Origin of the sequence: Streptomyces sp. NPDC002935, assembly GCF_040611295.1 — a bacterium.
In the GTDB taxonomy this organism is placed as follows: domain Bacteria; phylum Actinomycetota; class Actinomycetes; order Streptomycetales; family Streptomycetaceae; genus Streptomyces.
The window spans coordinates 1-55576 of record NZ_JBEXNW010000032.1 but is presented as its reverse complement, the minus strand read 5'-3'; the positions used below and the strand labels follow the sequence as shown (position 1 = coordinate 55576).

Sequence of the window (55576 nt, the reverse complement as noted above, 5' to 3'; positions counted from 1 at the left end):
GTAGGCGCTGCGCAGCCACCCCGGGTAGTCGCTGTCCCCCGGCTTCAGGTCGACGACCGGGGAGGCGAACCTCCCCGTAACGTATCTGCTGAAGGGCTGCTGCTCCTCGACGAGATGGTCGAACTCGAAGATGGACAGCCCGCAGGCGCGCAGCACCTCCGCCGCGTCCCAGGTGACCCCGGGTCTGTGCACCAGTGCCTGGCAGTCCGAGAGTCCGAGGCCGATGGCTCTCCCGACGCCGAAGACATTGCGCTCGTACGGCAGGAAACCGACGGGTTCCCCGCCCTCGCTCAGGACCGCGACCTGCGCACCGCCCCGGTACCTGCCGACCCCCGTCGCGAACTCCGGTGCCAGGAACGGATTGGCGTATTCGGGCGATGCGTCCATCGCCCGGTGCCAGGCCTCGCGCAGCGGGACGCTCAGGCCGTCGAGTCTGTGGATCGTGATCTCCACCTCAGATCAACCACCCTTCCGTAGGCGCTGCGAGAGAGGTACCGGTCACAGCACAGGCCAGTAGGGCGTGTGGATCCTTACTGCTGGATCGCATGGGCGACAGCTCCCCCCATGACGCGCTGTCCGCGTCCTGCCACTTTTCTGATTTTGCCGACCCGCACCGCAGAGGAGTCGTCTCCCGGTCGAGGACCGAGATCCGAACCAATCGGCAGGGGCTCAAACGTCGCGAAACAGTACGCACGCTGTCAAGGGTGCCTACCGCAACGAAAGGGTCCAGGACGGAAGACAGAGGCTTCGTCGTACTGGCGGACGACGTCCGTCAGCCGTCCGGCGAGCCCCCGGAGAGCCCGGATCCGACGCCGCGAACACCGCCACGAACGCCGCCGCGGACGTGACCTTCCACATGAGTGGACACCACATGAACGATCAGCACAACGGGCCGGTTAGCATATGAGCGCCGCCTAGCTCGAAAGATGATTCTGTGACTGTCAACGACGACGCGTTCACCAACTGGAAGACCCGCGAAGAGATCGCGGAGTCGATGATCCCGATGATCGGGAGGCTGCACCGGGAGCAGGACGTCACGATCCTCCTGCACAGCCGCTCCCTGGTGAACAAGTCGGTGGTGAGCATCCTCAAGACCCACCGCTTCGCCCGGCAGATCGCGGGCGAGGAGCTCTCGGTCACCGACACGCTGCCGTTCCTGCGGGCGCTCACCACGCTCGACCTCGGCCCGTCCCAGATCGACCTCGGCATGCTCGCCGCGACGTACCGGGCCGACGACCGCGGTCTGTCGGTCGAGGAGTTCACCGCCATGGCGGTCGCCGGCGCCACGGGCGAGAACAAGATCGAGCGCCGCGAGGGACGCGACGTCGTCCTCTACGGATTCGGCCGCATCGGCCGCCTCATCGCCCGCCTGCTCATCGAGAAGACCGGCTCCGGCAACGGCCTGCGACTGCGCGCCATCGTCGTGCGCCAGGGCGGCGACCAGGACATCGTCAAGCGCGCCTCGCTGCTGCGCCGCGACTCCATCCACGGCCAGTTCCAGGGCACGATCACCGTCGACGAGGCGAACAGCACGATCATCGCCAACGGCAACGAGATCAAGGTCATCTACGCCAACGACCCGTCCGAGGTCGACTACACGACGTACGGCATCAAGGACGCCATCCTCGTCGACAACACCGGCAAGTGGCGCGATCGCGAGGGTCTCTCGAACCACCTGCGCCCGGGCATCGACAAGGTCGTCCTGACCGCGCCGGGCAAGGGCGACGTCCCGAACATCGTGCACGGCGTCAACCACGACATGATCAAGCCGGACGAGCAGGTCCTGTCCTGCGCCTCCTGCACCACCAACGCGATCGTGCCGCCGCTGAAGGCGATGGCGGAGGAGTACGGCGTTCTGCGCGGCCACGTGGAGACCGTCCACTCGTTCACCAACGACCAGAACCTGCTGGACAACTACCACAGCTCCGACCGTCGAGGCCGCTCCGCGCCGCTCAACATGGTCATCACCGAGACGGGTGCCGCCTCCGCGGTCGCCAAGGCGCTGCCCGACCTCAAGGCGCCCATCACCGGCAGTTCGATCCGCGTCCCGGTGCCGGACGTCTCGATCGCGATCCTCAGCCTGCGCCTGGGCCGCGAGACCACCCGCGAGGAGGTCCTCGACTACCTCCGCAACGTCTCGCTGACCTCGCCGCTCAAGCGCCAGATCGACTTCATCAGCGCCCCCGACGCGGTGTCGAGCGACTTCATCGGCTCGCGCCACGCGTCGATCGTCGACGCCGGCGCCACCAAGGTCGACGGCGACAACGCGATCCTCTACCTCTGGTACGACAACGAGTTCGGCTACTCCTGCCAGGTCATCCGCGTCGTCCAGCACGTCTCCGGGGTGGAGTACCCGACCTACCCGGCTCCGGCGGTCTGAGCCAGGCGCGACACGCGGTTCGCCGTCCGAGCAGGTGGGACGGCGAACCGCCGAGCCGAGGGGCGACATGGAATCCCGACTCATCGGGGTCCCGGTCGCCCTTTCCCGCGCGGTGCCTCACCCGGCCCCCGCGTGTTCCTGCACGGTTTCCCGCCCTGCGTACGCCGGTTTCCCGCCCTGCGTACGCCGGTTCCCCGCCCTGCGTACGCCGGTTCCCCGCAGCGTCCCGCCCGGCGCACGCCCGCTTCCTTCACAAGGTCCCGCCCGGCGCACGCCCGCTTCCTTCGCGGGGGCCTCGGCCTGCCCGCACTCGGTTCGTTCGCCAGGCCTCGCCCGGTCCAGGCCGGCCCATCACGTCCCTTGCTCCGAGCGGAGCACCCGTCTAACGTGAGTTTGTGCCGCTAATAAACAAAACCAGCCCGCACAGCGTTGTGCCGGACCACTCCCTCACCCGACTCCGCATCACCCTCACCGCCTTCTTCGCCCTCGACGGCTTCGTCTTCGCCGGCTGGGTCGTCCGCATTCCCGCCATCAAGCACCAGACCGGCGCCTCCGCGGGCGACCTCGGCCTCGCCCTCCTCGGCGTCTCGGCCGGCGCGGTGATCACCATGATGCTGACGGGACGGCTCTGCCGACGGTTCGGCAGTCACCCGGTGACCGTGGTCTGCGGCGTGTTGCTGTCACTGAGCGTCGTCCTGCCCCCGCTCACCGACTCGGTGCCGGTCCTGGGCCTCGTCCTGCTGATCTTCGGCGCGGCCTACGGCGGCATCAACGTCGCCATGAACAGCGCTGCCGTCGATCTCGTGGCCGCGCTACGGCGCCCCGTGATGCCCGGTTTCCACGCGGCGTTCAGCCTGGGCGGCATGGTGGGGGCCGGGCTCGGGGGGCTGGTCGCCGGCCATCTGTCGCCGACGCGCCATCTGCTGGGGATCGCCGTCATCGGCCTGCTCGTGACCGCCGTCGCGGGACGCGCGCTGCTGCGGCAGGACGTCCCCGCGCCCCCCGACGGCCCGCGGAGTGACAAGAGCGCGGCGCACCCACGTGTCGACGGCCGCACCCGCGGCCCGGTCGTCGTCTTCGGGTTGATCGCCCTGTGCACGGCGTACGGCGAAGGCGCGCTCGCGGACTGGGGCGCGCTCCATCTGGAGCAGGACCTGGACGCGCACCCGGGGATCGCCGCCGCCGGTTTCTCGTGTTTCGCCCTCGCCATGACGATCGGCCGCCTGAGCGGGACGGCTCTGCTCGAACGGCTGGGCCGGACCCGCACGCTGGTCGCGGGCGGCACGACGGCCGCGCTCGGCATGCTGCTCGGTTCGCTCGCGCCCTCCATATGGGCGGCGCTGCTCGGATTCGCCGTCACCGGGCTCGGCCTCGCCAACATCTTCCCCGTCGCGGTCGAACGGGCCGGCGCGCTCGCCGGAGCGAACGGGGTCGCCGTCGCCTCCACTCTCGGGTACGGGGGCATGCTGCTCGGGCCGCCCGCGATCGGGTTCATGGCCGACTGGTACTCCTTGCCGACGGCACTCACGAGCGTGGCGGCGCTGGCGGCCGTGGCCGCACTGATCGGATTCGCGACGCGCCGGACCGCCGTGGGGTGAGAGACCGCGGGAACCCCGGGGCCAGAGGCGCGCAGAGCCGAAGACTTGCCCTGGTCGCGGGCGCGTCCAGGGCTCGTGCGCGGGCGTGCGAGAACAGCACGGAGCGGGCGTCTCTGCGCGCGGCGCGTGCAGAGACCCATACGCGTGCAGAGACCCATACCGTGGCAGAGACCCATGTGCGCCGACACGCGGACCTGCGCGCCCCCCTGTCGGTCAAAGGCACCCCCTCGGCCTCCCCCGGCCTCGCTCGGTCTTCCCCCCTCACCTCTGCCCCGGGCCGCCCGCGACCGCCCCGCATCGGGCACACTCACGGCATGGAGATTCCGGAGTACGTGGAAACCCTGGACCGGGAGGGCCGGTTGATGCTCGCGGCCGCCGAGGAGGCGGGCGTCGACGCCAAGGTCGCGGCGTGTGCCGGCTGGCAGGTCAGGGATCTGCTGCGGCACACGGGCATGGTCCACCGCTGGGCCACCGCGTTCGTCGCCGAGGGACACACCTCGTACCACCCCGACGGCGGACTGCCGGATCTGGACGGCGACGCTCTGCTGACCTGGTTCGGTGAGGGGCACCGTCTGCTCGTGGACACTTTGGCCGGCGCCTCGCCCGAGGTGCGGTGCTGGACGTTCCTGCCCGCGCCCTCGCCCCTCGCCTTCTGGGCGCGCCGGCAGGCGCACGAGACCACCGTGCACCGGGTCGACGCCGAATCGGCGCTCGGCGGGGAGCCGGCCGCGGTCCCGCCGGACTTCGCGGTCGATGGAATCGACGAGTTGCTGCGCGGGTTCCACGGGCGCCCGAAGAGCAGGGTGCGCACCGAGGAGCCCCGTGTGCTGCGGGTACGCGCCACCGATCACCCGGACGCCGTGTGGACCGTACGTCTGTCGCCCCAGCCGCCGCTCAGCGAACACGGCGAGCACCCGCGTGCGGACGCGAACACGGACGTGGGCGCGGACGTGGACGTGGACGTGGACGTGGACTGCGAACTGGCGGGACCGGCCGCGCGGCTCTACCTGGCGCTGTGGAACCGCGTGCCGTTCCCGAGCGTGACGGGTGACGCCTCGCTCGCCACCCTGTGGCGGGAGACGTCCGGCATCACCTGGAGCTGACGCGCGAAGCCGGAGCAGGGTGAACCGGACGACCGGTCACCCGCCGGAGGACGCCGGGCCGCCCGCCAGCATCCGCGCGAGGACCGCGCGCTGCAACGGCAGTACCTCGCCGTGCAGTTCCCGCCCCTTGGGCGTGATGCACACGCGCACACCCCGCCGGTCCTCCGGGCACATCCCCCGCGTCACGAGGCCGTCCTTCTCCAGGCGCCCGATCAGCCGGGACAGGGCGCTCTGACTGAGATGAACCCGCTCGGAGATCTCCTGGACGCGGAAGGAGGTGCCGCCGTCCGCCGCGGTACCCGCCGCCAGCACGTCGAGCACCTCGAAGTCACTGGCACCCAGGCCGTGTCGGTGCAGTTCGCGGTCGAGCTCGCAGAGGGTGCGGGCATGCACCGCGAGGATGTCGCGCCACTGGTCCACGAGCCCTTGCTCGGCATTCTTCGCCGCCATGCGCGCACCGTAGCAAAAAATCAACTTTGTTGCATCGGAATTAAATGCACTTGCATTGGATGCATGTGCATGTAGTGTCGCCGTCATGACCTCTCCGCTCACCCACCCCGCGCCCCAGGGGCGCTGGACCCCCCGGCTCTGGGGCACCCTGCTCGTGCTCTGCGCCGCGATGTTCCTGGACGCGCTGGACGTGTCGATGGTCGGCGTCGCGCTGCCGTCCATCGGCTCCGAACTCGACCTCTCCACCTCGACGCTCCAATGGATCGTCAGCGGCTACATCCTGGGATACGGCGGACTGCTCCTCCTCGGCGGGCGCACCGCCGATCTGCTGGGCCGCCGCCAGGTCTTCCTGGTGGCCCTCGGAGTGTTCGCGCTGGCCTCACTGCTCGGCGGACTCGTCGACTCGGGCCCCCTGCTGATCGCGAGCCGTTTCATCAAGGGCCTGAGCGCCGCGTTCACCGCGCCCGCGGGCCTGTCGATCATCACCACGACGTTCGCCGAGGGCCCGCTGCGCAACCGCGCGCTCTCCATCTACACCACCTGCGCGGCCACCGGCTTCTCCATGGGCCTGGTCCTGTCCGGCCTGCTCACCGAGGCGAGCTGGCGGCTGACCATGCTGCTTCCCGCGCCGATCGCCGTCGCCGCGCTCTTCGCGGGCCTGAAGCTCATCCCGCGCAGCGAGCGCGAGAAGGACCACCGCGGCTACGACATCCCGGGCGCCGTCCTCGGCACCGCCTCGATGCTGCTGCTCGTCTTCACCGTCGTCCAGGCACCCGAGGCCGGCTGGGGATCGGCCCGCACCCTGCTGTCCTTCCTCGCCGTCGCCGTACTGCTCACCGTCTTCGTCGGCATCGAGCGCCGCAGCCCGAGCCCTCTGATCCGGCTCGGCGTGCTGCGTTCCGGCAGCCAGATCCGGGCCCAGCTCGGCGCGATGGCCTTCTTCGGCTCGTACGTCGGATTCCAGTTCCTGGTGACGCTGTACATGCAGTCGCTGCTGGGCTGGTCGGCCCTGCACACCGCGCTCGCCTTCCTGCCGGCCGGCGCGCTGGTGGCGCTGTCCTCCACGAAGGTGGGGGCCGTCGTCGACCGGTTCGGTACACCCCGGCTCATCGCGGCGGGCTTCGCCCTGATGGTCGTCGGCTACGCGCTCTTCCTGCGCGTCGACCTCGACCCGGTCTACGCGGCGGTCATCCTGCCGACCATGCTGCTGATCGGTGCCGCGTGCGCCCTGGTCTTCCCCTCCCTCAACATCCAGGCGACCAACGGCGTCGACGACCACGAGCAGGGCATGGTCTCGGGCCTGCTCAACACCTCCGTGCAGGTCGGCGGCGCGATCTTCCTCGCGGTCGTGACGGCGGTCGTCACCGCGAACTCCTCCGAGGGCTCCTCGCCCCAGGACGTTCTCGACAGCTACCGGCCCGGCCTGATGGTGGTGACCGGCATCGCCTTCGTGGGTCTGCTGATCACTCTGCCCGGCCTGCGGACACGGCGTCCGCGGGAGTCCGTCGTCGTCGCCCAGTCCGTCCGGAAGGCGGCGGAGACGGAGACGGAGCGTGTCGCCGTCCGCGACTAGGGCCTGTCCGGCGGATCAAGTCGGAGGAAACCTGCGGCGCCTGATCAGCGCACGTGAGCGGGTCCTGGTGCGTCCAACTGCAAGGCGGAGGAGGGCGTCGACGCGGAGCATCGGCAACCGACGACAACGCCGCTGGGGGTCCCCCCTGCTCGAAAAGCTCGGGGGAGGGCGTGCCAGGCCCCGCATCTCCGGCATGATCCGCCGGACAGGCCCTAAGGAAAGCTCCCGACGCACGCGCCCGGCGGGTCCTTGCCCCGCCGGGCGCAGGCCTGTTGACTCGACGGATGAGCAACAACGGGGAGAGCAACAACAGTTACCGCGCTCGCGCGGAAGGGACGCCCGCTCGGCGCACCCAGGCGCAGCGGGACGCGGTCACGGTCGAGATCGGATACGCCCTGACCAGTGCGGCGTTCGTCGCGGCGGTCGCCTTCGGAGTCGTCACCGGGCCCGCCCTCTTCCTGGACCTTTCGCATGGCGCGGTACGGGCACTCGTCACCTCGGGGGCCGGCCTGGCCGCCGCCCTCTTCGCGCTACGGGTGGCCACCGTGCTGTACCGCTTCCACCACGTGGCCGCGCCTCAGCCCAGCCAGCCCGGTCGCACCAGCCCCGACTCATAGGCGAGCACGACCAGTTGGGCCCGGTCGCGCGCCCCGAGCTTCACCATCGTCCGGCTGACGTGGGTCTTGGCCGTGAGCGGGCTGACGACCAGACGGCGGGCGATCTCGTCGTTCGACAGGCCGATGCCGACCAGGGCCATCACCTCCCTTTCCCGCTCGGTGAGTTCGGCGAGGGACGCGGCGGACTCGGGCTCCTTGGAACGGGCCGCGAACTCCGAGATCAGCCGGCGCGTCACCCCGGGCGAGAGCAGGGCGTCGCCCTCGACCACCGCCCGTACCGCCCGCAGCAGTTCCTCGGGCTCGGTGTCCTTGACCAGAAAGCCGGAAGCGCCGGAGCGGATGGCCTCGAAGACGTACTCGTCTAGCTCGAAGGTGGTGAGCATGACCACCTTGACGTCCTTCAGGTCCGGATCGGCGGTGACGCGGCGCGTGGCGGCCAGGCCGTCCATCAGGGGCATACGGATGTCCATCAGGACGACGTCCGGGCGCAGTTCACGGACCGTGCGCAGCGCCTCCTCACCGTCGGCGGCCTCTCCGGCCACCTCGATGTCCGGCTGCGCGTCGAGCAGCGCCTTGAAGCCTGCCCTCACCAGTGACTGGTCGTCGGCGAGCAGTACGCGGATCACCGGTCCTCCTTGACCTTCCACGGCAGTACGGCCAGCACCCGGAACCCTCCGTCGTCGCGCGGGCCCGCCTCGATCGTGCCACCCAGGGCGGCCGCCCGCTCCCGCATCCCCGCGAGGCCGTTGCCGCTCCCGCCCGCGTCAGCGCCGGTGGCCGGCCCGTCGTCGTCGATCCGCAGGCGCAGCGCACCCTCCGCGTGATCGAGCCGCACCCGCGCGCGCCGCGAACCCGAATGCCGTACGACGTTGGTGAGCGCCTCCTGGATGATGCGGAACGCGGCGAGGTCGGTGCCGGGTGCCGGCGTCGGGACCTCGCCCTCGATCTCGACCGTCAGGCCGGCGCCCGCCGCCTGCTCGACCAGTTCGGGGAGCCGGTCGAGCCCGGGCGCCGGCGCGCGTGGCGCCTCGCCCGGCGCGCGCAGAGTGTCCAGCACTTGGCGGACCTCGCCGAGCGCCTCCTTGCTGGCCGCCTTGATGGTGGTGAGCGCCGTGCGCGCCTGCTCGGGGTCGGAGTCGAGCAGCGCCAGGCCGACGCCTGCCTGGACGTTGATCACCGAGATGCTGTGCGCCAGTACGTCGTGCAGTTCACGGGCGATCCGCAGCCGCTCCTCGTCCGCGCGGCGCTTGGCGGCCTGCGCTCGCTCCGCCCGGTCGCGCCTCCACTGGTCACGGCGCACGCGGACCAGCTCCGACAGTGCCACCACCGCCACGACCCAGGTGGCGATGCCGATCTCCTGCATCCAGGAAGGGGGGTTGTCGCCCGCCGGGGGCAGCCAGCGGTACAGCCAGTGGGCCACCAGGAGATGCCCCGCCCACAGCAGGCCGAGCGCCGTCCAGGCGGCCCTGCGATGCCCGGCGACCACGGCGCTGAAGCAGCCCACCGCGACAGGAAGGAAGACGGGCCCGTACGGATATCCCGCGCCGACATAGACCAGGGCGACCGCGGCCGTGCCGAACGCGACGAACACGGGGTACCGCTGCCGCCAGAGCAACAGGCCGGAGCCCACCAGAAGGAGCGCCCGGGCGAAGAGGTCCAGGGCGAGCCGGTCGCCGTGCTGGGCGTGGGCCGCGAAGTTGGAGCCGAGGAGCACGAAGGCGGTCAGCAGCAGCGTGGAACGCCACGGCCATCGCGCGCGGCGCTCCTCGTCGTTCCAGCGGTTCCACCCGGGCGGTCCGTGCCGCCACCAGGGTGGACCGCCCCACGCAGGGGCCGCGGGCGTGTGCTGCTCTTCCATGCCCGTCACGCTAGACGGCCGACCGGGGCCGCGGCGTCCGCCGGGCGAGGTGATCACCCGTACTCCCCGCGGAGTACACACCGGCGAACTGGGCCTATGGCGAAGGCCGTGTACCGGCCCCGGCAGTGCCCTCCGGCTCCGGATACACGAGCCCCACGTCGTGGGCGAGCCGCCCCACGGCGTGCAGGAAGAACGGCTCGCGGTCCTCGACGAGCCGGTTGAACTGCCCGAACAGTTCGAAGCCGATCAACCCGTAGAGCTGCGCCCAGGCGGCCACCAGCGCCACGATCACCTCGGGCGGCAGATCGGGCGCGAGATCGGCGGAGATCCGCTGCGCCTCGGTCTTCAGTTCGGCCGGCAGTGGCGTGCGGGCCACACCCTTGCCCCGATACGCGTCCCGGAGGACACCGATCAGGAGCAGGCCGACACGGGACGCGGCCGGAACGGTCTCCTGCGGCGCGTGGTACCCGGGGACGGGGGAACCGTAGATGAGCGCGTACTCGTGCGGATGCCCCAGCGCCCAGCGTCGCGCCGCCGCGCACACGGTGATCCAGCGCTCCCGGGGGCCGGCGGCGGCGACCTCGGCGTGCGCGGACTCGGCCGCCTCGCCCAGGGAGTCGTAGGCGTCGATGATGAGCGCGGTCAGCAAGTCGTCCCGGCTGGGGAAGTAGCGGTAGAGCGCGGAGGAGACCATGCCGAGCTCACGGGCAACGGCCCGCAGCGAGAGCTTGGCGGCGCCCTCCGCGGCGAGCTGTCTGCGCGCCTCGTCCTTGATGGCCGCGGTGACCTCGATCCTCGCCCGGGCACGTGCCCCCTGTGCGGTACTCATGCGGAACAGTGTCCCACGATTCCAGAGCAGTGCACACAAAGGAGAGCAGTGATCTGAAACTGGATCAGCGATCCATGAGGTGATCGGCGATCAAAAGCGAGATCGGCGCACCAAATCGAGAGCACTGCTCTTGCATTGGATCACCGATCTGCTGCAGACTGTACCCACAAGCGAGAGCGGTGCTCACAAAAGAGATCGACGCTCTCATCACGTATCTCAGGGGGTCACCGTGTCCACCCACGTCCAGAAGCCGGGCTGGTTCACCGTCAACGTCTTCAACCGCGCCGTGGCCTGGGTGACCAGGCGCGGCCTCAGCGTCTGGGGTTCGCGGGTCCTGGCCGTCCGGGGCCGCAAGAGCGGCGAGTGGCGCACGACGCCGGTCAACCTGCTCACCGTGGACGGCGAGCAGTACCTCGTGGCCCCCCGCGGCCATGTCCAGTGGACGCACAACATGCGGGCGGCCGGCGGGGGCGAACTGCGCCTGGGCAAGAAGGTCGAGGCCTTCACCGCCGTCGAGGTCGCCGACGACGACAAGGTCTCGCTGTTGCGCGCCTACCTCAAGCGCTGGAAGGCCGAGGTCGGTGTGTTCTTCGGCGGCGTCGGCCCCGACTCGTCCGACGAGGAGCTGCGGCGCATCGCTCCCGACCACCCGGTCTTCCGGATCACGGTCAGGAGCTGACGCCCATCACGTCCGCTAGCCTTCCGCCCCCTGCGGCCGGCGGTCGATCGCGGTCAGGGCCCGTCCGACCATCGGGCGGGACCGGATGATCTCGCCGAGCGTGGTGGAACCGCGGGTGATCCCAGTGAAGGCCTTCCACACCGGGCGGAGGCCGGTGAGCCCAGCGTGGAACATGCCGGGGCGACGCTCGAAGGCCGCGAGCAGGCGCTTGCCGACGCTCATCTCGACGCCGAGCCCCGCCTTGATCGCGAAGGCGTAGTTCAGAGCCTGCCGCCGGGCGTCCACCGCGTCGTGCGCCTCGGCGATCCTGACCGCCCACTCCCCCGCGAGCCGCCCGGAGCGCAACGCGAACGAGATGCCCTCCCGGGTCCAGGGTTCGAGCAGTCCCGCCGCGTCGCCGCAGACGAGCACCCGGCCGCGGGACAGCGGCGAGTCGTCGGCGCGGCAGCGCGTCAAGTGGCCCGAGGAGATGGCCGGTTCGAAGCCGGCTAGGCCGAGCCGGGCGATGAAGTCCTCCAAGTACCGCTTGGTGGCGGCGCCTTCACCTCGTGCGGAGATCACGCCGACCGTGAGCGTGTCCCCCTTCGGGAAGACCCACCCGTAACTGCCGGGCATGGGACCCCAGTCGATCAGGACGCGCCCCTGCCAGTCCTCGGCCACCGTCTCCGGCACCGGGATCTCGGCCTCCAGGCCGAGATCGACCTGGTCGAGCTTCACCCCGACGTGCGCTCCTATCCGGCTGGCGCTGCCGTCGGCGCCGACCACCGCCCGCGCCAGGACGGTCTCACCGCCCTGCAGGACCACCGCGACCGTGCGCCGGTCCGGCACCGCCGATCCGTGCTGCTCGACGCGCGAGACCGCGGCACCCGTACGCAGCTCGGCGCCCGCCTTCTGCGCGAACTCGACGAGCTGCTGGTCGAACTCCGGCCGGTTGATCAGCCCGAACAGCATGTGCCGGGACCGCCGGGTGCGGGCGAACTTGCCGTCCATCGAGAAGGTGACCGCGTGCACCCGGTCCCTGAACGGCAGTTCGAAGCCGGGCGGCAGGGCGTCGCGCGAGGGGCCGATGATGCCCCCGCCGCATGTTTTGTAGCGGGGCAGTTCGGCTTTCTCCAGCAGCAGGACGCTGCGTCCCGCGACCGCTGCCGCATAGGCGGCCGAGGCGCCCGCGGGCCCCGCGCCGACGACCACGACGTCCCACACCCGCTGCTCGTCGTCCGCCGTCCGCCGCTCGTCGTCCGCCGAAGAGTTCTCGCTGCTCACGTTGGTCTACTGCTCCCAGTCCAGCCGCCTGCCGCACCTGTCCCCCGCATCCTACGGCGGGCATCGCCGCAGGCCGCTGTGGGAGGATCGGCAGCGTATGCGTCCTGCACACCAGTACGCATCACTCGATCATCTGTACACACAAGTACAACGTCGCACCTACGAGGAGCGTGCCCATGTCGTCGAATCCGGTCGCCGAGACCGTCGCCTCGCTCATGCCCCGGGCGAAGGCGGAGCTCACCGAGCTGGTGGCCTTCAAGTCGGTGGCGGACTTCGACCAATATCCGAGGAGCGAGAGCGAGGGCGCCGCGAACTGGATCGCCGACGCGCTGCGCTCCGAGGGCTTCCAGGACGTCGCCCTGCTCGACACGCCGGACGGCACCCAGTCGGTGTACGGCTTCCTGCCGGGCCCCGAGGGCGCGAAGACGGTCCTGCTGTACGCGCACTACGACGTGCAGCCGCCGCTGGACGAAGCGGCCTGGGCGACACCGCCGTTCGAACTGGTGGAGCGCGACGGACGCTGGTACGGGCGGGGCGCCGCCGACTGCAAGGGCGGCGTCGTCATGCATCTGCTGGCCCTGCGCGCCCTGAAGGCGAACGGCGGTGTGCCGGTGCACGTCAAGGTGATCGTCGAGGGTTCGGAGGAGCAGGGCACCGGGGGTCTGGAGCGGTACGCCGAGGAACACCCGGAGCTGCTGACCGCGGACACCATCGTCATCGGCGACGCCGGCAACTTCCGGGCGGGTCTGCCGACGGTCACCGCGACCCTGCGCGGCATGACCCTCGTACGGGTGCAGGTGGACACCCTCGAAGGGAACCTGCACTCGGGGCAGTTCGGCGGTGCGGCGCCCGACGCGCTGGCGGCGCTGATCCGCGTACTGGACTCGCTGCGGGCGAAGGACGGTTCCACGACCGTCGACGGCCTGGCGGGGGACTCCGCGTGGGACGGCCTGCAGTACGAGGAGCAGGCGTTCCGTGAGGACGCCAAGGTGCTCGACGGGGTGGAGCTCATCGGCTCCGGCACCGTCGCCGACCGCGTGTGGGCGCGTCCGGCCGTCACGGTGCTCGGGATCGACTGCCCGCCGGTCGTGGGCGCGACACCGTCGGTGCAGGCCGGTGCCCGTGCGCTGGTCAGCCTGCGAGTGCCGCCGGGCGTCGACGCGGGCGAGGCGACGAAGCTGCTGCAGGCGCACATCGAGGCGCACACGCCGTGGGGCGCGCGGGTGAGCACCGAGCAGATCGGTCAGGGCCAGGCGTTCCGCGCCGACACGTCGAGCCCCGCGTACGCGTCGATGGCCGAGGCCATGGCGGTCGCCTACCCGGGCCAGGAGATGCAGTCGGCGGGCATGGGCGGCTCGATCCCGCTGTGCAACACGCTGGCCTCGTTGTACCCGCGGACGGAGATCCTGCTCATCGGCCTGAGCGAGCCGGAGGCCCAGATCCACGCGGCGAACGAGAGCGTGTCGCCGGACGAGCTGGAGCGGCTGTCGGTCGCGGAGGCACTGTTCCTGCGGAACTACGCGGCGAGCTGATCCGCCGCGGCACGGCAGGGGCTCACGTCATCGGACGTGAGCCCCTGCCGCGTTCCGTCCCTGGACTCGGCGGAAGCCCCCCGCGAGTCGCTTCCCGACTCAGAAATCCATCGAGACACCCCGGGCTTCGCGCCGCTTCGCGCTTCGCACGGTGACGGCGGCGCACGCCGCGCCGAACGGTGGTGGTTCGCGCCGACCAGCGGCCCGTACGCACCCGGGGTACGGGCCAACCCGTGGTCCGTACGCGCCCGTTGCGGGTCCAACCCGTGGCCCGTACGCGCCCGTTGCAGGGGCCAACCCGTGGCCCGTGCACGCCCGTTGCCGCGCCAACCCGTGGTCCGTACGCACCCGTTGCAGGGCCACCCGCGGCCCCTACCCACCCCGTGATGCGGGCCTACCCGCAGTCCGTGCCCACCCGTCATGCGGGCCAAGGTGCCGGTGAAGTGCGCCGGTGAAGGTCGCCGGCGACGGCGGCCTCGACGTCAGCCGAGTGGCACCCCGGCCTCCAAGTACAGCGCCGAGCCGCGCTCGCGAGCCCGCAGGGCCCAGCGGAGCCGTTCGTAGCGCACCGCGGGGAGGAGATCCGCCGCCTCCTGCTCGGTGACGAAGCGCCAGCCACGCAGTTCCGGTCCGGGCAGCAGGAGGCCCCGCACGGCCTGTTCGTCGAGGTGTCCGCCGTCGAACAGGAGCCGCAGACCGCCGTAGCCCGGGGGCGCGGGCGACTCCCAGTCGACGACGAGGAGCGTGGGCACCTCGTCGAGGGTGAGTCCGGTCTCCTCGGTGACCTCGCGCATACCGGCGCGCGCGGGGGCCTCGCCGGCCTCGACGACCCCGCCGGGGAACTCCCAGCCGGCCTTGTACGTCGGGTCGACGAGCAGGACCCGGTCTCTCTCGTCGAACAGGAGCACCCCGGCGGCGACGGTCTCGGCGGTCGGTTCGGGGGTCTGCACGATGGCGCACACGGGCGCCTCTTCGGTACGTACGGCTTCGGCGATGCGCACGGCGGTGTCGTACGGGGTGAGCGCGCTGGTGTCCACGAGGTGGGCGTCGGCCGTGAGCCAGGCGAGCGCGGCACGGTACGACTCGATGTGGTCGTAGGACCACTGGCGCACCCGCATCTCGCCGTCGGGCAGGTCCGGGGGCACCTCGCGCCCGCCTATTCGCTCGCGCAGGATCGTTTCCGCCGGGGCGAGGAGCACATGGCGTACGGGAATCCGGCGCGCGGCGAGGCCGCCGAAGATCTCGTCGCGGTACTCCTGGCGCAGCAGGGTCATCGGGACGACGAGCACGCCACCGAGCTCGGCGAGCATCGCGGCCGCAGTGTCGACCACGAGTCGGCGCCAGATCGGCAGGTCCTGGAAGTCGCCGACCTCGGCGAGGTGCTTGGGCGGGAGCAGGTGCGTGAGTGTGCCTCCGACGACCTCGGGGTCGAAGAGTGTGCTGTTCGGGATCAGCTCGATCAGTTCCCGTGCGGTGGCGGTCTTCCCCGCACCGAACGCACCGTTGATCCAGACGATCACGATTCCCCCTCTTCTGTTGGCCCCCTGAGGCTTGCCCGCTCCACCCTGCCACGGAAACCAGCCGCTGATGAGGGCGCCGACAGCGCGGCGCCGGTGCCTCCGTAACGGGGGCACCGGCGCCGTGTACGGATCCTTCAGCTCTCCTGGCCGCCGAGAGCGCCGTCGTCGACCGCCAGGCTGTCGCTGCTGATCGTGTGATCCACGGTGCTGAGCGTGTCGTTGACGTTCAGGTCGCTCAGGGCGTCCGCGTCCAGGGCATGGGACGGGGTGATCGCCGCGACGACGAACCCGGTGGCGAGGGAGGCGATGGCGAGCATGCTGCGCTTCTTCATGCCCGGTTCAACTACGAAGGCCGGACGGAGTCACGGTTGGATCCGGCACCTTCATCCGGCCCGACGACGGACGCGCCCGGCGCTTCGGGCACACCCGGCACTCCGGACGCACGTGGCTCAGAAGCACGTGGCACTCAGACGCACGGGCACTCCGGGCACGTCGAACGACGCGGGCCGCAGCCCAGGAGCATCGGTCCGACGCGGGCTGGAGCCAGGAGCACCAGCCCGACGCAGGCCGCGGCCCAGAACCACCAGGTCAGACGCGGGCCGCGGATGCGGGCGCTTTGCGGGCGAGCGCGGCCGCGGCCGCGCCGACCAGACCGGCGTCCGTACCCATCAGCGCGGGCGCCACGGTCAGCCGCTGGACGAAGGACAGCGTCGCGTAGTCGGCCAGCGCCTTGCGCAGCGGTGTGAAGAGCACCTCGCCCGCCTTGCCCACTCCCCCGCCGATCACGGCGATGTCGATCTCGACCAGGGTCGCGGTCGCCGCGATGCCCGCCGCGAGAGCCTGCGCGGCCCGCTCGAAGGAGGCCACGGCGACCGGGTCGCCCGCGCGGGCCGCCTCGGCCACCGCCGCGGCCGAGGTGTCGCCGTCGGGGCCGGGCTGCCAGCCGGCCTCCAGCGCGCGGCGGGCGATGTTCGGACCGCTGGCGATGCGCTCGACACAGCCCCGGGAGCCACAGGGGCAGAGGTCGCCGTCGAGATCGACGCTGATGTGCCCGATGTGGCCCGCGTTGCCGGTGGGGCCGGGGTGCAGCTGACCGTTCAGGACGAGCCCGCCGCCCACACCGGTGGACACGACCATGCACAGCGCGTTGTCGTGGCCGCGGGCGGCACCCTGCCAGTGCTCGGCCGCCGTGATGGCGACGCCGTCACCGATCAGCTCGACGGGCAGTCCGCCCGCGGCCTTGGCGGCCCGCTCGACCAGCGGGTAGCCGCGCCAGCCGGGCACGTTCACCGGGCTCACCGTGCCCGCGGAGGCGTCCACCGGACCCGCGCTGCCGATTCCGAGGGCCCCGGCCCTGCTCCACAGCGGGGAGACCGTCAGCTCGCCGAGCACGTCCTCGACGGCGCGCATCACGGTGTCGCCGTCCTCCCGCGCGGGCGTCGCGCGCTGCGCGCGCAGAAGAATCCGGCCGTGGCCGTCCACCAGCGCTCCGGCGATCTTGGTGCCGCCGATGTCGAGCGCGGCCACGAGGTCGGTGTGCATCAGAGTCAGGTCTCCCATGGGGTGTCGTTACGGGCCCGCCGCGCCGCGGGTCCCGGGTCCCCGGCCGAAAACTGGGCAGGATCGGGTCCTGTAGTACGCCGCGCGAAGGGCGCCGGCGGACCACCGGGACCCGTGCGCCCTGGGGAAGGCGCAGGCCGGAGATTGCGGTGGACAGTGTCTCCCGCATCTGACAACGTTGTCCAGGCTCTATGCTCGACGCCACATCCTCATACAACCCCATGGACCTACGCATCCCCGTGGACGACAGGACAGGACAGCACATCGTGGCCGAGACCGCCCGCCGATCCGAGAACCGCTACGGAAACCGTCCGACCATGAAGGACGTAGCGGCGCGTGCGGGAGTCGGCCTGAAAACGGTCTCCCGCGTGGTCAACGGCGAGCCCGGGGTCACCCCGGACACCGAGCGGCGCGTCCAGGAGGCGATCGAGGCGCTGGGGTTCCGCCGCAACGACAGCGCCCGGGTGCTGCGCAAGGGTCGCACGGCGAGCATCGGGCTGGTCCTGGAGGACCTCGCGGACCCCTTCTACGGCCCGCTGAGCCGCGCGGTCGAGGAGGTGGCCCGCGCCCACGGAGCCCTGCTGATCAACGGTTCCAGCGCGGAGGACCCGGACCGCGAGCAGGAACTGGTCCTCGCCCTGTGCGCGCGCCGCGTGGACGGACTGGTCGTGATCCCGGCCGGGGACGACCACCGCTATCTGGAGCCGGAGATAAAGGCGGGCGTCGCCACGGTCTTCGTGGACCGCCCGGCCGGGAAGATCGATGCCGACGTCGTTCTGTCGGACAGCTTCGGGGGCGCCCGCGACGGCGTCGCCCACCTCATCGCCCACGGCCACCGCCGGATCGGTTTCATCGGCGACATGCCGCGCATCCACACCGCCGCCGAGCGGCTGCGCGGCTACCGGGCCGCCATGGAGGACGCCGGCATACCGGTCGAGGACAGCTGGATGTCCCTCGGCGTCACCGATCCGCAGCGGGTGCGCAAGGCGGCCGAGGACATGCTCTCCGGGCCTTCGCCCGTCACAGCGGTCTTCGCGGGCAACAACCGGGTCACCGTCACGGTCGTCCGGGTCATCGCCGAGCGGGGCCGCCCCGTCGCCCTGGTCGGCTTCGACGACATCGAGCTCGCCGACCTCCTGGAGCCCGGCGTCACCGTCGTGGCCCAGGACGCCGCCGCCCTCGGCCGCACCGCAGCCGAACGCCTCTTCCGCCAGCTCGACGGCAACCTCATCGCACCGGAACGCATCGAACTCCCGACCCGGCTGATCACCCGAGGCTCGGGTGAACTGCCGCCGGCCCGCTGAACGCGCCTCGGTTCAGGCCCCCTATGAGGACGGCCTTCCGTTCCTTACGATGACCGCGCACACGCCATCCCCGGGCAGCCAACCGACGGCGAAAGGCCTGACGGCACAGTGGACGATCGTACGCTCGAAGCACTCGGACTCTCCGAAGCCCCCCGCGAACATCCCCTCAGCTACCCCGGTGCCTGGCCCACGGAATCCGGCCTGCTGCACCAGAACCGGTTGCTGCGCCTGAAGGCCAAGCCGCACAGGCGACTCGCCAAGTGGACGGTGGAGCAACCACCCGGCGGCTTCCGGGCGGGCACGGCGAGCCATGGCCCCGTGCCGCTCAACTATGCCCTCATGAGCGCCAACCAGACGCTGGTCGGCGACCGCTACCCGGTCATCTCTGTCGGCTCCAACGCCTGTCCCGCGCAACTACGTCACAAGATGGAGGGCCTTGGGGTCTCCTCCACGATCCCGATCGTGAAAGCGCGCGTCACGGGCATCGGCATCGGTGTGTCGGCGTATGTCAGCCCCCTCGGGTACGTCTCCTCGTCTCCGTTTCACACGCCGGGGCAGAGCCGGGATCTGTACATCACCTGGCTCGACGCCGCTCAACTCGAAATCGTCGACGCCAGCGAGGGGATCGCCGATCCGGACGGCGAGTACGACCGGGTCCTGCTCCCGGCCGAAGACTTCCCGATGGAGCTGGAGTCGGGTGAACTGCTCGGCGGCGCCTATCTCTACGTGCATCGCTACGGAGTGATCCACGACGGCTCAGGAGCACCACGCACGCATCCCGGGGAGCGCCAACTCCTCACCGATCTCCTTTCGGAGTCCCGCCAGCTGCGGGAGTGGTTCGGTGACACTCCCGAACAGTTCAGTTCACGGGCGCGGGGGAACGAGCAGCTCTGCGAGAAGGGCACCCGCCTGTTCGCCGACGAAGGGCGCCTGACCGACTCCGGGCTGCGTCAGTACGTCACGGACGCGCCCGCCCGAACGGTCTACGACGACATTCACCCTGCCAACGCCATTCCCTCGGAGGCGTTTCACACGGGACGCACGCCCGATTCCTTCGATCAGCGCGGCGCCGGCGTCGTCCGCTTATCGAGGGCGGTCTCAACCGCCCTGGGTGACCCCCAGTTCGCCATCGTCCAGAACGCCCAGATTCCCGCGGCACGCCACGAGCGGCTCGGTGCGCTGGCCACAGTGATAGTGGCCCACGACCTACCGGCCGAGGAGACGCACAGGGTCGAGGTCGATCACTCACTGCGTGTCGGGGTCGGCCTCGAGCCGGGAGAGGCTGTCACCGTGCGCCCGGCGCATCTGCCCCGCCCCCGGCGCAGATGGCAGGAGACGTTCTTCGGTCACGTCAACTACGTGACCTGCCGTGTGCAGGACGGCGACCGGGCCAGCGCGGAACAGGAGGTGTGTCTGCTGGACACCCTGACGCTGGAACTCCTCGGCGTCTCGAGCGGAGACGAGGTCGTACTCGAGGGCTTTCCCGGCGACGACGGCTCGGTGCCCGTTCTGCAGCTCAAGGCCATTCGTACCAGTGACGAAGTGCACGAGCGCCGCACGGAGTTGCACGGCGGCGACATGACCAGCAGATATCCGAGCTCCCTGGACGCCCTGGGCACCTTTCCCGATCTACCTTGGGTGTTCCTCGACCGCCGACTGTGGTCGGGGCTCGGGCTGGAGGGCCAGTGGCTGGCGACCGTGCGGATCCGCTGCAGTCGCTCCTACCAGCTCAAGAAGGAACTCCGGGAGATGGTCTTCCTCTTGGGCATCGCGTTCATCGGAGTCGTGACCGTGCTCAAGAGCGTCGTCTGGCAGGCGGCCAGTCTCGCGGTGCTCGTCCTCCTCGTGGGATTCGTGGTGAACGTACGCCTGCGCAGTCGACTCAATCAGCGTGCGAAGCGGATCGGGCGCAGGCGCGGGTGAGACACCGCGGAACGGCGCGGGCCCGGACGCGCATCCGCGGGCCCCGGCCGAACAGCCGCGCTCTACTGTCCCGAGACCGTCAGATCCCCCCGTCGCGGCCTCGCGAAGGTTTCCAGGTCCGCGCGGGTGAGGCCTGTCGCTCGGGCCACCTCGGGGGTGTCGAGGGCGCCGCAGTCCAGGCCGCGCAGCAGGTAGCCGCTGAGGGCCTTGGCGGTGGCGGGCTCGTCCATCACGTCGCCGGCCGTGTGGCCGGCGTAGCGGGCGAGGCGGGCGGCGGCCTGTTCGAAGCCCTCGCGGTAGAAGGCGAAGACGGCCGCGTAGCGGGTCGGGATGTGGCCGGGGTGCATGTCCCAGCCCTGGTAGTAGGCGCGGGCCAGGGCGCGGCGGGTGAGGCCGTAGTGCAGGCGCCAGGCGTCGTGCACCTTCTCGGTGGGGCCGACGGGCAGGACATTGGTGGAGCCGTCCGAGAGGCGTACGCCGGTGCCGGCGGCCGCGACCTGCATGATCGCCTTGGCGTGGTCGGCGGCGGGGTGGTCGCTCGACTGGTACGCCGCGGAGACGCCGAGGCAGGCGCTGTAGTCGAAGGTGCCGTAGTGCAGACCGGTGGCGCGGCCCTCGGCGGCCTGGATCATGCGGGCGACGGTGGCCGTGCCGTCCGTGGCGAGGATGGACTGGCTGGTCTCGATCTGGATCTCGAAGCCGATCCGGCCGGGCTCCAGGCCGCGCGCCTTCTCGAACTCCTCAAGGAGCCGGACCATGGCCGTGACCTGTTCCGGGTAGGTCACCTTGGGCAGGGTGAGGACGAGGCCCCCGGGCAGGCCGCCCGCCTCCATCAGACCGGTCAGGAAGATGTCGAGGGTGCGGATGCCCCGGTCGCGTACCGGTGCCTCCATGCACTTCATGCGGATGCCCATGTACGGGGCCGCGGTGCCGCTCTCGTACGCTTCCGCGATCAGCCGGGCCGCGCGGGCCGCCGTCGCGTCCTCCTCGGCGTCCGGGCGCGGGCCGTAGCCGTCCTCGAAGTCGACGCGCAGGTCCTCGACGGGTTCGCGCTCCAGCTTGGCCCGTACGCGGTCGTACACGGGCTCGGCGAGTTCGTCGGTGAGGCCGAGGACCGCGGCGAAGGAGGCGGCGTCCGGGGCGTGTTCGTCGAGGGCGGCCAGCGCGCGATCGCCCCAGGTACGGATCGTGTCGGCGGCGAACACGTCACCGGGGACGTACACGGTGTGAACGGGCTGCCGGGTGCCGGGGTCCCCGGGGTAGCGGCGCTCCAGCTCGGCGTCGACGGGGGCGAGAGAGGCGCTGATCGCTGTACTGACGGCGCCCGCGAGGCTCGTCGCCACCTTCTCCTGCTGACCCTGACCCATCCCACAGCCTCCTGTTTTCCGCAGTACGGAATCAACAATCCGTAGAACGAAGTTATCCGGCGACATTCCCGCGGGTCAACACCCTCTTGGATCGCGGGACACTCCGCGGCCCCGCCGCGTTCACTCCCGTCTCGGTCGCGTCGGGCAGTCTGTCTCGGTTCCTTCTTCCCCTCCGGTGATGCGCGCCCCCATCCTGACTCGCGACCGAAGGAGCACGCGTGCCCAACTCCATCAGAGTCACCCGACGTATGGGGCTCAGGACCGTGGTGGCCGCCGCGGTCGCCCTCCCCCTGCTCACCACGGCGCACGCCTCCGCCACCTGGCGCGCCCGCCCCCGCCTGGACGTCATGACCTTCAACCTGCGCTACGCGAGCACCGTCGAACCCAACAGTTGGGCGGTGCGCCGTCCGGTGATGCGCGAACTGTTGCGCGGCGAGACGCCCCACGTCATCGCCACCCAGGAGGGCCTCTACCAGCAGCTGCTCGACATCGAGTCCGACCTCGCACCGCACTACGAGTGGATCGGCACCGGCCGCGAGGGCGGCAGCCGCGACGAGTCCGTCGCGATCTTCTACGACACGCGCCGTCTGGCTCCGGTCGGACACGACACCTTCTGGCTCTCCGACACGCCCAGGGTGATCGGCTCGAAGACCTGGGGCAACACGCTTCCCCGCATCGCCACCTGGGTGCGTTTTCGCGATCTGGAGGACGGCGGGCGGGAGTTCCACGTCCTCAACACCCACCTGGACCACGTGAGCCAGAACGCGCGTACGCGGGCCGCCTCGCTCATCGTCGAGAGGATCGGGGAGTTCGACCCGTCCCTGCCCTGTCTGGTGACCGGCGACTTCAACGCGGCGGCGCACCGGAACGCGGCCTACGACATCCTGCTGGGCGCCGGACTCGTCGACACCTGGGACACGGCCGCCGAGCGGAGCAGGCTGTACGCGACCTTCCACGGCTACAAACCGCTCACGCCGGACGGCGACCGTATCGACTGGATCCTCACCACCCCGGGTGTCACGGCGCACCGGGCGACGATCAACACCTTCTCGCGGTACGGCCAGTTCCCGAGCGACCACCTGCCCGTGCAGGCGTCACTGAGCCTCTGACAAAGCTGAGCCTGTGACGAACCCGAGCTCGGAACGGACCCGGACCGGGCACGCACCCGGACCGGGGACGGACGAAGGCCCCCGTGACCGGTGCGCGGTCACGGGGGCCTCGTACAGCACTGCGCGATCAGCCCTTGCGGGACTTGATCTCCTCGGTGAGCTGCGGGACGACCTCGAAGAGGTCGCCGACCACGCCGTAGTCGACCAGGTCGAAGATCGGCGCCTCGGAGTCCTTGTTGATCGCCACGATCGTCTTCGACGTCTGCATGCCGGCGCGGTGCTGGATGGCGCCGGAGATGCCGGAGGCGATGTAGAGCTGCGGCGAGACGGACTTGCCGGTCTGGCCGACCTGGTTGGTGTGCGGGTACCAGCCGGCGTCGACCGCGGCGCGCGAGGCGCCCACGGCGGCACCGAGCGAGTCGGCGAGGCCCTCGATGATCGAGAAGTTCTCGGCGCCGTTGACGCCACGGCCGCCGGAGACGACGATCGCGGCCTCGGTCAGCTCGGGGCGGCCGGTCGACTCGCGCGGGGTGCGGGCGGTGACCTTGGTGCCGGTGGCCTTGTCGGAGAAGGAGACCGCGAGGGCCTCGACGGCGCCGGCGGCCGGGGCGGCCTCCACGGGAGCCGAGTTCGGCTTGACCGTGATGACCGGGGTGCCCTTGGAGACACGGGACTTGGTGGTGAAGGAGGCGGCGAACGCGGACTGCGTGGCCACCGGACCCTCGTCACCGGCCTCCACGTCGGTGGCGTCGGTGATGATGCCCGAGCCGATACGGACCGCGAGACGGGCCGCGATCTCCTTGCCCTCGGCGGAGGACGGGACGAGCACGGCGGCCGGGGAGACGGCGTCGTACGCGGCCTGGAGCGCGTCCACCTTCGGCACGACGAGGTAGTCGGCGTACTCGGCGGCGTCGTGCGTGAGGACCTTCACCGCACCGTGCTCGGCGAGCGCGGCGGCGGTGTTCTCGGCACCGGAGCCGAGGGCGACGGCGACGGGCTCGCCGATGCGGCGGGCCAGCGTCAGCAGTTCCAGGGTGGGCTTGCGGACGGCGCCGTCCACGTGGTCGACGTAGACGAGAACTTCAGCCATGGGAATGATCTCCTGCGGATTGCGAAGTCTGAGGGGAGGTGAGCGGGGTGGGCCTTGGCCGCTGCAACGGCCCGGGAGCGAGTCCCGGACCCTCGGCGACTAGATGAACTTCTGGCCCGCGAGGAACTCAGCGAGCTGCTTGCCGCCCTCGCCCTCGTCCTTGACGATCGTGCCTGCGGTGCGCGCCGGACGCTCGGTGGCGGAGTCGACCTTGGTCCAGGCACCTTCGAGACCGACCTCGTCCGTCTCGATCTCCAGGTCCTCCAGGTCCCAGGACTGAACCGGCTTCTTCTTGGCGGCCATGATGCCCTTGAAGGACGGGTAACGCGCCTCGCCCGACTGGTCGGTCACCGACACGACGGCGGGAAGGGAGGCCTCGAGCTGCTCGGAGGCGGTGTCGCCGTCACGACGGCCCTTGACCACACCGTCCTCGACGGAGATCTCGGAAAGCAGCGTGACCTGCGGGACACCGAGGCGCTCGGCCAGCAGCGCCGGGACGATACCGGCGGTGCCGTCCGTGGACGCCATGCCGGAGACGACCAGGTCGAAGCCGGCCTTCTCGATCGCCTTGGCCAGCACCAGCGAGGTGCCGATGGCGTCGGTGCCGTGCAGGTCGTCGTCCTCGACGTGGATGGCCTTGTCGGCACCCATGGACAGCGCCTTGCGCAGCGCGTCCTTGGCGTCCTCGGGGCCGACGGTCAGCACGGTGATCTCGGCGTCGTCCGCGGCATCGGCGATCTGCAGCGCCTGCTCGACGGCGTACTCGTCGAGTTCGGACAGCAGGCCGTCCACGTCGTCACGGTCGACGGTCAGGTCATCGGCGAAGTGCCGGTCGCCAGTGGCGTCGGGCACGTACTTCACAGTGACAACGATCCTCAAGCTCACGCCGGCTCTCCTACTGCATCGTCATTTCTGGGCTGCCTTCTTTCAGGCAGCATAGGCGCCTGAAGCGGCCGATCCCGGTCGGGGCGGCCCGCGCTCCGACCGAAATATTACTCGTCAGTACACCCATTGCGCGCCCACTGAGCAAGCGCTTTGGACTGTGACCTTCGCAACGCTGTGTAACCGGCGGGTAGAACCCGCGAGTAGCCCGGCCTGCGGCTTCAGTCGCGCAGGCCGTTGAAACGCCCCTGGTGGTAGAGGAGCGGGCTGCCCGCGCCCGTCGGATCGCCGAGTACGACCTCCGCCAGGACGATGCGGTGATCCCCCGCCGGCACGCGCGCCACGACGCGGCACACCAGCCAGGCGAGGACGTCGTCGAGCACGGGAACTTCCTCGGGCCCCTTACGCCAACGGGTGGGCGAGCCGAACCGGTCGGCGCCGCTGCGGGCGAAGGTGGCGGCCAGTTCCCGCTGGTGTTCGCCGAGCACGTGGACACCGACATGGCCGGCCTCGGATATCGCGGGCCAGCTGGAGGCTCCGGTGCCGATACCGAACGAGATGACCGGGGGCTCCGCCGAGACCGAGGTGAGCGAGGTGGCCGTGAAGCCGACGGGACCGCGGGCGCCCGAGGCGGTGATCACGGCGACACCGGCCGCGTGGCGCCGGAAGACGGAGCGCAGCAGATCCGGGGAGGCGGGGCGCGGAGTGCCGAGGCCGGGCGTGGCCGTCATGGAGCCGTCCTTCTGCGAGGGCCGACGTGGGGCTCCCCCCGCACGGGTGGAGCCGAGAGCGGGGAGGGGGCCTTGACTGCTCAACAGCCCGGAGCGCACGAACGCGCGGTGCGGGCCGGGTCCACGTGGACGAGCTCATGGAGAAGGAAGTGCGGGAACATACAGTCAGGCTGACGAGAGGCCGTGGGCACAGTCAAGGGCGTACCCGCATCTGGGAGATGCCTCACCATGATCGCCACGCGTCAGACGGCCTCTCCCAGCGCAGCGATGACATCCGCCTTGCGCGGCTGCCCCGTCGCCCGGCGCACGATCCGCCCGTCGGCGTCGAGCACGAGCACGGTGGGCGTCTTGAGGATGCCGAGTTCGCGTACGAGGTCCAGACGGTCCTCGGCGTCGATCTCCACGTGGGACACGCCGGGGACCATGCCGGCCACCTCGCCGAGCACCCGCCGGGTCGCCCGGCAGGGGGCACAGAAGGCGCTGGAGAACTGTACGAGGGTGGCCCGTGCGCCGAGCCCCTCCCCCAGCTCCGCCACGCCGAGCCGCTTTCCGCCGTCCCGCCCGCGCACTCTCACCCTCCCGCTCCGCCGCCGGTGCAGTACCCCGAAGGCGCTCGCCGCCGCGAGCACCACCACGCACACCACAAGTCCGTTCATCACCTGCACAAGCATTCATGAGACCGCAAAGATTCCCGGGGCCGTCCGGCGCCCTCCATACGGAATGCTTGATTCATGGACATCGATGCGAGAGGGCCGCGGTTCGGTGCGGCCGTGACGACGGTCGTACTGGCGGTGACGTTGATCACTGGGAGCGTCTGGCTGCTGGCGTGGCAGACACTGGCGTTCGCGCTGGGCGCGGCGGGCGGCGTGGCGCGCTCGCCGTACGGCTGGATCTTCAGGAAGGCCGTACGGCCGCGGCTCGGGCCGCCGACGGAGTTCGAGGCGCCGGGGCCCCCGCGGTTCGCGCAGGCGGTCGGGCTGGTCTTCGCGGTGGTCGGGCTGATCGGCTGGACCGTGGGCCCGCAGTGGCTGGGCTCGGCGGCGACCGGGTGCGCGCTCGCGGCGGCGTTTCTCAATGCTGCGTTCGGGTACTGCCTCGGGTGTGAGATGTACCTGTTCGTGCGCCGCGTGACCGTACGCGCGGAGTAAAGACGGGTTAAAACTCCGAGGTGGATCAAGGGGGCGACGTGACGAGGATCTCGCCGTTCCCAGGCACCGGGGCTGGCCTCCCGTCCGTTCTTCGGGCACGATCTGCGCAATGCCGTAAACCTACGGCTGCGTAACTTTCCCGCCGGGAGACCCCTTCCCAGGCAGAGAGAAGGGTCCACCCCGTCCATGGCAGAGCTTGTCTACCGTCCCGTCGTCGGCCTCGCCCAAACGCTCTTCAAGGCGTGGGACCTCAAGATCGACTGCAAGGGATCGGAGAACATTCCGCGCTCGGGCGGCGCCGTGCTGGTCAGCAACCACATCAGTTACCTGGACTTCATCTTCGACGGTCTCGCCGCTCTGCCGCAGAAGCGCCTGGTGCGCTTCATGGCGAAGGAGTCGGTCTTCCGGCACAAGATCTCCGGTCCGCTGATGCGGGGTATGAAGCACATCCCCGTGGACCGTCAGCAGGGCGAGAAGGCCTACCAGCACGCGCTGGAGTCGCTGCGTTCCGGTGAGATCATCGGCGTCTTCCCCGAGGCGACCATCTCGCAGTCCTTCACACTGAAGAGCTTCAAGTCGGGTGCCGCGCGCATGGCCCAGGAGGCCGGCGTCCCGCTGATCCCCATGGCCCTGTGGGGCACCCAGCGGCTGTGGACCAAGGGCCACCCGCGCAACTTCAAGCGCAGCCACACCCCGATCACCATCCGGGTCGGCGAGCCGGTGGAGGCCCCGCAGGACCAGTACGCGGGCGCCATCACCCGGCGGCTGCGCGAGCGGGTCCAGGAGCTTCTCGAATCGGCCCAGCGCGCCTATCCCGTACGCCCCAAGGGGCCGGACGACACCTGGTGGATGCCCGCCCACCTCGGCGGCACCGCGCCGACCCCCGAAGAGGTGCGCGCGGCCGAGAAGCACTGAACCGTCTCGTACGGCGTGCCCAGCGCGCCGAGTCGTCACTCCGGGGCGTGGACGGTGATCCGCGCCCCGGGGCTGAACTTCTGGAGCAGCTCGGCGAGTTCGGCGCCCGCGGTCTCGACGTCGGCGACCGGCATCGGGGCCAGGCTCTCCAACAGGAAGACCGCCGAGGCGGATTGCTCGGTGAGCCGGGTGCGCGGTCCCTGGCGCCAGTTCCAGCGGCGGCAGGTCACGCCGGCGTCGTCGCGCCACACCACCTCGCCCGCGTCGGGGTGTTCGACGCTCTCCTCACCGCCCGCGACGGTCACGAAGTCCTCGTCGCCGGTGGCACGCACGAGTCGCATGGCACCCTGGATGTGGTCGGTGTCCTCGCCGCCGACCGGGATCAGGTGGGCCACACTGATCGCGTTGTAGACGTCCACGAGGACGTTGATCCGCGGCAGGCCCGCGTCCGAGAGCGCGCGCTTGGCCAGCGCCTCCGCGGAGTTGCGGGTGCGTGACGGCTTGGAGCCGAACGCCGTGTAGATCTCCCGCCAGGCCGCCATGTGCGGATCCTCGTGCGGAGCCCGCCCTTCCAGGCGTCCGGCCAGCCGCCGGGCCGCGTCGTCCAGGAGCGCCGAAGTCCCCTCGGTACTGGGCCCGTTGACCAGTCCCTCCGCCTCGATGGCGACATGGGTGAAACCGGGCGCGAGGGCGCGCACCTCGTCGGACACGGTGAGCGTGAGAGTCATCTTCTGCCTTGCCTCAGAATGCGGTGGGGAGCGTTCGCCACAGGGACAGCCGGTCGGGGGCGGCCTTCAGGACGCTGATCACGGCCGGGTGCGGTTCAGCGTACAACTCCGGATAGTCCAGCTCATTGGACTCGGGGTCGGGCGTGAAGGCCAGCCGCTCGCCGTCCAGGGAGAATTGGGCGTCCACACCGGGCTTGTTGCCGCGGGGGTCCTGCCGGTGCCAGGACCCGTGGAAGCGTACGGCGACGAGCCCGTGCACCTCGTCGAACCTCTGGTAGCAGAAGGCGGTCGGGATGTCCTCGGCACGCAGCAGCGCGGCCAGCGCGTGGGCCTTGGCGTAACAGATGCCGGTGCGCCGCTCCAGTACGTCGGAGGCGCGCCAGGTGACCCGCGGGTCGCCGGAATCGTGCGAGTGCGGGATGGTGTCGCGCACGAACTCGAACGCCGAGCGCGCATAGGCATACGAGTCGACGGCTCCCGTGGCGAGCCGTGCGGCGGTCTCGCGGACCAGCGGATGGTGATGGTCGACAACCTCGTCGGCGGCCAGGTACGCGGACAGGTCGCTGGTTTTCTGGATCAGCTCCATGCCCGTAGAGCATAGGAATGCGATCACCCGAGAGTCAATGACTTTTCAGGTGACCGCATACCTATGCATCGTTGCGTGGTGCGCGCGTGCTCGGAGTGCCCCGCCTACTGCTGGGCCATCTCCTCCTTGAGCGCGGCCACGAACCCGTCGACGTCGTCCTCGGTCGTGTCGAAGGAGCACATCCAGCGGACGTCGCCGGCGGTCTCGTCCCAGAAGTAGAAGCGGAAGCGCTTCTGCAGCCGCTCGCTCACGTCGTGCGGCAGCCGGGCGAAGACCGCGTTGGCCTGGACCGGATAGAGGATCTCCACTCCGTGCACGGCGCGGACGCCCTCGGCGAGACGCTGTGCCATCTCGTTGGAGTGGCGGGCGTTGCGCAGCCACAGGTCCTTGGCGAGCAGCGCCTCCAACTGCACCGAGACGAAGCGCATCTTGGAGGCGAGCTGCATCGACAGCTTGCGCAGATGCTTCATGTGGCTGACGGCGTCCTGGTTGAGGACGACGACCGCCTCGCCGAACAGCGCGCCGTTCTTCGTGCCGCCCAGCGACAGGATGTCGACGCCGACCGCGTTGGTGAACGTCCGCATCGGGACGTCCAGGGAGGCGGCCGCGTTGGATATCCGGGACCCGTCCAGGTGCACCTTCATGCCGTGCGCGTGAGCGTGGTCGCAGATCGCGCGGATCTCGCCGGGCGTGTAGAGCGTGCCCAGTTCGGTGCTCTGGGTGATCGAGACGACCTGCGGCATCGCACGGTGCTCGTCGTCCCAGCCGAACGCCTGCCGGTCGATCAGTTCGGGCGTGAGCTTGCCGTCGGGCGTGGGCACCGTGAGCAGCTTGAGGCCACCCATGCGCTCGGGAGCGCCGCCCTCGTCGACGTTGATGTGCGCGCTCTCCGCGCAGATCACCGCGCCCCAGCGGTCGGTGACCGCCTGGAGGGCGACCACGTTCGCGCCGGTGCCGTTGAAGACCGGGAAGGCCTCCGCGGTGGCACCGAAGTGGCTGCGGATGATCTGCTGGAGATTCGCCGTGTAGTCGTCCTCGCCGTACGCGACCTGGTGCCCGCCGTTGGCCAGGGCCAGGGCGGCGAGCACCTCGGGGTGGGCCCCCGCGTAGTTGTCGCTGGCGAAGCCGCGGACGGCTGCGTCGTGATGACGCCGGGCGTCGGTCTTCGGAGGATTCACGGCTTCTCGGTCAGCCACAGACGCTTTCCGTTCACTTCACCGGCGGGCCGGTCCCAGACGCCGACGATGGACTCGGCCAGTTCCTTGACGTCCGTGAAGCCCGCGAACTTCGCGTTCGGTCGCTCGGCGCGCATCGCGTCGTGCACCAACGCCTTCACCACCAGGATGGCAGCGGCGGACGTCGGTCCGTCCGCGCCCTCGGCGATGCCGGCCTTGCGGAAGTAGTCCGCCATGGCCAGCGTCCACGCCTCGGCGGCCGCCTTGGCCGCGGAGTAGGCGGCGTTGCCCGCGGTGGGATTGCTCGCGCCGGCGGCGCTGATCAGGACGTACCGGCCGCGTTCGCTGCTCTGCAGCGCCTCGTGGAAGGCGAGCGTGGTGTGCTGCACGGTGCGGATGAGCAGCAGTTCGAGCAGGTCCCAGTCGTCGAGAACCGTCTTCGTGAAGGTCTCGCTGCCGCGCCAGCCTCCGACGAGGTGTACGAGGCCGTCCACCTGGCCGAAGTCCTTCTGGATGCGCGTGGCCCAGTCGCGCGTCGACTGGAGGTCGAGCAGGTCGACGGTGTCGCCGACGACGGTGGAGCCGCCGTGGGCGTAGCGGGCCGCGTCCACGGCTTCCGCCAGCCGCTCCGCGTCGTTGTCCGCGCCGATGACGGTCGCGCCCGCCTCGGCGAGCCTGAGCAGTGCCGCCCGGCCGGCGGGTCCACCCGCGCCCGCCACCGCGATCACCGCACCGCTGAGAGCCCCGTTCCCCATGGTCTTCGCCTCCTGAGCAATGTTCTCGCTACCGCGGTCGGTCACGCGGCGACCCGCTCGGAGTCGGCCACGATGCCCTTGGTGGAGGCGATCACGTTCTTCAGCTTCTTGGAGAGCGCCTCATAGAACATGCTCAGGGGAAACTCGTCCGGAAGCACGTCGTCGACGAGCTTGCGGGGCGGCTGGGACAGGTCGAGGGCGTCCGGACCCTTGGCCCAGCGGGAGCCCGGGTGCGGGGCGAGGTAGGTGGAGACCAGCTCGTACGCCTTGAACCAGTGGACGAGCTTGGGGCGGTCGATGCCGGCCCGGTAGAGGTCCTCGATCTCGGCGCACAGCTGGTTGGTGACCTGCGGGGCGCGCTGCCAGTCGATGTGCAGCTTGTTGTCGGTCCAGCGGACGACGTCGTGCTTGTGCAGGTAGGCGAAGAGGAGCTGGCCGCCGAGACCGTCGTAGTTGCGGACGCGGTCGCCGGTGACGGGGAAGCGGAACATCCGGTCGAAGAGCACGGCGTACTGCACGTCGCGGCCGTGCGCGTTGCCCTCGGACTCCAGCTTCACGGCCTCCTTGAAGGCGGTGAGGTCGCAGCGCAGCTCTTCCAGGCCGTACATCCAGAACGGCTGGCGCTGCTTGATCATGAACGGGTCGAACGGCAGGTCACCGTGGCTGTGGGTGCGGTCGTGGACCATGTCCCAGAGCACGAAGGCCTGCTCGCAGCGCTCCTGGTCGTGGACCATGGCGGCGATGTCCTCGGGCAGTTCGAGGCCCAGGATGTCCACGGCGGCGTCGGTGACGGCGCGGAAGCGGGCGGCCTCGCGGTCGCAGAAGATGCCACCCCACGAGAAGCGCTCGGGCGCCTCGCGCACCGCGATCGTCTCGGGGAAGAGAACGGCCGAGTTGGTGTCGTACCCCGCGGTGAAGTCCTCGAACGTGATGCCGCAGAACAGCGGGTTGTCGTAGCGGGTGCGCTCCAGTTCGGCCAGCCATTCGGGCCACACCATGCGCAGCACGACCGCTTCGAAGTTGCGGTCCAGGTTGCCGTTCTGCGTGTACATGGGGAAGAGGACCAGGTGCTGGAGGCCGTCCTCGCGGTTCGCGGCGGGCTGGAAGGCCAGCAGCGAGTCGAGGAAGTCGGGCACCTTGAAGCCGCCGTCGGCCCAGCCGCGCAGATCCTTGACGAGCGCCTCGTGGTACGCGCCGTCGTGGGGCAGCAGCGGGGAGAGCTGCTCGATCGCGTCTATCGCCCGGCGCACGGCCAGGTCGATGTCGGAGGCGTCGGGGGCGGCTTCACCCTCGAAGTCGATGGAACCGTCCTTGGACTGATAGGGCCGGATCTCCTCCACGGCATCCTTGAGCACGGGCCATGCCGGATGCTCCACCACCCTGGCCACGGGAGGAACCCGGTCCTCCGTACCCACCTGCACAAGAACTTCCGTCATGTCCCATCCTCCACAGGAAAACCTCGCGTATCGATACCGTATGTTTGCGAGGTTCCTTTCCGCAAGTGGGAACCCGGGAGATTATCCTGCGCACCCCCTACCTTCACCGCTCTTTTTCCTGCCAGACACCGTGCAGGCGATGACACCCGCCACAGCCTCCTGGGCGGCGCGGGCATCCGCGAGAAGCTCGGGGAAGCCGAAGAACCCGTGGAACATGCCCGGGTAGTGGGCCTCCGTGACCCGTACTCCGGCTTCCCTCAGCCGGGAGGCGTACGCGTGCCCCTCGTCACACAGGGGGTCGAAGCCCGCGGTCACGACATGGGCGGGCGGCAGAGCGCGCGGATCGGCGAGGAGGGGCGAGGCCCAGGGGTGCGCGCGGTCGCCGTCGGGGCCGAAGTACTGCTCGGCGAACCACCGGCCGTGCGCCGCCGTGAGGAAGTACGCGGGGCCGCTCCTGGGGGGCGCGCCTTCCCTCGGCCGCGCGTCCGTCGCCGGGTAGAGGAGCACCTGGAGCGCGAGCGCCGGGCCGCCCCTGTCCCGGGCGACGATCGCGGCGACGGCCGCGAGGTTGCCGCCCGCACTGTCACCGGCGACGACCAACGCGTCCTGGTCCGCGCCGAGTTCACCGATGTGTCCGGCGGCCCAGCACAGCGCGGCGTACGCGTCGTCGACGGCCGCGGGGAAGCGCGCCTCGGGGGCGAGCCGATAGCCGACCGACACGACGGCCGCGTCGGCGTCCCGGCACAGGGCACGCGCGATGGAGTCGTGCGTGTCCAGGCCTCCGATGACCCAGCCGCCGCCGTGGAAGAAGACCACGGTGGGGCGCGGGGAGACGACGGGGTCGGGTCCGGGAGCCGGGGCCGGGTGCGGCAGATAGACGCGTACGGGGATCTCCGGCGCTCCCGCGGGCCCCGGTATCGCCCGGTTCTCGACGGAGCCGACCGCCGGCGGCTCGAAGGGCCACACCGGTGCGGCGGCGAGGATGCGGCGGGCCTCGGCCGCCTCGGTCACGGTGCCCCCGAGGTCCGGGAAGTGGACCTTGATGGCATCGACGAGGGCGAGGACCTCGGGGGCGGGCTCGGTCGGCATCGCGGCACCTCTTCCTGGGCGGACTCCTCGGTGCGGGACGCCGCCGGGCCGGGCTGCCCCGATGTTCGCAGGAGCCGACAGGACCGATCGCCGCGCACGGCAGGGACTTCACTCACGGCAGGGACAGCACTAGCGAGCGGAGCTCGAAGTGGCAAGGGCCTGGGCGCACGGTCGACCGTCAAGGGACGCGCCCACTGCGGGGCACCCGTCCGGGGACATGGCGCGGATCTGGGCCCGACACACCCGTCGCACCGCGGAGGCCCGGTACTCCCATCGCGTCGCGTGGGCCGACACTCCCATTGCACCGCGTAGGAACGGGTACATCGCACAGTCAGGCCATTAGGCTGCGGCCTTGCCGCGTGGACGCCCCCGTCGGAACCACGCGCGAGCCGAGCCGCCGTCGACGGAAGCGAGTCGAATCTTGAACTTCCTCACCATCGGTCATCGCGGAGTGATGGGCGTCGAGCCCGAGAACACCCTCCGTTCCTTCATCGCCGCCCAGAACGCGGGCCTCGACCTGATCGAACTCGATCTGCATCTGAGCAAGGACGGCGCCCTCGTCGTCATGCACGACTCCGAAGTGGACCGTACGACCGACGGCTCGGGGCCGATCGCGGAGAAGACGCTAGAGGAGCTGCGCACGCTGGACGCGGGGCACGGTGAGCGCGTCCCCGTCTTCGAGGAGGTTCTGGACGCCGTCAGGACTCCGTTGCAGGCCGAGATCAAGGATGTCGCGGCGGCCAGGGCGCTGGCCGAGGTGATGCAGCGGCACGACCTGGTCGGGCGGGTCGAGGTGTCGTCGTTCCACGACGAGGCGGTCGCCGAGGTCGCCCGGCTGGTGCCGGGCGTCCGGACCGCGCTGATCGCCAGCCGTTACGGCGTCGATGTCGTGGACCGCGCCGTGGAGGTCGGCGCCGCGACCCTCTGCCTCAACATCCGCAGGCTGAGCCTGGAGGTCGTCGAACAGGCCCGCAAGGCCGACCTGCGGATCATCGGCTGGGTGGTGAACACCCAGGACCAGCTCCGGCTGGTCCGTGCCCTGGAGCTGGACGGGGCCACGACCGACTATCCCGAGATCAAGCGCACCGGTCGCTTCACGGCGTAGCGGGGACGATGGAGGCAGCGGGGCCGCTCGGCCATGACGGTCCGAGCGGCCCGGCCGCGGAGCACGCCGCGGTCGACGGGGCGGGCCGACCCGCCGGCGATCAGGTCGCCGGCCGCTCCTGGCTCCGGCTCAAGGCTGGGCGAGCGGCTTGACCAGCAGTTCGAAGCGCAGGTCGTCGCGCTGCGGGATGCCGAAGCGCTCGTCGCCGTACGGGAAGGGCGTCATCTGTCCCGTACGGCGGTAGCCGCGTCGCTCGTACCAGGCGATGAGGTCCTCGCGTACGGAGATCACGGTCATGTGCATCTCGGTGACGCCCCACGTCTCGCGAACCGTGCGCTCCGCCTCGGCGATGATCACCTTGCCGAGCCCGCCGCCCTGGAGTGCGGGGCTGACCGCGAACATGCCGAAGTAGGCGTGGGCGCCACGGTGCTCCAGCTGGCAGCAGGCGACGACCGTGCCGTCCCGCTCCACGGTCAGGAGCCGGCTGTCGGGCGCCTTGATGACGGCGAGCACCGCCTCTGCGTCGGTCCGCTGTCCTGCGAGGATGTCCGCCTCCGTGGTCCAGCCGACCCGGCTGGAGTCCCCTCGGTACGCCGAATCGATCAGCGCGACCAGGGCGTCCACATCGCTGTCGGCGGCGTCGCGGAAGGTCAGTCCGGTGGCGGCGGCGGTTTCCATGGGGGCGGTTCTCCGTTCAGTGGCGCGGCTCGGGCACGCCGAGCGTAACCCTCCCCTAAGCTCCGGCCGCATGGTGCATGTACTGAGTGGCCGGACCCTTTTGCGTCCGGCCGATCTGGAGCGCTCGCGGGCCTTCTACGGTGGGCAGCTCGGCCTGGCCGTCTACCGCGAGTTCGGCACGGGACCCGAGCGCGGGACCGTGTACTTCCTCGGCGGCGGTTTCCTGGAAGTCGCCGGACGGTCCGAGACGCCGCCCTCCCCCGCACTGAAGCTGTGGCTCCAGGTCGAGGACGTGACGGCGGTCCACGAGGAGCTGACGGCCGCCGGTGTCGAGGTGGTGCGTGCGCCCGTGCGGGAGCCGTGGGGGCTGATCGAGATGTGGATCGCGGACCCGGACGGAACCGAGATCGTGATCGTCGAGATCCCGGCCGATCATCCGTTGCGTCACCGGCCCTGACGGGGGCGCCGCGTCGGCGGCCGCCTGGTCGGCCATCCTTCACTGGAACTACTGGGGCTACTGGCGCTCTCATCGCGCATCCCACGGGGGCGCTTGATCACCCCACGGGGCCTGTACGCCGTCCGGAGCCCCTACGGTGTCCGGCGCGGCGCAGGCGGGCGGGGACCCCGTTCCGGAGGCGGCGCCCGGATGGCCGGTGCTCCACGGTGGGCTTAGCGTGCTGAGGGGGCTCGCTGCGGAAGGAACCTCATGAAGCTCGACAGGCCGGTGACCGGCGGACCCTGCTGGGCGGAGCTCGGCACCAGCGATCTGGAGGGCGCCAAGGGCTTCTACGCCGATCTGTTCGGCTGGCGCCCGGAGACGGACCCGCGTCAGGAGGCGGGCGGCTACACGATCGCGCACATCGGGGACGCGGCCGTCGCCGGGATCACGCCGATCTACCAGGAGTCGCAGCCCGTCGCCTGGAACGTGTCGTTCGCCGTCACCGACGCGGACGCGACCGCGGCAGCCGTACAGGCCGCCGGCGGTAGCATCGCCCTCGCCCCGATGGATGTGCTCGACGTGGGCCGTTTCGCGGTCGCCTTCGACCCGGGCGGTGCCGCCTTCCAGATGTGGCAGGCGCGGGCCTTCCCCGGTGCGGGGCTGTTCAATGCGCCGGGCGCGCTCGGCTGGGTGGAACTCCTGACCAGGGCCCCGGACCGGGTCACCGAGTTCTACACGACGGTGTTCGGCTGGACCGTGAAGGCCTCGGAGCACTACCCGCAGTGGGGCGTCGACGGCGCCGACTTCGGCGGCATGGTCACGATGGACGAGAACTTTGCGCACGAGGTCCCTTCGCACTGGCTGCCGTACTTCGCCGTCGAGGACGTGGACGCCACGGCGAACGCGGTCCTCATGGCGGACGGCCACCTGTTGATGGAACCCGTCTCACAGCCCAACGGCCGACGCCTGGCGGTCGCGCGGGACCGGCAGGGCGCGGCCTTCGGGATCTACGCGGAGGGCGAGAAGGGCGAGAAGGGCTGATCCACCAGGCTCGGCGTCAGGCCGGCGTCAGGCGCGCGGCAGCCTCAGTCGGCCTTCCAGCTGGCCGAGCAACTCGCCCAGGAGTCCGGCCAGTTCGCGCTGCCTTTCGCGGTCGATCCCGGACAGGACCCTTGTCTCGTAGGCGAGTTGATCGGGGAGAACGCCGTCGACCAGATCGCGTCCCTCGTCGGTCAGCCGGACGTGCGCGACCCGGCGGTCACGGGTGTCGCCGCGCCGCTCGACCAGACCGCGCTCGGTCAGCTGCTTGAGCCGCTTGGTGACGGCGGCACCCGAGGAGAAGGTCTCACGGGCGATCTCGCTCGGCGTCAGCTCGTGCCCGGTGCGGCGCAGCGTCCCGAGCACGTCGAACTCGGGGCGGGTGAGCCCGGCCCGGCGCAGCGGCGCGTCCTCGGCCTGCTGAAGGAGCGCGGCACAGCGGTTGACCCGTCCGATGACCTCCATGGGCCCGGTGTCGAGATCCGGCCGTACGGTCTCCCACTGGCGCACGACGGCAGCCACCGTGTCGGCGGGCGCCGCCCGGTCCGTCGCCGGGTCGCCGTCCGCCGCGCTCCGCCCGTCCGCAGTCGTCATGCCCGTGCGCCCTCCCAGCAGTGCAGTCCCTGGCGTCGTACCGTCGCCGCGAGCGTACGGTGTCCGGCCTGCTCGGCCCGTATGACCCGCTCCTCCGGCAGGGCGCGCTGCCACCATTCGCCGGCCGCGGCGTCCGCGGCGGAGCGCAGGTCCACGACGGCGGCGAACAGGCCGCGGCGCGCGGACTCCAGGGACCCGGGCTCCGGACGCTCCTCGGCCAGCACCCCGGCGGCGTGTTCCCGGGCCTGTTCCACCGTAAAGAGCGCGTGCTCGATACGGTCGGCGGCCCTCCGGTTGGTGACGGCGACGGCGGCGGCGAAGCCGACCAGCGCGCCCACGAGGGTGTCCAGGACGCGGTCGGTGATCAGTTCCCCGGACTGCTGGGAGCGCGCGAACTCGGTGATCAGCAGGGCCATGGGGGTCACGCAGACACTGCCGAGCCAGTAGTTGCGGCCGATCAGCGCCTCCGCGCCGAAGTTCAGGGCGAGGCAGCACAGGACGAGGACCGCCTGGCCGACATGGGCGAGCGGGGCGAGAACGGCGAAGGCGAGGACGCCGAGGAGATTGCCGACCACGCGCTGAACACCCCGGCTCCAGGTCAGGGTGACGTTGGCCTGGTAGAGGGAGGCGGCGGTGACCAGCGCCCAGTAGGGGCGGCCGATACCGAGCGCGAGCGAGACGTACCCGGCGAGGGCGCAGCCGAGCGCGGTGCGCAGGGCGATGGGGGCGAGCGGGCGGAGGCGGTCGAGGAGCGGCCGTTCCCCGAAGGCGAGCGCGGTCTCGACGCCGAAGGGTTCGTCGGCGGCGTCCCCGAGATCGTCGGGGCGCGGGACGGGTCCGGTGCCGGCCAGTTCGCGGGCCCACCCGCGCAACCGCTCGGAGTCGGTGTCGGCGGGCGCGGCGAGCGCGACCTCGGCCCGTACGACGAGGCGTTCGAGGGCGCGCCGGGGCGCGGAGCGGGCTCCCGTGGACAGCAGCGACTGCCAGGCGGTGTGCACGGCGGCGGCCGCGGTGGCGCGGGCCCGGGTGTCGTCCGGCGCCCCGGCGTACACCGCCGCGGCGTTCAGGGCGTGCGCGGTGGCACGTCGCTCCGGGCCGTGCGGGCGTACGAGGCCGGGGGCCATGCCGACGATCCAGGCCCAGGCTCCCGCCGCCGCGCCCAGCGCGAGGTGGCCCGGCACCTGGCCGAGGCTCTGTGGCACGAACAGGGACGCCGAGGAGATGAAGGCGAGGACCACGTGCCCGGGCGGGCCGACGCGCGTGGCGTCGCACAGGGTCTTCTGCGCGGCGGCCAGCAGCGCGCCGACGGTGACCAGTACGACGGCGTTCGTGGTGAGCGAGGCCGTGACGAGCGCGACGCCGAGCCCGCCGAGCATCCCGGCCACCACCCGGGCGAGGGCGCGCGCCCGGGCAGCGTACGGACGGTTGTGGGCGTAGAGCGCGCAGAGCGACCCGGCCATGGTGTACATCGCCAGGTCCAGCCGGCCCAGCGCCAGCAGCGCCAGATTCGGCGGGGCGACCGCGACGACGACGCTCAGGGCGGGCTTGAACCAGATGTCGGAAGGCCTGCCGAGGCGCAGCACACCGGCCAGCGGCAGGCGGCGTGGGCGCGAGGGGCCGGGACGGGTCACACTGCTCATGACCACAACCTTAGCAGGTGTTTTACCTGTAAATTATGCCTCCTGCGCCGCTCCCACCTGCGGTGTACTCCCGCACGCTCCCCGCGTACACCCTTGCGCTCGTATGCGCACCGGACGCCCGGGGCATGCCCTGACCGACTGTCCGATGTCCGACGTCCGGCACCGCTCGCCCGGCAGCGCCTGCCCGGCGTCGCGTGTCCGACATCGTCGAGCGGGGAGGTACGGGGTGCACGGACCGACGTCGCCCGGCTGGCTGCTCGTCGCGCTGTGCGCGGCGACCGGGGCCTACTGCCTGCTGCGGATGCGCAGCCCGGTCGAGGAACAGCGCCGCACGGCGGGCGGCGAGGCGCTCATGGGGTTCGGCATGGCCGCGATGGCCGTACCGGCGGCCGTGGCGACCCCGCCACGCTGGGCCTGGCTCGCCTGCGCGGTCGTCTTCGGCGTCGCCGCGCTGCGCGCGCTCCGGACGGCCCGCAGCAGCCCGCACCATCTGCACCATCTGATGGGCGCCTTCGCGATGGTCTACATGGCGGCCGTGATGACCGCCTCCCCGGCCCACCACGCCCACGACGGCGGAGGAGTCCCCGCCCTCACCGGAGCGCTCCTTCTCTATTTCGCCGCCTACGTACTCCGCTCGGGCGTCCGCCTCCTGCCCCTGGCCGTCGCGTCGGGCGCGGCGCCGCGCACCGTCGGCTGGGGCGACCGTCCCGAACTCTCCCAGGCCTGCCGCCTGTCGATGGGCATCGCGATGCTGGCGATGCTGGTCACGCTGTGAGTGCGGACGGCTGTGAGTCGCGGGCGGCTCGGGAGACCCGGGCGGTCCCGGAGGCCCGGCTGGGCCTGATCCCATCGTACGGCGCTGTACGAAACCGTGGCGTACGTCACTTGCCGTCGCTGCCCGTATCCAGCGGCTACGCCCCGCTCATAGGCTGCGGACCATGATGGTCCCCGCGGCACTGTTGCTGCTCGGCGCCCTGGCCGCCGTGGTCGCACCGCGACTGCTCGCCCGGGCGGACTGGCCGGACCAGGAGCCGGTGGTCGCCCTGTGGGTGTGGCAATGCGTGGTGGCGGCGGTTCTGCTGTGCTGCGTCCTGTCGATGACGCTCAGCGCGTCCGCCGCCTGGGTCGCCGTGCGCGGCCATGTCTTCGACGGCGCACCGGCGTCGGTCGTGGACGCCTACGCGCTGAGCGCGGGAAGCCCCTGGGCCGCCACCACGGCGGTGGCACTCGCGTGCGGTGGCGCCTGGACGGCGGCGATGCTCGCGCGGGAGATCGTGCGGACGCGGCTGCGCCGTCGGCAGCGGAGGGCCGAACTCCTGCTGCGTGCCCCGCTGTTGCCCGGCGAGGAGCCCGGCGCGGATCGTCTCGTCGTCCTTGAGGGGGAGCGCCCCGACGCCTGGTGGCTGCCGGGCGCCGCTCCCCAACTGGTCATCACCACGGCCGCGTTGCGCCGTCTGAAGGGGCGCCGGCTGGATGCCGTACTCGCCCATGAGCAGGGGCACGCGCGGGCCCGGCACGACTGGCTGTTGCACTGTTCGGCCGCGCTGGCCATCGGATTTCCGCAGGTACCCGTCTTCGCGGCGTTCCGCGAAGAGATGCACCGGCTCGTCGAACTCGCCGCGGACGACGTGGCGTCACGGCGCTTCGGCCGGCTGACGATCGCGCTCGCACTGGTCGAACTCAACGAGGACCGGGGCGTGTTCGGACCCTGCCCGACCCCGGGCGCGCACGTCCCGCAGCGCGTCGACCGGCTCCTCACCCCCCGGGACCGGCTCACTGCGGCCCGTCGGCTGCAACTGACGGCGGCGGCCGCGCTGGTGCCGGTGGTCCCGGTCCTCGTGGCGTTCGTGCCGGGGTTGCGGGCGCTCGGCTAGGGCACTTCTCTCCGGTCATCGGATCGGTGGTCCGGTGTGCCGTCGACCGGCGCGTGGTGGGCGCGGACAGAGTCGTCGCCGGACCGGACGCCCGAGCTCCTGCCGGACGGGACGGCCCGCACACCGCACCGGGGCATGGCACCGCCGGGAATCCGGGCACCCGGGCGATGGCGGCGTAGACGCGGCGGAGCCACCGGAGACCGCCTTGACCGGCACGGGCCGCGCCACGAAGGATCTCCCTCATGACGATCAAGGGCGTGCTCTTCGACTTCTCCGGAACCCTCTTCCGCATCGAGTCCGCCGAATCATGGCTGCGCGCGGTGCTCGCGGAGACGGGCCACGAACTACCTGAAGCGGAGTTGGCCCGGAAGGCGCGGGAACTGGAGTCGGCGGGCGCGCTCGCGGGCGGTGCCCCGCCGGCACTGCCGGTGCCGGCGCGCCTCGCCGCCCTGTGGGAGGTCCGCGACCGGAGCGCCGAGCAGCACAGGGCCGCGTACACCGGCCTCTCCCGGACGGTGTCGCTGCCCGATCCCGGTCTGCACGACGCGCTCTACGACCGCCATATGACGCCCGCCGCCTGGAGGCCCTATCCCGACGCGGCCGAGGTGCTCGGCGCGCTGCGCGGTAGGGGCCTCGCGGTCGGGGTGGTCAGCAATATCGGCTGGGACCTGCGGCCCGTCTTCCGCGAGCACGGTCTGGACCCGTATGTCGGAACGTACGCCCTGTCATACGAACACGGCATCCAGAAACCGGATCCGCGGCTCTTCGCGATCGCCTGCGCCGCACTCGGCATCGCTCCGGAAGACACCCTGATGGTCGGCGACGACCGAAGGGCGGACGGCGGTGCGGCGGCCCTGGGCTGCGCGGTGCATTTCGTCGACCATCTGCCGGCGGCGGACCGACCGGACGGCCTGCGGCCGGTACTCGACCTGACGGACTGATCCGCCACGACCGCGGACGTCAGCTCTTGTAGCCCTCGACCTGCGACGACGGACGTACCTGCGCTTCGTCCGGGTTCTCGCCGAACTCGGACTTCGCGCGCCGCTGGCGCAGCAGGTCCCAGCACTGGTCGAGGTCGCGCTCCAGTTGCACGAGCCGCGCGTGTTCTGTGGCGCCGTCGATCTGCCCGGCCGCCAGTGCCTCGCGCAGCCGCCGCTCGTCGTCCACCATCGCCGTGATCCTGGCCAGGATCTGCTCTTGATCCATGTCCGTGTGCCTCCTCTGGGCTCCAGGCCACTCTAAGGAGCACGCGCCTCCTCGGCGAGCGATGGGAAGCGGCCTCGGGCGACCGTCCGGGGATCTGTGTGCCCCCGGACGTGGGTGCGGTCCCCCGCGTCGCCCCCACGCGGCCGGACGGCGTACGGACGGACGCCCACGGGACACGCACGAACGCCCGGGCGGCTCCGGAGCGGCTGTTCGCGTCTCCGTGACCGCATCTGGCACGGCATCTCGACGCGGAACCAATGGCTTTTGATCCCAAGCGGCCCAGCCCGGTCAAGTTTGCACCAAGAAGGGTCAAATACCTCTAAATACGGGGACCGTGGCTATGTTGGCGCCCCCGCCACACACTCCCGAGGTCCGCACATGAAGACAGCGCTCTGGATTCTCCTCGCCAGCGTTCTCACGTACGTCACCGCCGCCGCCCTGTACAACGCGGCGCGCAGCGACGACCGCGAATCCGTCGTCGGCAATGTGCTGCTGAGCCTGTCGGTCGGCTGGTACATGGTCACCAACTGGTGGCGCGCCTACCTCGCGACGTACGGGCGCCCACCTCACGGCGAGGCGGGCGCAGGGCGGGACGCCGGGTGATGAGCCCGGTGGACGGCAGCCGATCGGACGCGGTTCCCGGACAACGGCTGCCGCTCGTCCGACCTGAGGCGATCCCCCGCGTCGCCCCAGGTCGGCGGCAGCCCGGACCCGACCCGCGCAGGGCCCTGGTCCGGACGCGTTGAGTATAGTTGGCTGGCAGCCAGTCAACGCAGGAGTTACAGCATGTCCCCGCGAAGCGCCTCGGTCAATGAAGAGTTGCGGCGGCGTTCCCGGGAACGGTTGTTGCAGGCCGCGGTGGAGCTGGTCAGCGAGCGCGGCTACGACGCAACGACGCTCGGGGACATAGCGGATCGCGCGGGATCGGCGCGCGGACTGGTGTCGTACTACTTCCCCGGCAAACGGCAGCTCCTGCAGTCCGCGGTGCACCGGCTGATGCACCGCACACTGGAGGAAGCCCTCGAACGCGAGCCGCTTACCGAGGACGGCAGGGAGCGGATGGCACGGGCCATCGACGCGATCCTGGGCCTCACCCGGGATCAGCCGGTACTGATGCGGCAGCACATGGCCGGACTCCTCCAGGCCGAGGGGTTCGTCCAGTGTCCGGAACAGCGGCGGCTCTCGGAGCTGCTCGGGGACACCGTCGCCCGGTACGGGTCGCAGCAGGTCGACGCCGACTACCCGATGCTGCGCGCACTGCTCATGGGCGCGGTGTTCGCGGCGCTGGTGCCCGGGGTGCCGATGAAGCTTCCGGTGCTGCGGGCCGAGCTGTTCAAGCGCTACCGGCTGGACTGGGACATGGGTGTACCGCCGGACACCGAGGAGTCCGGCGGCACCCACGAGACGGATATGTCCCGCTTCTTCGCGACCGACTGAGGGTCGCAGGACCGTCAGTCGAAGTAGTCCGGCTGTGTCTGGACGTTGAGCTCGCGCAGGTGGACCCGCTTGGCCGGATCCGTGCGCCGGTCGCCGAGCTTCAGGACGTCGAAGCCCTTGGCGATGTCGTTCGAGTAGATGTAGCCGTTGTAGTAGTACGCCGACCACGCGCCCCCGACCTGGAGGGTGTCGGTGGACAGCGGGCCGCGCTCGAAGTAGGCGATCTCCTTCGGGGCGGTGGAGTCGGTGAAGTCCCAGACGGAGACGCCGCCCTGGTACCAGGCCTGGACCATGAGGTCCTTGCCCCTGACGGGGATCAGCGAGCCGTTGTGGGCCACGCAGTTCTCGGTGTCGGCCTGGTGGCGGGGAATCTTGTAGTAGCTCTTGAAGACGAGCTTGCGGTGGTCGCCCTTGCCGACGATGTCGTAGATGCCGTCGGCTCCGCGGTTCGGGCCGATCGCCGCGTTGCAGGTGGCCGCACCGCCGCCGCCCAGCTCGTCCGTGAACACGACCTTGTTCGCCTTCTGGTTGAAGGTCGCCGAGTGCCAGAACGCGAAGTTCACGTTGTCCTCGACCTGGTCGATGACCTTCGGGTGCTCCGGGTCCTCGATGGAGAACAGGATGCCGTCACCCATGCAGGCGCCCGCGGCCAGGTCCTTCGACGGCAGGACCGTGATGTCGTGGCAGCCGGTGGTCTTGGAGACGCCCGGGTTGGTGGGCCCGCCCGGGTTCCCGCCGCCGTCGGGGCCCTCGCCCGGGAAGAGCACGGGGAAGCCCACCACGGCCGCCTTCTCGGGGGCCTTGCGCGGGACCTTGATGACCGAGATGCCGTCGTGCGGGGGCTGGCAGTCGGGGAAGGTGGCGCTCGGCGAGTACGAGGAGACGTAGATGTAGACGTTATTGCGCCCGGGTACCAGCGAGTGGGTGTGCGAACCGCAGGCCGTCTCGACCGCGGCGACGTACTTCGGGTTCGCCTTGTCGCTGATGTCGAAGATCTTCATGCCCTCCCACGACGACTTCTCCGTCGCGGGCTGCGAGGTGCTGGCGCAGGAGTTGTCGCTGCGCGAGGAGTCGGTGGACAGGAAGAGCAGGTCGCCGGAGACGGAGACGTCGTTCTGCGAGCCGGGGCAGAGCACCTGCGCGACCGTCTTCGGAGCCTTCGGATCACTGATGTCGAAGACGCGGAAGCCGTCGTAGTTGCCGGCGAAGGCGTAGTGGCCCTGGAAGGCCAGGTCCGAATTGAGGCCGGTGAAGGCCTCCTTGGGGACATTGGCGAGATGCTCGATGTTGTCGGAGTGGACGACCTCGTCCTTCCCGGGTATCTCGCCGCTCGCGATCGCCGCCCTCGCCTCGGCGGCGTCGCCGCTGGAGATCCGCTGCTGCGCGGCGGGACCGTCCCCGGGGTCGGGGGTGGCGGCCGCCGGGCCGGCCGTCAGGAGCGCGGCCAGAAGTCCGGCCGCCGCCGCGGCAACTCCCAGTCGTCTGTGCCGCGTTCGGGGGTTGTTCAACAGGGTCACTGTGTTCTCCCTTGTAGCCGTTCGAAGTTGAACGGTTCACGGACCCCTGAAGTATCGTCCGCACCATGGGCGGACCAACAGACGGCAACGTAGCCGCAATGAACGTTTTTGTTCAGTGACGTTCGGAGACGTGCTAGGACGGTTATCAACACCCTTGAGGTGTCCGCCGATTCGTGTGCCCCAGGAGGTCGCTGTGCTCGCCGGTCATACGTCCCGTACGTCCCTGGTCACGGCGTCGCTGGCCGTCGCCGTACTCGCACTGGCGGGTTGCGACTCCGCGTCCCGGACCAAGTCCGCCGACACCGGCGGCCCTTCGGTGATAGCGCCCGGCAAGCCCGGCGAAGTGGCCGAAACACTCGCCGCCAAGGACGCGGCTGAGCGGCGTACGGACGACGACTCCCCCAACTCGGCGGACTTCGCCTATGCGCGCATGATGATCGCCCACCACACCCAGGCCCTGGAGATGACCGAACTCGCTCCGGAGCAGGCGAAGTCGGGCGATGTGAAGAGGATCGCCGCACGGATCGCGGCCGCGCAGGGACCGGAGATCACCACCATGAAGAGCTGGCTGGAGGCGCACGACGACGCCCGGACCACCACCGGGCACGACCACGCCGCCATGCCCGGCATGGCGACGAAGGCCCAGCTCGAGGAGTTGCGCGCGGCGAAGGGCACGGCGTTCGACCAGCTCTTCCTCAAGCTGATGATCACTCATCACGACGGGGCGATCACCATGGCCACGGAGGTGAAGGCCCAGGGCAACAACATCCAGATCGAGGAGATGGCCGACGACGTGATCGCCCAGCAGACGAGCGAGATCACCAGGATGCGCGGGATGTCCTGAGGAGCACGGGCGTCGGCGCTGTCAGCGGCGGGCGTGACGGGGCGCCAGGAAACCGGCGTCGCGCGCCGCGGCGATCAGCCTCAGGGACTTGCGGCGGCTGTGGCCGGTGGCGCCCATGACCGCGAGCACCGGGTCCACACCCTCCTTCTGCGCCGCCCGGTACTCCTCCGCGACGAGCAGGCGCCCCTCGACACCGCGCGGCCAGGCGGGCCGGGCGCGGCGCGCCGGGATTTCGCGCTCCTGATCGCGGCCGGGTCCGAGGCGGCTCCCGCACACCTCGAACAGCGGCTCCTCGATCCACTCGGCGACCACCGCGAGGTCGTCCAGCGAGAGGGGCGGCTCGGCCCGTACGTCCTCGATCGACAGGCTCGCCTCCGACAGCACGGCGAGCAGGTCGACCCGGGCGCCGTCCGTGAAGGCCAGCCGGACATGGAACCAGGAGGTGGCGGTCGCCCCGGACTCCCGCACTTCCCATGCGGGCCACACGGACACCGCGCCGTCCTCACGGAAGCGGTCGGACAGATCAAGAAACGATGCTTCAAGCACATACGGAACGTAACCGCATCATCACACTCCATACGAACGGACACGCGCGCACACATCACGCACCGCACCCTGTCAGCGGAGCACCGGTGGTGCGATCCTGGAAGCACCAGCGATGTCCTTCAGCGATCTCCCTGATCCCTCGGGTAAGGAGTTCCGCAGTGCTGCATGTCGCCGTCGTCGGCTCGGGGCCCAGTGGGGTCTACAGCGCACAGGGTCTTGTCCAGCGGAGCGGGCCGCCCGACATCCGGGTCGACGTCCTGGACCGGTTGCCCTGCCCGTACGGCCTGGTGCGCTACGGCGTGGCACCCGACCACGAGAAGATCAAGTCGCTCCAGAACAATCTGCGGACGGTTCTGGAGAACGAGCGGGTACGGTTCCTCGGCGGCGTCCAGGTGGGCCCGGGCGGGGTACCGGTGGCCCGGCTGCGGGAGCTGTACCACGCGGTCGTGTACTGCGTCGGCGCCGCCACCGACCGGCATCTCGGCGTGCCCGGCGAGGACCTGCCCGGCAGCTGGTCGGCGACCGAGTTCGTGTCCTGGTACAGCGCGCACCCCGACTCCGTGACCGACGGATTCGTGGCCGGCGCGCGTTCGGCCGTGGTCATCGGCATCGGGAACGTCGCCGTCGACGTGACCCGGATCCTGGCCCGCGGCGCGCCCGAGCTGAACCCCACCGACATGCCGCAGGCGGCCCTCAGCGCGCTGGCCGCGAGTGAGGTCACCGAGATCAGCATGGTCGGGCGGCGCGGACCGTCACAGGCCCGCTTCACCACCAAGGAACTGCGCGAGCTGGGCTCGCTTCCCGAAGCCGACGTCGTCGTGGATCAGGCGGAGTTGGCGCTCGATCCCGCCTACCTCGATCCGTCGGGGCTGCCCGCCGCGCAGCGCCGCAACGTGGAGGTGCTCCGGGGATGGGCGGCGGCCGCGCCCCTGGGCCGCCCGCGCCGCATCCGCCCGCGCTTCTTCCTGCGCCCCGTCGAACTCCTCGCCGACGGCGGGCGCGTGGGAGCGGTGCGCTTCGAACGGACGGTGCCGGACGGCGAGGGCGGGGTGACGGGGACCGGTCGATTCGAGGAGATCGAGGCCCAGTTGGTGCTGCGGTCGGTGGGCTATCGCGGGGTGCCGCTCGACGGACTGCCGTTCGACCCCGGCCGGGGCACCGTGCCGCAGCTGGCGGGACGGGTCCTTCGGGACGGCGTGGTCTCGCCGGGCGAGTACGTGGCGGGCTGGATCAAGCGTGGCCCGACCGGGGTCATCGGAACCAATCGCCCGTGCGCCAAGGAGACCGTGACCTCCCTGCTGGAGGACGCCCCCGCGCTCGTACGACGGGAGGTCGTCGAGGATCCGCTCGCGGCGCTGCTGGCCGACGGGGTACGGCCGGTCGAATGGGCCGGGTGGCAGGCCATCGAGCGGGCCGAGGCGGAGCTCGGAGCCGAGCTGGGCCGCGGCGTGGTCAAGCTGCCGGACTGGGACGCGCTGTGGACGGCCGCGCGGACGGCCAGGTCCTGACGGAAGCTCTGGCGAGGCAGCCTGCGTCCGGGGCGTTGTGCGGGTTCGCGGCCGGACCCGCACCCGGCCGAAGAGCGGGCCGCGAGATCGGGGCGAGGTCGACGCCCGGCGCCCCGCGCACGACCACGACGAGGCCGGTGGCCGGGGCGGGGCGCGGGGCGCGGCGGAGTCCCGGAGCAGTTCCGTGGGCATGACACACATCGGCAACAGGGCGGAAATCAACAAACTGTTCAAGCGCCCTACGGTCTCGTGCTGTCCGGGCGTGCTCGTGTCGTGCGGACCTTCCCCTCTCCCCGCAGCTTCTGGAGTGCCCATGGCAACCACCGCTCCCGCGCATCCCGTCGACGAGGTTCCACCCGTACGCCAACTGGCCGCCTTCGGACTTCAGCACGTGCTCGCGATGTACGCGGGCGCGGTGGCGGTGCCGCTCATCGTCGGCGGCGCGATGCAGCTGTCGCCCGCCGACCTGGCGTATCTGATCACCGCGGACCTGCTCGTGTGCGGGATCGCGACGCTGATCCAGTGCGTGGGCTTCTGGCGCTTCGGGGTGCGGCTGCCGATCATGCAGGGGTGCACCTTCGCCGCCGTCTCCCCCATGGTGCTCATCGGTACGACGGACGGCGGACTGCCCGCGATCTACGGGTCGGTGATCGTGGCGGGCCTCGCGATCGTCCTGCTCGCCCCGCTCTTCGGCAGGTTGCTGCGCTTCTTCCCGCCGCTGGTCACGGGCACGGTCATCCTGATCATCGGGGTCTCGCTGCTGCCGGTGGCGGGCAACTGGGCTGCGGGAGGCGTCGGTTCGAAGGACTTCGGGGAGCCGAGGAACCTGGCGCTCGCGGGCTTCGTCCTGGTCGTGGTGCTGGGCGTGGAGCGGTTCGCACCGGCCTTCCTGAGCCGCGTCGCGGTCCTCATCGGCATCGCCGTGGGTCTCGCGGTCGCGGTGCCGTTCGGGTTCACGGACTTCAGCGGGGTCGGGGACGCCGACTGGGTCGGGATCAGCACGCCGTTCCACTTCGGGGCGCCGTCGTTCCACGCCTCCGCGATCATCTCGATGCTGGTCGTGGCCCTGGTGACCATGACCGAGACGACGGGTGACTTCATCGCGGTCGGCGAGATGACCGAGCGGCCGATCGAGCCGCGGGCCCTTGCCGACGGTCTGCGCGCCGACGGCCTGTCCACGGTCCTCGGCGGCGTCTTCAACACCTTCCCGTACACGGCGTTCGCGCAGAACGTGGGACTCGTCGGCATGACCCGGGTGCGCAGCCGCTGGGTGGTCGCCGCGGCGGGCGGCATTCTCGTCCTGCTCGGCCTGTTGCCGAAGCTGGGTGCCGTGGTCGCGGCGATACCCGCTCCCGTGCTCGGCGGCGCGGGTCTGGTGATGTTCGGAACGGTCGCCGCGAGCGGTCTGCGCACGCTCGCCGAGGTGGACTTCAAGGGCAACAACAACCTGACGGTGGTGGCCGTTTCGGTCGCGATCGGCATGCTGCCGGTCGGGGTGCCGGCGGTCTACGAGAAGTTCCCGGACTGGTTCCAGACGGTGATGAACAGCGGGATCAGCGCGGGGTGCCTGACGGCGATCGTACTGAATCTGCTCTTCAACCACCTGCCTGGCAGGGTGAGTTCGGCCGAGTCCACCGTCGGACCCGAGGCCGCCTCGGCCGGCGCGTAGGTCCGCGGCCGGGACGTAGGTCCGCGGCCACCGCCGGATACCCATGAGCCGGCACTTCCTGATCGCCGGGGGATCAGGAAGTGCCGGCCGACGTCAGGAACTCGTGAGAATGACGAGTTGCTGGGTCGCCCGGGTCATCGCGACATAGCGGTCGACCGCTCCTTCGACGCCCTCGCCGAACTCCTCCGGGTCGATGAGGACGACCAGGTCGAACTCGAGCCCCTTCGACAGCTCCGGGGTCAGCGACCGGACGCGGGACGTCGACCGGAACGTGGGATCGCCGATGACGCAGGCGATCCCGTCGGCGTGCGCGCGCAGCCAGGTGTCGAGCACGGAGTCCAGGTCCGCGACGGATCCATGGACGACGGGGACGCCGCCGCTGCGGACGGACGTCGGCACGTTGGCGTCCGGGAGCGCGGCCCGGATGACCGACTCGGCCTCCACCATGACCTCTTCCGGCGTCCGGTAGTTGATGGTCAGGGAGGCCACGTCGATCCGGTCGAACCCGATCCGCCCGAGCCGTTCCTGCCACGACTCGGCGAACCCGTGCCTGGCCTGGGCGCGGTCCCCGACGATGGTGAAACTCCGCGACGGGCAGCGGAGCAGCAGCATCTGCCACTCCGCGTCGGTCAGTTCCTGTGCCTCGTCCACGACGATGTGCGCGAACGGACCGGCGAGCAGGTCCGGTTCGGCGGTGGGCAGTTCGGACTCGTCGACGAGGCTGACCTTGGCGTCCTCGCCGCGCAGCATCATCACCAGGCCTTCGCCGTCGTCACCGTCGGCGCCGGAGTCGGCCGCGGCCTCGATCAGGTTGCCGACGACCTGCGCCATGCTCTCGCGCTGCGCGGCGAGAACGGCCTCGTGCCGGCGCTTGCGCCGGGCCGTCTCCGGGTCGCCGAGCCGCAGTCGTGCGGCGTCCAGGAGCGGCAGGTCGGACACGGTCCAGGCCTGGGGGACGCTCTTGCGCCGCAATTTCCGTACGTCGTCGGGGCCGAGCCAGGGCGCGCACATCCGCAGGTAGGCGGGTACGGACCACAGGTCTCCGACGAGGTCGGCCGCTTCGATCAGCGGCCATGCGCGGTCGAGGGTCCCGGTCAGCTCCTCGTCGTGCAGCATCGCCCGCCGGAACAGATCCGGCGGGACATCGTCGTCGTGCCTGTCCAGCAGGATCGTGAGCAGTTCCTCCCAGATCAGCTCGCGCGCCTCGTTGTGCGGCGTACCGGGGCCCGCCGCTTCGAACGCCTCGGCCCAGTCCTCGACGCTCAGCCGGACCTCGGCCCACGGGGTCGTCACGGTCATCGCCTGGGCGGGCGGCTCCTCATAGAACCTGACGGCCTTCTCGATGGCGTGCACCATGTCCGCGGACGACTTCAGACGCGCCACGTCCGGGTCGGGCTCGATCGCCGCTCCGGGTCCCTCGGCGACGAGGTCCCGCAGGGTGCAGGTCCGCACGCCCTCCTCGCCGAGGCTGGGGAGGACATCGGCGACGTAGGCCAGATAGGGCTGGTGGGGGCCGACGAACAGCACGCCGCCCCGTCGGTGGCCGAGGCGCGGGTCGGAGTAGAGGAGGTAGGCGGAGCGGTGGAGGGCGACGACCGTCTTGCCCGTACCCGGACCGCCGTCGACGACGAGAGCGCCGCGGGATCCCGCCCGGATGATGGCGTCCTGGTCGGACTGGATCGTCGCGAGCACATCGCGCATCCGCGCCGACCGGTTGCTGCCCAGGCTGGCGATGAAGGCGGACTGATCGTCGAGCGCGGCGTTCCGTTCCAGCCCGTCGGCGGCGAACACCTCGTCCCAGTAGTCGCTGATCCGGCCACGGGTCCAGCGATACCTGCGGCGGCTCGCCAGGCCCATCGGGTTGGCGTGGGTCGCGGCGAAGAACGGCTCGGCCGCGGGAGAGCGCCAGTCCGTCAGCAGCCGTCGGCCTTCGCTGTCGGTGAGGCCGAGCCGACCGATGTACACGGGCTCCGGGTCGTCCGCGCTGACAATGTGTCCGAGACACAGGTCGAGACCGAAGCGACGCAGGGCGCGCAGACGGCCGGTCAGCCGGTGGATCTCCATGTCCCGCTCCATCGCCTCCCGGCCGATGCCGCCGGGCGCCCTGCGCTCGGCGTCGAGGCGGTCGGACAGTTCACCGATCGCCTGCTCGAGGCTCTCGGCGATGGCTCCGAAGTGCCGCTCGTCGCCGGCGATCAGCGCCGGGTCGGCCTTGGGAGAGAGATGGTCGGGCAGGCTGAACGCGCTGGTGGTCAGGGGGTTCATGTCACCAGCTCCGATCCGGGGTCGCGGCCGCGAAGGCCGGCGGCGCGTCCGCCCCCACCTCGCCGCCGGATGCTCGCGACCGCAGCTCGGTTCCCACCACAGGTGCGCCGACACCGGACGCCCCCTTGACTGACAACAGCACACGCACTCGTGAATCTCCCATTTCCGCAGGTTGTGGCCTCGGCGAGTGATTCTGCGGCACGACCGGGGCCTTGCCGCAAGCCCCCTGGTGCGCTATAAGTTGAGAGTGGAAAGGGGTGGGCATTCCCCCTTGACCCCTTGCTCCCTTGATTCCGGTTCTGCCCCGGCGTCCGCCTTTGACGGGCAGGACCCTCGCTAGGGCCTGTCCGGCGGATCAAGTCGGAGGAAACCTGCGGCGCCTGATCAGCGCACGTGAGGCCCCGCGTCTCCGGCATGATCCGCCGGACAGGCCCTAGGCAGCGACGCGCCACGTACGGCGGTTCCGTCGGCCCGGGAGATCGCGCCACAGGTTCGCGCACACCGTCGCCCGCACGCCCCCGGCCGCCAGGGAAACGCCACCGCAGGTCGTCGCGGCCCGTCAGGGCACCAGGCGCCCGACCTGCCGGGTGGCCGCCTCCAGGACACGGTCGAGAAGGCCGGGGAACAGGGCGTCGAGGTCCTCCGTGCGCAGACCGTTCATCTTCGCCGTGCCGCGGTAGACCTGCCGGATCACCCCGCTCTCGCGGAGCACCCGGAAGTGGTGCGTCGTCGTGGACTTGGTGACCGGCAGGACGAAGTCCGAGCAGGAGAGCTCCTCGCCACCGGCGGCGAGCTCTCGCACGATCTGGAGCCGCATCGGGTCGGACAGCGCGTGCAGCACCGACTCCAGCCGGATCTCCTCGCGCGCCGGGTGCGGCAGGTCACGGCCGCTGGTGGCGGCGGCTGCGGTCGTCACGGCGGCTCCACTTCGTCCGGGGACTTTCGTCTTCGTCCGGCTGTTTCACCCGACGGCGCCATTGTACGAGACCCATCGTAGTTTGACACGCGCCGTACTACGATGCTTATCGTACGAAGCGAACACCGGTCCCGCGACGAATGGAGTCGGCCGTGAGCGCGCTCTTCGAGCCCTACGTCCTGCGCGATGTCACCATCCCCAACCGGGTGTGGATGCCCCCGATGTGCCAGTACTCGGCCTCGCCCGAGGGTCCTTCGACGGGCGCCCCGCACGACTGGCACTTCGCCCATTACGCGGCTCGCGCCACCGGCGGAACGGGACTGATCATCGTCGAGGCGACCGCCGTCTCGCCCGAGGGCCGGATCTCCCCTTACGACCTCGGCATCTGGAACGACACCCAGGTCGAGGCGTTCCGCCGCATCACGCGCTTCCTCACCGCTCAGGGCACGGTGCCGGCCGTCCAGCTCGGGCACGGTGGGCGCAAGTCCTCGACCGACCGGCCCTGGAAGGGTGGCGCACCGGTCGGCCCGGACGCGTACGGCTGGCAGGCTCTCGCCCCGAGCGCGCTCCCGTTCGACGGCAGGCACCCGGTTCCCGACGAGCTGACGGTCTCCGGCATCCAGGAGATCGTGGGGCAGTTCGCGGACGCGGCCCGCCGTGCCCTGGCCGCCGGTTTCGAGATCGTCGAGATCCACGGAGCCCACGGCTACCTCATCAACGAGTTCCTCTCCCCGCACTCCAACCACCGCACCGACGCCTACGGCGGCTCGCACGAGAACCGCACCCGCTTCGCCCTCGAAGTCGTCGACGCCGTACGGGAGGTATGGCCGGACGGCAAGCCGCTCTTCTTCCGCGTCTCCGCCACCGACTGGCTGGAGGACGCGGGCTGGAGCGCCGACGACACCGTCCGCTTCGCCGCCCGACTCCACGAGCACGGCGTGGACCTGCTCGATGTCTCCACGGGCGGGAACGCCCCGGGCGTACGCATTCCCGTCGGACCGGGCTATCAAGTCCCCTTCGCCGCCCGAGTGAAGAGGGAGACCTCGCTGCCCGTCGCCGCCGTCGGTCTCATCACCGAGGCCGAGCAGGCCGAGAAGATCATCGCCAACGGGGAGGCCGACGCGGTGCTGCTGGGCCGTGAGCTGCTGCGCAACCCGTCCTTCGCCCGCCTCGCGGCGCGCGAGCTCGGGGCCGAGGTCCGCGTACCGGAGCAGTACCACCGGTCCGTGTAGGCATCGGGCCACGGAGGCGCCGAAGTGGGTTCCGGCGCCGGGTGGTTGAAGCGGACCTCCGCCGCCGCGCCTGGAGTCGGGCCGAACTCCCTTTGGGTTCGCGCCCGTCGGGAATCCGTGAGGCCGGGGTCCGTCGGAATAGACGGACCCCGGCCCTTCGGCCGTCAGGCGGCGGCCCGCTCGGCCGTCACCTCGGTGTCCGCCTCCGCGAGCAGCGCGATCAGCGTCGCGCGCGCACGGGCCACGCGGGAGCGGACCGTTCCGACGGGGCAGTCGCTGACCAGGGCTGCCTCCGCGTAGGGCAGGCCCATCATCTGCGTGAGGACGAACGCCTCGCGCCGGTCGCCGGGGAGCGCGGCCAGCAGATCGAGCAGCGCGACGCCGTCGTCGAACCCGGGCAGCCCGCGCGGCTGCGCGCGTTCCACCGCGGTCTGCCAGTCCGCGGCGTCGCTCGACCGCGGCCGGGCGGCAGCGTGCCGCAGGCTGTCGATCACCGCGCGGCGGGCGATGGACAGCAGCCAGGCCCGGGCCGAGGAGCGCCCCTCGAACCGGTGCAGACTGCCGAGCGCCCGCAGGAACGTGTCCTGGGCGAGGTCGTCGGCGGCCTGCGGATCGGCGGACAGGTGGGCGACATAGCGCACGACATCGCGGTGCAGTGCGCGGACGAAATGTTCGACGGCGACCGGGTCGCCGGCCCGGGCGGCCAGCGCCCAGGCGGTTATCGACTCGTCGGCCGACAGCGTTCTGTTTCCTATGGTCCGCATCTCGCCTCCAGGGCGTGAAACGGGCAGGACAGGAGTGATCACCAGGTGTCCTTCTCGGGTCATCCGTGATCCGGACCGGCGCGAGGGCACATGGTCCGGTGGTGGGGTACGGCCGTACGGCAGGTACGGCCGATGCCCGAAGCGCACAGGAGACGCCTCGGGGAGCCGGCTGTCTCAGGCGACAGCGGTCCCCACGGGCGGACCCCGGGAAGTGATCGCGTGAACGAGAAGGAGGCGGCGCGGGGCCCGGTCCGAGGATCCTCGGCGCACGCGGACCCTCGGCCGGTGCGGCGGCGTCGGCAGGGCGAGCAACAGCCGCAAGGGGGCGGCCAGTCGGCCGGCCAGCGCCCGCAGCGTGCGGAACACGGCGCGCTCGCCGTGGGCGAGCCAGAGGCCGCACAGCAGCGCCGCGAGCACATGGGCGGCGAGCATGCCCACCGAAGAGGGGGAGCCCGTCTCATGCCCCATGGGGAACAGGTGGGCCAGGGCACCGGAGCCGACGTACCCCATATCCATGGCGTTCATCGAGTCCATGTCCGCAGGGCCCATGTCCAAGGAAGCCATGTGGACGGAACCCATGTGCAGGGAGCCCATGTCGTGGCCCATGACGCCCGTCGACATGCCTTTCATGCCGTCCATGCCGGGCATGCCGTCCATGCCGGGCCGCCCCGGTCCGGAACCCGAGCCCAGGCCCGCAACCGCGTCCGCGGTGAGTGACTGCGCGATCGAGAACGCCGTATGGAGCACGCCCTGGGCGAGCACCACGACGGACACGACGAGCGGAAGTCCACGCTCGCGGCCGGCCAGACACCAGCCCGCGGCGGCCGTGCCCGCTCCCGCGCCGGCCAACACCCACCAGGCCACCGGAGAGCCGGACATCATCACGTGGCCGAGGGCGGCGAGCACGACGCAGACGGCCGCGAACATCGCGGCCCGCACCGTACGCGTACACCACCCAGCAGTCATGACGGCCCTCATCCTCGCATCCGGGGTCCGGACGTCAGGGGTGGGTACGGAAATCAGCAAGCGTCCGGTCGGTGGCGTGGGGGGTTCCCGATACCCGCCCGCCCCCCCGTGCCGGCCCCCGCAGAGAAAGGGAGATCA

At 70.9% G+C, this 55576-nt stretch carries 54 protein-coding genes (1 of these 54 cut by a window edge); 24 read left to right on the top strand and 30 right to left on the bottom strand.

What is annotated here, in order from left to right; all coding sequences use genetic code 11:
• Positions 1–453 carry the start of a GNAT family N-acetyltransferase gene (locus ABZX90_RS33300; protein ID WP_355211148.1) on the bottom strand. The gene continues 663 nt to the left of window position 1, outside the view, so only the first 453 of its 1116 coding nucleotides appear in the window; its start codon is at positions 451–453; its stop codon lies off the left edge, out of view.
• A gap of 481 nt (positions 454–934) precedes the next feature.
• On the opposite strand from ABZX90_RS33300, the gene ABZX90_RS33295 reads away from it, so the two are divergent.
• From ABZX90_RS33295 to ABZX90_RS33285, 3 genes are all read left to right on the top strand, one after another.
• Entirely contained in the window at positions 935–2380 is a 1446-nt protein-coding gene (locus ABZX90_RS33295; protein WP_355211146.1) for a glyceraldehyde-3-phosphate dehydrogenase, read from the top strand.
• Positions 2381–2811: 431 nt separating this feature from the next.
• Positions 2812–3978 carry an MFS transporter gene (locus tag ABZX90_RS33290; protein ID WP_355211239.1) on the top strand — a complete coding sequence of 389 codons (1167 nt, stop codon included), beginning with the start codon at positions 2812–2814 and terminating at the stop codon, positions 3976–3978.
• A gap of 314 nt (positions 3979–4292) precedes the next feature.
• Complete coding sequence (locus ABZX90_RS33285) at positions 4293–5081, top strand: maleylpyruvate isomerase family mycothiol-dependent enzyme (protein ID WP_355211143.1); 789 nt, start codon at positions 4293–4295, stop codon at positions 5079–5081.
• A 36-nt stretch (positions 5082–5117) separates the two neighbouring features.
• On the opposite strand, the gene ABZX90_RS33280 is transcribed toward ABZX90_RS33285, so the two are convergent.
• Positions 5118–5531 carry a MarR family transcriptional regulator gene (locus ABZX90_RS33280; RefSeq protein ID WP_351130108.1) on the bottom strand — a complete coding sequence of 138 codons (414 nt, stop codon included), beginning with the start codon at positions 5529–5531 and terminating at the stop codon, positions 5118–5120.
• 85 nt (positions 5532–5616) lie between these two features.
• Between ABZX90_RS33280 and ABZX90_RS33275 the strand changes: the two genes are divergently transcribed.
• On the top strand, positions 5617–7104 hold the full coding sequence (locus ABZX90_RS33275) for an MFS transporter (protein WP_351130106.1): 1488 nt from the start codon (positions 5617–5619) through the stop codon (positions 7102–7104).
• Positions 7105–7388: 284 nt separating this feature from the next.
• A complete protein-coding gene (locus ABZX90_RS33270; protein WP_355211139.1) occupies positions 7389–7721 on the top strand; it encodes a DUF6332 family protein in 333 nt (110 codons plus the stop codon).
• Here ABZX90_RS33270 and ABZX90_RS33265 read toward each other — a convergent pair.
• The 3 genes from ABZX90_RS33265 to ABZX90_RS33255 all read right to left on the bottom strand — a co-directional run bounded on the left by ABZX90_RS33265 (position 7682) and on the right by ABZX90_RS33255 (position 10408).
• The gene (locus ABZX90_RS33265; protein WP_351130101.1) at positions 7682–8347 is read right to left on the bottom strand and encodes a response regulator transcription factor; all 666 of its coding nucleotides are present in this window, start codon (positions 8345–8347) and stop codon (positions 7682–7684) included. The genes ABZX90_RS33270 and ABZX90_RS33265 overlap by 40 nt on opposite strands.
• Positions 8344–9579: a sensor histidine kinase gene (locus ABZX90_RS33260; protein ID WP_355211136.1), complete on the bottom strand. Its 1236-nt coding sequence runs from the start codon at positions 9577–9579 to the stop codon at positions 8344–8346. The genes ABZX90_RS33265 and ABZX90_RS33260 overlap by 4 nt, the downstream gene beginning before the upstream one ends.
• A gap of 94 nt (positions 9580–9673) precedes the next feature.
• A complete protein-coding gene (locus ABZX90_RS33255; RefSeq protein WP_355211133.1) occupies positions 9674–10408 on the bottom strand; it encodes a TetR/AcrR family transcriptional regulator in 735 nt (244 codons plus the stop codon).
• Positions 10409–10637: 229 nt separating this feature from the next.
• Between ABZX90_RS33255 and ABZX90_RS33250 the strand changes: the two genes are divergently transcribed.
• A complete protein-coding gene (locus ABZX90_RS33250) occupies positions 10638–11087 on the top strand; it encodes a nitroreductase family deazaflavin-dependent oxidoreductase (protein WP_351130093.1) in 450 nt (149 codons plus the stop codon).
• Positions 11088–11102: 15 nt separating this feature from the next.
• Here ABZX90_RS33250 and ABZX90_RS33245 read toward each other — a convergent pair whose 3' ends face one another.
• Positions 11103–12350, bottom strand: coding sequence for a geranylgeranyl reductase family protein (locus ABZX90_RS33245; RefSeq protein WP_351130090.1), 1248 nt, complete (start codon positions 12348–12350; stop codon positions 11103–11105).
• 176 nt (positions 12351–12526) lie between these two features.
• Between ABZX90_RS33245 and ABZX90_RS33240 the strand changes: the two genes are divergently transcribed.
• Positions 12527–13882 (top strand): dipeptidase, encoded by a 1356-nt coding sequence (locus tag ABZX90_RS33240; protein ID WP_355211128.1) that lies wholly within the window; start codon positions 12527–12529, stop codon positions 13880–13882.
• 482 nt (positions 13883–14364) lie between these two features.
• On the opposite strand, the gene ABZX90_RS33235 is transcribed toward ABZX90_RS33240, so the two are convergent.
• The 3 genes from ABZX90_RS33235 to ABZX90_RS33225 all read right to left on the bottom strand — a co-directional run bounded on the left by ABZX90_RS33235 (position 14365) and on the right by ABZX90_RS33225 (position 16944).
• Positions 14365–15405 carry an NUDIX hydrolase gene (locus tag ABZX90_RS33235; protein WP_355211236.1) on the bottom strand — a complete coding sequence of 347 codons (1041 nt, stop codon included), beginning with the start codon at positions 15403–15405 and terminating at the stop codon, positions 14365–14367.
• A gap of 131 nt (positions 15406–15536) precedes the next feature.
• Complete coding sequence (locus tag ABZX90_RS33230; RefSeq protein WP_351130086.1) at positions 15537–15734, bottom strand: hypothetical protein; 198 nt, start codon at positions 15732–15734, stop codon at positions 15537–15539.
• Between the two features lie 256 nt (positions 15735–15990).
• Positions 15991–16944: an ROK family protein gene (locus ABZX90_RS33225; protein ID WP_351130221.1), complete on the bottom strand. Its 954-nt coding sequence runs from the start codon at positions 16942–16944 to the stop codon at positions 15991–15993.
• A gap of 239 nt (positions 16945–17183) precedes the next feature.
• Between ABZX90_RS33225 and ABZX90_RS33220 the strand changes: the two genes are divergently transcribed.
• Both ABZX90_RS33220 and ABZX90_RS33215 read left to right on the top strand, forming a co-directional pair.
• Positions 17184–18266 carry a LacI family DNA-binding transcriptional regulator gene (locus ABZX90_RS33220; RefSeq protein ID WP_355211125.1) on the top strand — a complete coding sequence of 361 codons (1083 nt, stop codon included), beginning with the start codon at positions 17184–17186 and terminating at the stop codon, positions 18264–18266.
• Positions 18267–18374: 108 nt separating this feature from the next.
• Positions 18375–20189, top strand: a complete 1815-nt coding sequence (locus ABZX90_RS33215) for a hypothetical protein (protein WP_351130082.1) — start codon at positions 18375–18377, stop codon at positions 20187–20189.
• 62 nt (positions 20190–20251) lie between these two features.
• On the opposite strand, the gene ABZX90_RS33210 is transcribed toward ABZX90_RS33215, so the two are convergent.
• The gene (locus tag ABZX90_RS33210) at positions 20252–21556 is read right to left on the bottom strand and encodes an aldolase/citrate lyase family protein (protein WP_355211122.1); all 1305 of its coding nucleotides are present in this window, start codon (positions 21554–21556) and stop codon (positions 20252–20254) included.
• Between the two features lie 218 nt (positions 21557–21774).
• On the opposite strand from ABZX90_RS33210, the gene ABZX90_RS33205 reads away from it, so the two are divergent.
• A complete protein-coding gene (locus tag ABZX90_RS33205) occupies positions 21775–22665 on the top strand; it encodes an endonuclease/exonuclease/phosphatase family protein (RefSeq protein ID WP_355211119.1) in 891 nt (296 codons plus the stop codon).
• Positions 22666–22792: 127 nt separating this feature from the next.
• On the opposite strand, the gene ABZX90_RS33200 is transcribed toward ABZX90_RS33205, so the two are convergent.
• The 4 genes from ABZX90_RS33200 to ABZX90_RS33185 form a co-directional block, all read right to left on the bottom strand.
• A complete protein-coding gene (locus ABZX90_RS33200) occupies positions 22793–23755 on the bottom strand; it encodes an electron transfer flavoprotein subunit alpha/FixB family protein (RefSeq protein WP_355211116.1) in 963 nt (320 codons plus the stop codon).
• Between the two features lie 99 nt (positions 23756–23854).
• A complete protein-coding gene (locus ABZX90_RS33195; RefSeq protein WP_351130071.1) occupies positions 23855–24640 on the bottom strand; it encodes an electron transfer flavoprotein subunit beta/FixA family protein in 786 nt (261 codons plus the stop codon).
• 218 nt (positions 24641–24858) lie between these two features.
• Positions 24859–25368, bottom strand: a complete 510-nt coding sequence (locus ABZX90_RS33190) for a flavin reductase family protein (RefSeq protein ID WP_351130068.1) — start codon at positions 25366–25368, stop codon at positions 24859–24861.
• 242 nt (positions 25369–25610) lie between these two features.
• On the bottom strand, positions 25611–26024 hold the full coding sequence (locus ABZX90_RS33185) for a thioredoxin family protein (protein ID WP_351130219.1): 414 nt from the start codon (positions 26022–26024) through the stop codon (positions 25611–25613).
• 75 nt (positions 26025–26099) lie between these two features.
• Here ABZX90_RS33185 and ABZX90_RS33180 point away from each other — a divergent pair, with 75 nt between their 5' ends.
• Positions 26100–26516: a DUF4395 domain-containing protein gene (locus ABZX90_RS33180; RefSeq protein WP_355211112.1), complete on the top strand. Its 417-nt coding sequence runs from the start codon at positions 26100–26102 to the stop codon at positions 26514–26516.
• A 186-nt stretch (positions 26517–26702) separates the two neighbouring features.
• Complete coding sequence (locus ABZX90_RS33175) at positions 26703–27431, top strand: lysophospholipid acyltransferase family protein (RefSeq protein ID WP_351130064.1); 729 nt, start codon at positions 26703–26705, stop codon at positions 27429–27431.
• A gap of 35 nt (positions 27432–27466) precedes the next feature.
• Here the strand turns inward: ABZX90_RS33175 and ABZX90_RS33170 are convergent, their stop codons facing one another.
• From ABZX90_RS33170 to ABZX90_RS33145, 6 genes are all read right to left on the bottom strand, one after another.
• A complete protein-coding gene (locus ABZX90_RS33170; protein WP_351130063.1) occupies positions 27467–28159 on the bottom strand; it encodes a phenylalanine--tRNA ligase beta subunit-related protein in 693 nt (230 codons plus the stop codon).
• 13 nt (positions 28160–28172) lie between these two features.
• On the bottom strand, positions 28173–28745 hold the full coding sequence (locus tag ABZX90_RS33165; RefSeq protein ID WP_351130060.1) for a transglutaminase domain-containing protein: 573 nt from the start codon (positions 28743–28745) through the stop codon (positions 28173–28175).
• Positions 28746–28849: 104 nt separating this feature from the next.
• Positions 28850–29923, bottom strand: a complete 1074-nt coding sequence (locus tag ABZX90_RS33160; protein WP_355211107.1) for a low specificity L-threonine aldolase — start codon at positions 29921–29923, stop codon at positions 28850–28852.
• A complete protein-coding gene (locus ABZX90_RS33155) occupies positions 29920–30675 on the bottom strand; it encodes an SDR family NAD(P)-dependent oxidoreductase (RefSeq protein WP_351130056.1) in 756 nt (251 codons plus the stop codon). The genes ABZX90_RS33160 and ABZX90_RS33155 overlap by 4 nt, the downstream gene beginning before the upstream one ends.
• 41 nt (positions 30676–30716) lie before the next feature.
• A complete protein-coding gene (locus ABZX90_RS33150) occupies positions 30717–32111 on the bottom strand; it encodes a DUF6421 family protein (RefSeq protein ID WP_351130053.1) in 1395 nt (464 codons plus the stop codon).
• Positions 32112–32192: 81 nt separating this feature from the next.
• Positions 32193–33200: an alpha/beta hydrolase gene (locus tag ABZX90_RS33145; protein WP_355211103.1), complete on the bottom strand. Its 1008-nt coding sequence runs from the start codon at positions 33198–33200 to the stop codon at positions 32193–32195.
• A gap of 421 nt (positions 33201–33621) precedes the next feature.
• Here ABZX90_RS33145 and ABZX90_RS33140 point away from each other — a divergent pair, with 421 nt between their 5' ends.
• Entirely contained in the window at positions 33622–34305 is a 684-nt protein-coding gene (locus ABZX90_RS33140) for a glycerophosphodiester phosphodiesterase family protein (protein ID WP_351130049.1), read from the top strand.
• 129 nt (positions 34306–34434) lie between these two features.
• Here ABZX90_RS33140 and ABZX90_RS33135 read toward each other — a convergent pair whose 3' ends face one another.
• Positions 34435–34983: a GNAT family N-acetyltransferase gene (locus tag ABZX90_RS33135; protein WP_351127377.1), complete on the bottom strand. Its 549-nt coding sequence runs from the start codon at positions 34981–34983 to the stop codon at positions 34435–34437.
• Positions 34984–35053: 70 nt separating this feature from the next.
• On the opposite strand from ABZX90_RS33135, the gene ABZX90_RS33130 reads away from it, so the two are divergent.
• Both ABZX90_RS33130 and ABZX90_RS33125 read left to right on the top strand, forming a co-directional pair.
• A complete protein-coding gene (locus tag ABZX90_RS33130; RefSeq protein WP_351127379.1) occupies positions 35054–35440 on the top strand; it encodes a VOC family protein in 387 nt (128 codons plus the stop codon).
• Between the two features lie 249 nt (positions 35441–35689).
• Positions 35690–36463, top strand: a complete 774-nt coding sequence (locus ABZX90_RS33125) for a VOC family protein (RefSeq protein ID WP_355211099.1) — start codon at positions 35690–35692, stop codon at positions 36461–36463.
• Positions 36464–36490: 27 nt separating this feature from the next.
• Here ABZX90_RS33125 and ABZX90_RS33120 read toward each other — a convergent pair whose 3' ends face one another.
• Positions 36491–37054, bottom strand: a complete 564-nt coding sequence (locus ABZX90_RS33120) for a MarR family transcriptional regulator (RefSeq protein WP_351127383.1) — start codon at positions 37052–37054, stop codon at positions 36491–36493.
• Positions 37051–38694 (bottom strand): FUSC family protein, encoded by a 1644-nt coding sequence (locus tag ABZX90_RS33115; RefSeq protein ID WP_355211096.1) that lies wholly within the window; start codon positions 38692–38694, stop codon positions 37051–37053. Before ABZX90_RS33115 ends, ABZX90_RS33120 begins: the two co-directional genes overlap by 4 nt.
• Positions 38695–38920: 226 nt before the next feature.
• Here ABZX90_RS33115 and ABZX90_RS33110 point away from each other — a divergent pair, with 226 nt between their 5' ends.
• The 3 genes from ABZX90_RS33110 to ABZX90_RS33100 all read left to right on the top strand — a co-directional run bounded on the left by ABZX90_RS33110 (position 38921) and on the right by ABZX90_RS33100 (position 41509).
• Positions 38921–39469 carry a DUF5134 domain-containing protein gene (locus ABZX90_RS33110; protein ID WP_351127387.1) on the top strand — a complete coding sequence of 183 codons (549 nt, stop codon included), beginning with the start codon at positions 38921–38923 and terminating at the stop codon, positions 39467–39469.
• Positions 39470–39632: 163 nt separating this feature from the next.
• Positions 39633–40568: a M56 family metallopeptidase gene (locus ABZX90_RS33105; RefSeq protein ID WP_351127389.1), complete on the top strand. Its 936-nt coding sequence runs from the start codon at positions 39633–39635 to the stop codon at positions 40566–40568.
• Positions 40569–40810: 242 nt separating this feature from the next.
• Positions 40811–41509 (top strand): HAD-IA family hydrolase, encoded by a 699-nt coding sequence (locus ABZX90_RS33100; protein WP_355211092.1) that lies wholly within the window; start codon positions 40811–40813, stop codon positions 41507–41509.
• A gap of 19 nt (positions 41510–41528) precedes the next feature.
• Here the strand turns inward: ABZX90_RS33100 and ABZX90_RS33095 are convergent, their stop codons facing one another.
• The gene (locus ABZX90_RS33095) at positions 41529–41774 is read right to left on the bottom strand and encodes a DUF2630 family protein (protein ID WP_351127393.1); all 246 of its coding nucleotides are present in this window, start codon (positions 41772–41774) and stop codon (positions 41529–41531) included.
• 378 nt (positions 41775–42152) lie between these two features.
• On the opposite strand from ABZX90_RS33095, the gene ABZX90_RS33090 reads away from it, so the two are divergent.
• The gene (locus ABZX90_RS33090) at positions 42153–42377 is read left to right on the top strand and encodes a hypothetical protein (RefSeq protein ID WP_351127395.1); all 225 of its coding nucleotides are present in this window, start codon (positions 42153–42155) and stop codon (positions 42375–42377) included.
• 183 nt (positions 42378–42560) lie between these two features.
• A complete protein-coding gene (locus ABZX90_RS33085; RefSeq protein ID WP_351127397.1) occupies positions 42561–43211 on the top strand; it encodes a helix-turn-helix domain-containing protein in 651 nt (216 codons plus the stop codon).
• 14 nt (positions 43212–43225) lie between these two features.
• Here the strand turns inward: ABZX90_RS33085 and ABZX90_RS33080 are convergent, their stop codons facing one another.
• A complete protein-coding gene (locus ABZX90_RS33080) occupies positions 43226–44728 on the bottom strand; it encodes a hypothetical protein (protein ID WP_355211088.1) in 1503 nt (500 codons plus the stop codon).
• A gap of 175 nt (positions 44729–44903) precedes the next feature.
• Between ABZX90_RS33080 and ABZX90_RS33075 the strand changes: the two genes are divergently transcribed.
• Entirely contained in the window at positions 44904–45572 is a 669-nt protein-coding gene (locus tag ABZX90_RS33075) for a DUF305 domain-containing protein (RefSeq protein ID WP_355211085.1), read from the top strand.
• Positions 45573–45593: 21 nt separating this feature from the next.
• Here ABZX90_RS33075 and ABZX90_RS33070 read toward each other — a convergent pair whose 3' ends face one another.
• Entirely contained in the window at positions 45594–46064 is a 471-nt protein-coding gene (locus ABZX90_RS33070) for a DUF6214 family protein (RefSeq protein WP_351127547.1), read from the bottom strand.
• A 212-nt stretch (positions 46065–46276) separates the two neighbouring features.
• On the opposite strand from ABZX90_RS33070, the gene ABZX90_RS33065 reads away from it, so the two are divergent.
• Together ABZX90_RS33065 and ABZX90_RS33060 are read left to right on the top strand one after the other, a co-directional pair.
• Complete coding sequence (locus ABZX90_RS33065) at positions 46277–47626, top strand: FAD-dependent oxidoreductase (protein ID WP_355211083.1); 1350 nt, start codon at positions 46277–46279, stop codon at positions 47624–47626.
• A 313-nt stretch (positions 47627–47939) separates the two neighbouring features.
• The gene (locus ABZX90_RS33060; RefSeq protein WP_355211080.1) at positions 47940–49295 is read left to right on the top strand and encodes a nucleobase:cation symporter-2 family protein; all 1356 of its coding nucleotides are present in this window, start codon (positions 47940–47942) and stop codon (positions 49293–49295) included.
• 93 nt (positions 49296–49388) lie between these two features.
• Here ABZX90_RS33060 and helR read toward each other — a convergent pair whose 3' ends face one another.
• Both helR and ABZX90_RS33050 read right to left on the bottom strand, forming a co-directional pair.
• Entirely contained in the window at positions 49389–51560 is a 2172-nt protein-coding gene (helR, locus tag ABZX90_RS33055) for an RNA polymerase recycling motor ATPase HelR (protein WP_355211077.1), read from the bottom strand.
• Positions 51561–52119: 559 nt separating this feature from the next.
• The gene (locus tag ABZX90_RS33050; RefSeq protein ID WP_355211074.1) at positions 52120–52476 is read right to left on the bottom strand and encodes a helix-turn-helix domain-containing protein; all 357 of its coding nucleotides are present in this window, start codon (positions 52474–52476) and stop codon (positions 52120–52122) included.
• A 152-nt stretch (positions 52477–52628) separates the two neighbouring features.
• On the opposite strand from ABZX90_RS33050, the gene ABZX90_RS33045 reads away from it, so the two are divergent.
• Positions 52629–53708: an NADH:flavin oxidoreductase/NADH oxidase gene (locus ABZX90_RS33045; RefSeq protein WP_355211071.1), complete on the top strand. Its 1080-nt coding sequence runs from the start codon at positions 52629–52631 to the stop codon at positions 53706–53708.
• Positions 53709–53872: 164 nt separating this feature from the next.
• Here the strand turns inward: ABZX90_RS33045 and ABZX90_RS33040 are convergent, their stop codons facing one another.
• Positions 53873–54472, bottom strand: a complete 600-nt coding sequence (locus ABZX90_RS33040; RefSeq protein ID WP_355211068.1) for a sigma-70 family RNA polymerase sigma factor — start codon at positions 54470–54472, stop codon at positions 53873–53875.
• A 174-nt stretch (positions 54473–54646) separates the two neighbouring features.
• Complete coding sequence (locus tag ABZX90_RS33035; protein ID WP_355211065.1) at positions 54647–55438, bottom strand: hypothetical protein; 792 nt, start codon at positions 55436–55438, stop codon at positions 54647–54649.
• Between the last annotated feature and the right edge of the window lie 138 nt (positions 55439–55576).

What these genes read in the sequence shown, in the direction of transcription:
- ABZX90_RS33060 (WP_355211080.1), top strand. Translation starts at nt 47,940, where the DNA reads ATGGCAACCACCGCTCCCGCGCATCCCGTCGACGAGGTTCCACCCGTA.
- ABZX90_RS33115 (WP_355211096.1), bottom strand. Translation starts at nt 38,694, where the DNA reads ATGAGCAGTGTGACCCGTCCCGGCCCCTCGCGCCCACGCCGCCTGCCG.
- ABZX90_RS33155 (WP_351130056.1), bottom strand. Translation starts at nt 30,675, where the DNA reads ATGGGGAACGGGGCTCTCAGCGGTGCGGTGATCGCGGTGGCGGGCGCG.
- ABZX90_RS33230 (WP_351130086.1), bottom strand. Translation starts at nt 15,734, where the DNA reads ATGAAGAAGCGCAGCATGCTCGCCATCGCCTCCCTCGCCACCGGGTTC.
- helR (WP_355211077.1), bottom strand. Translation starts at nt 51,560, where the DNA reads ATGAACCCCCTGACCACCAGCGCGTTCAGCCTGCCCGACCATCTCTCT.
- ABZX90_RS33120 (WP_351127383.1), bottom strand. Translation starts at nt 37,054, where the DNA reads ATGACGACTGCGGACGGGCGGAGCGCGGCGGACGGCGACCCGGCGACG.
- ABZX90_RS33125 (WP_355211099.1), top strand. Translation starts at nt 35,690, where the DNA reads ATGAAGCTCGACAGGCCGGTGACCGGCGGACCCTGCTGGGCGGAGCTC.
- ABZX90_RS33270 (WP_355211139.1), top strand. Translation starts at nt 7,389, where the DNA reads ATGAGCAACAACGGGGAGAGCAACAACAGTTACCGCGCTCGCGCGGAA.
- ABZX90_RS33095 (WP_351127393.1), bottom strand. Translation starts at nt 41,774, where the DNA reads ATGGATCAAGAGCAGATCCTGGCCAGGATCACGGCGATGGTGGACGAC.
- ABZX90_RS33040 (WP_355211068.1), bottom strand. Translation starts at nt 54,472, where the DNA reads ATGCGGACCATAGGAAACAGAACGCTGTCGGCCGACGAGTCGATAACC.
- ABZX90_RS33100 (WP_355211092.1), top strand. Translation starts at nt 40,811, where the DNA reads ATGACGATCAAGGGCGTGCTCTTCGACTTCTCCGGAACCCTCTTCCGC.
- ABZX90_RS33285 (WP_355211143.1), top strand. Translation starts at nt 4,293, where the DNA reads ATGGAGATTCCGGAGTACGTGGAAACCCTGGACCGGGAGGGCCGGTTG.
- ABZX90_RS33255 (WP_355211133.1), bottom strand. Translation starts at nt 10,408, where the DNA reads ATGAGTACCGCACAGGGGGCACGTGCCCGGGCGAGGATCGAGGTCACC.
- ABZX90_RS33130 (WP_351127379.1), top strand. Translation starts at nt 35,054, where the DNA reads ATGGTGCATGTACTGAGTGGCCGGACCCTTTTGCGTCCGGCCGATCTG.
- ABZX90_RS33165 (WP_351130060.1), bottom strand. Translation starts at nt 28,745, where the DNA reads ATGGAGCTGATCCAGAAAACCAGCGACCTGTCCGCGTACCTGGCCGCC.
- ABZX90_RS33280 (WP_351130108.1), bottom strand. Translation starts at nt 5,531, where the DNA reads ATGGCGGCGAAGAATGCCGAGCAAGGGCTCGTGGACCAGTGGCGCGAC.
- ABZX90_RS33240 (WP_355211128.1), top strand. Translation starts at nt 12,527, where the DNA reads ATGTCGTCGAATCCGGTCGCCGAGACCGTCGCCTCGCTCATGCCCCGG.
- ABZX90_RS33090 (WP_351127395.1), top strand. Translation starts at nt 42,153, where the DNA reads ATGAAGACAGCGCTCTGGATTCTCCTCGCCAGCGTTCTCACGTACGTC.
- ABZX90_RS33175 (WP_351130064.1), top strand. Translation starts at nt 26,703, where the DNA reads ATGGCAGAGCTTGTCTACCGTCCCGTCGTCGGCCTCGCCCAAACGCTC.
- ABZX90_RS33135 (WP_351127377.1), bottom strand. Translation starts at nt 34,983, where the DNA reads ATGGAAACCGCCGCCGCCACCGGACTGACCTTCCGCGACGCCGCCGAC.
- ABZX90_RS33260 (WP_355211136.1), bottom strand. Translation starts at nt 9,579, where the DNA reads ATGGAAGAGCAGCACACGCCCGCGGCCCCTGCGTGGGGCGGTCCACCC.
- ABZX90_RS33275 (WP_351130106.1), top strand. Translation starts at nt 5,617, where the DNA reads ATGACCTCTCCGCTCACCCACCCCGCGCCCCAGGGGCGCTGGACCCCC.
- ABZX90_RS33210 (WP_355211122.1), bottom strand. Translation starts at nt 21,556, where the DNA reads ATGGGTCAGGGTCAGCAGGAGAAGGTGGCGACGAGCCTCGCGGGCGCC.
- ABZX90_RS33190 (WP_351130068.1), bottom strand. Translation starts at nt 25,368, where the DNA reads ATGACGGCCACGCCCGGCCTCGGCACTCCGCGCCCCGCCTCCCCGGAT.
- ABZX90_RS33200 (WP_355211116.1), bottom strand. Translation starts at nt 23,755, where the DNA reads ATGGCTGAAGTTCTCGTCTACGTCGACCACGTGGACGGCGCCGTCCGC.
- ABZX90_RS33170 (WP_351130063.1), bottom strand. Translation starts at nt 28,159, where the DNA reads ATGACTCTCACGCTCACCGTGTCCGACGAGGTGCGCGCCCTCGCGCCC.
- ABZX90_RS33085 (WP_351127397.1), top strand. Translation starts at nt 42,561, where the DNA reads ATGTCCCCGCGAAGCGCCTCGGTCAATGAAGAGTTGCGGCGGCGTTCC.
- ABZX90_RS33035 (WP_355211065.1), bottom strand. Translation starts at nt 55,438, where the DNA reads ATGACTGCTGGGTGGTGTACGCGTACGGTGCGGGCCGCGATGTTCGCG.
- ABZX90_RS33105 (WP_351127389.1), top strand. Translation starts at nt 39,633, where the DNA reads ATGATGGTCCCCGCGGCACTGTTGCTGCTCGGCGCCCTGGCCGCCGTG.
- ABZX90_RS33150 (WP_351130053.1), bottom strand. Translation starts at nt 32,111, where the DNA reads ATGACGGAAGTTCTTGTGCAGGTGGGTACGGAGGACCGGGTTCCTCCC.
- ABZX90_RS33185 (WP_351130219.1), bottom strand. Translation starts at nt 26,024, where the DNA reads ATGAACGGACTTGTGGTGTGCGTGGTGGTGCTCGCGGCGGCGAGCGCC.
- ABZX90_RS33220 (WP_355211125.1), top strand. Translation starts at nt 17,184, where the DNA reads ATGGACCTACGCATCCCCGTGGACGACAGGACAGGACAGCACATCGTG.
- ABZX90_RS33180 (WP_355211112.1), top strand. Translation starts at nt 26,100, where the DNA reads ATGGACATCGATGCGAGAGGGCCGCGGTTCGGTGCGGCCGTGACGACG.
- ABZX90_RS33145 (WP_355211103.1), bottom strand. Translation starts at nt 33,200, where the DNA reads ATGCCGACCGAGCCCGCCCCCGAGGTCCTCGCCCTCGTCGATGCCATC.
- ABZX90_RS33225 (WP_351130221.1), bottom strand. Translation starts at nt 16,944, where the DNA reads ATGCACACCGACCTCGTGGCCGCGCTCGACATCGGCGGCACCAAGATC.